Below are 57,671 nucleotides of genomic sequence, written 5' to 3' on the forward strand. Positions count from 1 at the left end.
TGGAACCACCTGATCCCATCCCGAACTCAGAAGTGAAACGATGCATCGCCGATGGTAGTGTGGGGTTTCCCCATGTGAGAGTAGGTCATCGTCAAGATTAAATTCCGAAACCCCAATTGCGAAAGCAGTTGGGGTTTTGTTTTGCGCGCTCGAAAAGTGTTGTAAAGCTTTTTCCTTTTCCTCCACCGTCGATATAAAGCTCCGCTACGACGTCATGAGGAGCTGATTGTCTCGTGACAAAAACACCATTGAGTACCGTTGAAGAAATCGATGCAAAGCGTCTCTGCATTTTTGGTAAGGTGCAGCTCATTTTCAAAGGGACTTATCTTCATTCGCAGGACGCGGCAACGATCTTTTTCAAAGAGATGCTGTAGAAATGCCTGAAGTGATACCGATCAAGGACCACGAGAAAGAGAATCGTCTGGTCAACAAACGCCTGCTTGCCTGTGCATTGCTGGTCATTGGCATTACTTGTGCCCTAGTGGGCCGTATGTATTTTTTGCAGGTGGTGCAGTTCGACTATCACTCTACGATCTCCGAAAACAATCGCGTCCACGTCCTGCCTATCACTCCCACCCGTGGACTGATCTATGACCGCAACGGTGTAGTGCTTGCCGACAACCGCCCCAGCTATAACCTGACGATCACCCGCGAGCGCACCACAGACCTTAAGGGGGAGCTGGACACGATCATCGACTTACTGCACTTGCCTACTGAAGATCGCGCATTGTTCGACAAAGCCCTCAAGCAAGCGCGCCACCCTTTCGTTCCGGTGACCTTGTTTTACGAACTCACCGAGGAACAGATCGCGGTGCTGGCTGTGAATGAGTTCCGCCTACCCGGGGTTGATGTGGAACCACAATTCGTTCGACATTACCCCCTGGGTCCGCATTTTGCTCATTCCATTGGTTACGTAGGCCGGATCAACGAGAAGGAGTCCAAGAACCTAGATTCTGTGGAATATCGCGGTACTCAGTCGATCGGCAAGACTGGAATCGAACGCTTCTACGAGTCCGAGCTGCATGGTCATGTGGGTTACGAAGAGGTTGAGACGAATGCTCAGGGCCGGGTGCTTCGCGTACTCAAGCACACCGACCCGGTCCCTGGAAAAAATATTGTCCTGAGCCTCGACGTCAAACTTCAGGAAGCAGCAGAGCAAGCCTTGGGGGATCGCCGTGGTTCGGTGGTTGCTCTCGATCCGCAAACCGGCGAAGTACTGGCCATGGTCAGCAAGCCAAGTTTCGATCCGAACCTCTTCGTCACCGGTATCAGTTTCAAGGAATATGCCGCACTGCACGACTCTATCGACCGGCCTTTGTTCAACCGTGTCCTTCGGGGTCTGTATGCGCCAGGCTCAACCATCAAGCCCGAGGTGGCCATCGCTGGTCTCGACAGCGGTGTCGTCACTGCCCAAACCCGCGTGTTCGACCCTGGTTACTACCAGCTCCCGGACTTCGACCACAAATACCGCAATTGGAACCACAGTGGCGATGGTTGGGTGGACATGGACGCAGCTATCATGCGTTCTAACGACACTTACTTTTATGACTTGGCCCACAAGCTGGGAATCGATCGCCTGCATGATTACTTGGCCGAGTTTGGCCTGGGTCAGAAAGTGTCCATGGATATGTTCGAAGAGTCAGCCGGGCTGATGCCTTCCCAGGCATGGAAGCGCGCCACACGCCGCCAGCCTTGGTTCCCCGGTGAAACGGTGATCCTCGGCATCGGCCAGGGCTACATGCAGGTCACCCCGTTGCAACTGGCTCAGGCCACCGCTTTGATCGCCAACAAGGGCGTGTGGAACCGACCGCACTTGGCCAAGACCATCAACGGTGTGCCGCCAGTAGACGAAAACCCCATGCCAAACGTTGTCCTTAAGGACCCGCGCGACTGGGAGCAGGTCAACCACGGTATGCAACTGGTCATGCACGACCCACGCGGCATCGCGCGGGCGGCCGCACAAGGTGCGCAGTATCGGATCGCTGGCAAGAGTGGTACCGCGCAGGTCGTGGCGATCAAACAGGGTGAGCGCTACAACCGCGAGAAAACGCTGGAGCGCCATCGTGATAACGCCTTGTTTGTAGGCTTTGCTCCAGCCGAGCATCCAAAAATTGTCATTTCGGTCATGATTGAAAACGGCGAGGCCGGTGGCCGTGTGGCGGGGCCTGTGGTGCGGCAGATCATGGATGCCTGGTTACTAGACCAAGAAGGGCACCTTAAACCGCAATATGCAACACCTGCTAAAGGGCCCGGAGATCCTCACGTTTGAGTCATGGTTTCCATTCGCACCAGCACTCTACGTCCTCGTAGGCCAGCCATGGTTTAGCCTGGGCGGTCCAGATGTGCGAGGTTGGCCTGACGCCTGGGTCATCATCCAGCGTTGCCACTCGCACGATGACATGAGGCTGATGCCCACGTTCAGCCATCAAATGAGAGCCGCACCGCGAGCAGAAATGCTTGTGCTTGCCCGGTGACGATTCGAAGGACGACAGCAGCTCCTGTCCCTGCGTCCAAACAAAGTGTTCCCGCATCACCCCGGCGGTGCTGACAAAGGGGGCCGCATGCACTTTGCGACAGCTGTCGCAGTGGCAGTGGCTGATAGGCATCTCCAGGCGGAGTACTTGATAGCGCACCGCCTTGCAAAAGCAACTTCCGTTGAGTGGGTCAGTCATAAGGTAGGGTCAGTTCATGGACGGGTCATCATCATTGCTTACAACTCCAGGTTGCGCATTGTTTGATGTCACCTACGGTCAATGGAGGAGGTGACTTATGCACGTATTAGATCGCATCGAGCGAAAAATCCTGCTCAACGCTTCACGTAAAAAAGTATGGGACGCGCTGACAGATGCCGAGCAATTCGGCCAATGGTTTGGCATTGCTCTCAAGGGCAAGGCCTTTGTCGAGGGGGAGATCGTTGAGGCGCCGATCACTTACCCTGGTTATGAGCATGTCGTCTGGAAGGCCAGGATCGAACGAATACTGCCGCAGACCCTGTTCTCATTCAGTTGGCATCCGTTCGCGGTCGACGACACTATCGACTATGACAAGGAAAGCCCGACCCTGGTGGAGTTCACTATCGAGGACCATGCGCCCGGTATTCTGCTGCGGGTGGTTGAGTCAGGTTTCAACGAAATTCCCGATGCCCGTCGCCAGAAGGCGTTCAAGATGAATTCCCGAGGCTGGGACGAGCAAATGGGCAACATCGAGAATTTCCTCAAATGATGCCCGCTGTGTATTTACTATCGGAAACTGTCTGACAGGGAGAGTGCCATGTCTGGCCAACGTCATTACCTCGGATTCATGCCGCCCTACATTCTCAATCGCCTGATTGATCATGGCTCCGAATGGCAGCGTTCGCGCGCATTGAAAACCCTGACGCACGTCCGTCAGTTCTTGCCCGTGACCGCTCGCCAATCCCAGGCGCCCGTCACCGAGGCCCATCAGCCCGGTCAACTGCAGCGCAATATTTACGATGCTCAACACTTGACCGTGCTGCCTGGCGCGCTGGTTCGGGTCGAAGGTCAGCGTGCCAGCGGCGATGTCGCCGTAGATGAGGCGTACGATGCCTTGGGCGCCACCCATGACTTTTTCTGGCAGGTCTATGGTCGAGACTCTATCGACAACCGGGGCTTTGCGCTGGCCGGCACCGTGCACTACGGAGAGGGCTATGAAAATGCGTTCTGGAATGGGGCGCAAATGGTGTTTGGCGACGGCGATGGCGAGGTGTTCCAGCGGTTTACGCGCTCGCTCGACGTGGTGGCGCACGAACTCACCCACGGAGTCATCGAAAGCGAAGCGGGCCTGGTCTATCGCAATCAATCCGGGGCACTCAACGAGTCGATTTCCGATGTGTTCGGTGTGCTTACGCGTCAGTACGTCCTCAAGCAAACTGCAGAGCAGGCCGACTGGCTGATCGGCGCCGATCTGCTGACCGACAAGGTCAAAGGTAAAGGCCTGCGCTCGATGTCCCACCCTGGCACGGCCTATGATGATCCTGTGCTCGGCAAAGACCCGCAGCCTGCGCATATGGACGATTTCATCAATACCCAAGACGACAATGGCGGTGTGCACCTCAACTCCGGTATTCCCAATCGCGCGTTCTACCTGGTCGCCATAGCACTTGGCGGTTCGGCCTGGGAGCGGGCTGGCCAAATCTGGTATGACACCCTCTGCGACAAAAACTTGGACAACGACGCTAACTTTCAGGCCTTTGCTACTCTGACCGTACAACATGCCCACCAACGTTTTGGCACTGAAGCGGCTGATGCTGTGCGTAAAGCCTGGGAGGAAGTCGGCGTCGGTCCAGCAGGAGAATCACGCAATGAAAGAACTTCCGGCCTTGGGTAACGACGCCACCGTGCGCCTGTCCCGTCAGGGCGGCCAGGTGACCACCATGACCCGGCCGCGTGAAATCGAATTTGCTCAGTGCAATGTCGATGAGCGTGAGCAAATCTGCAATGTGCTGAACCGTTGCCTGCCGCAAACGTCGACGGATGTAGGCCGGGGCGATCAGCGCTTCTATCAGATTGAAGTTCGCTATCGCTCGGACAATCGCGACGATCAACTGCGTTTTACGGTACCGGAAGACCAGGCCTCGGAAGAGCTGAAGCGTTTATGGGACAAGGGCCAGGTGTAATAACCCTTCTGCATGAGTATTACTTTTCGCCCCGAAGCTCGCGCCGCGTAGAATCACCGGCTCAAAGCGATTTCTGAGGTGCGGTACGGTGGATTTACAGCAGGGTTTTGTCCTGACCCGGCATTGGCGCGATACCCCGGCCGGCACGGAGGTCAGCTTCTGGCTGGCCACCGACCAGGGGCCACGGTACATCCGTCTACCCGTTCAGACCTCCGTGATGTTTATCCCTGAAGCCCATCGCAAGCCGTTGGATTGGCTGCTCAAGGGGGAGCGCGATGTCGAGTTGCGCCCGCTGCAGCTGTGTGACTTCCATCACCGCCCCGTCCTCGGTCTGTATACCCGCCAGCATCGCCAGTTGATGGACCTGGAAAAACGCCTGCGTGCCGCGGGCGTCGATGTGTACGAAGGCGACGTACGGCCTCCTGAGCGCTACATGATGGAGCGTTTCATCACTGCGCCCGTGTGGTTCGGTGGTACGCCGCAGGCCACGGGCGTGCTGTCGGACGCCCAGATGAAACCCGCGCCGGGCTACCGCCCGCCGCTCAGGCTGGTGTCCCTGGATATCGAGACCACCGCCCAGGGCGACCTGTATTCCATTGCCCTGGAAGGCTGCGGCGAGCGCCAGGTGTATATGCTCGGGCCGCCCAATAAGACCGACGCCGTGGACTTCAAGCTCGACTATTGCGACAGCCGCGCTCAGTTGCTCGAACGTCTCAATGCGTGGCTGGCCACTCATGACCCTGACGCCATCATCGGCTGGAACGTGGTGCAGTTCGACCTGCGGGTGCTCCATGAGCACGCCCAGCGCCTCAATGTGCCCTTGCTGCTCGGGCGCGGTGAAGAGGCCATGAGCTGGCGTGAGCATGGCAGTCGCAACCATTACTTCGCGGCGGCGCCGGGACGCTTGATCATTGACGGCATCGAAGCGCTGCGCTCGGCGACCTGGAGTTTCGAATCGTTCAGTCTGGAAAACGTTGCGCAAACCTTGCTGGGCGAAGGCAAGGATATTTCTACGCCGTACCAGCGCATGGACGAAATCAACCGCATGTTCGCCGAGGACAAGCCCGCCCTGGCGCGCTACAACCTCAAGGACTGCGAGCTGGTCACGCGAATTTTCGAGAAAACCGAACTACTCAAGTTCCTGCTGGAGCGTGCCAGTGTCACCGGGCTACCGGCTGACCGCAGCGGCGGCTCCGTCGCCGCATTTACCCACCTCTACATGCCGCTGATGCACCGCGCAGGCTTCGTCGCACCGAACCTGGGCGATAAGCCGCCCCAGGCCAGCCCTGGCGGTTTCGTCATGGACTCACGTCCCGGCCTCTACGAGTCGGTGCTGGTGCTGGATTACAAAAGCCTGTACCCGTCGATCATTCGCAGTTTCCTGATCGACCCCGTGGGCCTGATCGAAGGCCTCAAACACCCTGATGACCGCGAATCGGTGGAAGGCTTTCGCGGTGCGCGGTTTTCCCGCACGCGCCATTGTCTGCCGTCGATTGTCGCGCGCGTGGCCGAAGGGCGCGAAGCGGCCAAGCGCGAACACAACGCACCGCTGTCCCAGGCCCTGAAAATCATCATGAACGCCTTCTACGGCGTGCTCGGCTCCAGCGGCTGTCGGTTCTTCGACACGCGTCTGGCCTCCTCGATCACCCTGCGCGGTCACCAGATCATGCGTCAGACCCGCCAATTGGTTGAGGCCCAGGGCTATGAAGTGATCTACGGCGACACCGACTCCACCTTCGTGTGGCTCGGCCGTGCGCATTCCCAGGAGGATGCCAGCCGCATCGGCCAGGCGCTGGTCACGCATGTCAACGATTGGTGGCGCGAGCACCTGAGCACCGAATTCGGTTTGCAGAGCGCCCTGGAATTGCAATACGAAACCCACTTCACGCGCTTTCTGATGCCTACCATTCGCGGCGCAGAGGAGGGCAGCAAGAAGCGCTACGCCGGCCTGGTCGTGCGCAGCGATGGTCAAGAAGAGATGATCTACAAGGGCCTTGAGACTGTGCGCAGTGACTGGTCGCCCCTGGCGCGACAGTTCCAGCAAGAGCTTTACCGCCTCATCTTTCACCGCCAGCCGCACCAGGCGTACATCCGCGATTACGTGCGTAGAACCTTGGGCGGCGAACTCGACGAGTTGCTGGTCTACCGTAAACGCCTGCGCCGCCGCCTGGACGATTACGAACGCAACGTCCCGCCCCATGTGCGAGCGGCGCGTTTGGCAGACGATTACAACGACCGCCTGGGTAGGCCGCGCCAGTACCAGCGTGGCGGCTGGATCAGCTATGTGATCAGCGTCAACGGGCCCGAACCGCTGGAAGTGCGCCAGGCGCCGATTGACTACGATCACTATGTCACCCGCCAATTGCAGCCGGTGGCCGACGCGATTCTGCCGTTCGTAAATGATGATTTCAGTACGTTGGTCGGCGGGCAGATGGGGCTGTTCTAAAACACTTGCGATGCACGGTCGGGCGTGTGCACGCTTGGGGCTCCGTCATAAAGGAGAGGCCATGATGTATACGCTCTACGGCACCGACGAATCCGGCTCATGCATGATCGAAATCGCCTTGCAGCGTTGTGCAGTACCGTGGCATCGGGTGGACGTCAGCTCCTGGCACGACGGCGAAGGCAGCGAGGTCCTGGCGCGTATCAACCCGCTCAAACAGATCCCGACGCTGGTGATGCCCGATGGTCAGGTACTGACGGAAAGCGCCGCCATCCTGATTCATCTCGGCCTGGCATTCCCCGACGCGCACCTGCTGAGCGGCGACCGCGCGCAGATCATCCGGGGCCTGGTTTATATCGCGGCCAATTGCTACTCGGCGATCGGCATCATCGATTACCCACAGCGTTGGTTGGGTGACGCGCCCGAGGCGGTGCAAACGCAACTGGTCTGTGGCACACGCCGTTATCTGCATCAAGCCTGGGTGGTATTCGCCGAACAGTTTGCCGAGCAGTTGTTTGCCAACAACGGTGAGCCCAATGCCTTGGGCATCATGGCGGCGGCGGTGTCGCGTTGGGACGCCGCGCGGGAGGCGTTGAGCGCCGTAGCGCCAGGCTTTGCGCGCACCTTGGCGCGTGTGGATGCCGACCCCGGCGTGGCGCCCGTGTTCGCCCGGCATTGGCCGCAGTGGACGGCGTCGTGATGATTCTGCAATCAGGCGAAACAATCCCTGCGGCCCCACTCAACCCCTTGCGTCACGGGCGTCCTGACCTACTCTTTCTCAAAGTGCCGTAGGAATCATCCTTGAATTTGACTGTCGCAGACATGAAACTCAAGAACCCTGCATGAAATTCAAAGGAGGTGCGCATGCTCATCCGGTCGCTGACCCTGGCTACCTTGATGGCGTTTACGGGGCCGCTGTTGGCGGCTGAGGATATCAACCCGCTCAAGCAGGATTTGGGCAAGGCCCGGCCGCTGGTGGTGGTGGAGCTTGATTCCGGCAACGATACGTTGGCCAAACTCAAGAAAGAGCTGGACGAGCCGGCCACCAAGCAGTCCTTTGAAGAACGCAGCATGGTGTTCTACACCGTCAAGTTCGGCAGTATCGGAGCTGAAGGTGAGAAGTTCGCCAAAGACCCGAAAGACAACAAGAAGCTTACCCCGCCGGAAACCAACGCATTGATCCGCGCCCTCAAGCTCGGTGCCGGCAGCGGCACCAAAGTGATTCTTGTGGGCAAGGACGGCGAGAAGAAACTTGAGAGGACCGTGCCGCCGGACACCCTCGATCTCAAGGAATTCTTCAGTACCATCGATCAGATGCCCATGGCAGAAAAAGAGGCTGCGGCGGCTCCTGAGCCCCAACCTGCGGCGCCTGCCCCGGCTCCGGCCAAGGGCGCCAAGCCTGCTAAACCCGGTAGCAAACCCGCGGTGCAACCATTGGACGATTGACGTCAGCAGGAGCGAGCGTGCTCGCTCCAACCGCTATGCCCGCTGTTTGCGCAGCGGAAACGGAAAATAGAAGAACCGCAGGAATGCCACGCGCTTGATCACCTCCCCGATCAACAACGGCGCGATCACCGCCACCCCAAACCCGATACACGCCGCGACGAATTCATGCAGCCCCAGGCGCACCAGCAAGTCGACCGTCTTGTGCTGGATCTCGCCATGGAAGATCAGCAGGATCAACGTGGATTGACCGATGTAGGTCATCACCCGCGTGAGCAGCGCCGATACCATGATCACCTTCGCCAAAGCCCAGCACAGGTACACGCCGATCAGCGCCAGCAGGCTGGTCCACAGCCAGTGGTCGTAGCGACGTTGCGCCAGGTCCATGGTGGCGTGGCTGTAGAGGAACACCGCGGCGAACAGCACCACCGACACCAGCAGCGTCAGCCATGAGCCGGCGTGGGTACGCAGCCAGTCGCGCAATAGGTAGCCATACACGAAACAGGCGCTGCTGATCAGTGTGACGTCGAGGCTGAAGGGCAAGCCGGGCAGCACCCACGTGTGCTCGCCGAGCGTCACCGGCAGTTGCCAGAACCACGGCAGCATCCAGGTGCCCAGCAGCAGCGGTACGATCATCGCCGCGCAACTCACCGCCAGCGGTAAACGTTGAATCAGCCGCAGCAGCAACCAACTGAACAGAATCGCCACCCAGAAATGCGGCAAAAACCACAGCGCCTGCCAGGGGATTGTGGCCACCGTGGCATACAGCACGCCGCCGATATCCGGCAGTAACGGTTGGCCGCGCAGTACATCGCGCACGATCACATACACCAGCATGGTGAAGAAAAACGGTTTGAGCAGACCATCGGCCTTGCGCAGCGCCATCTCCACAAATGGCTGTTCCGGTTTGAAAAACACCCCGGACAGAAAGAAAAACAATGGCAACACAAACGACGCCAGGATCGGATACAGCAGATCGGGCGACTTGGCGACGAACCAACTGTGGGCATACACGATCACCAGGATGCCGATGCCTTTGGCGATGTCCATTTGGATCCAGCGATGTTTCACCTCAGTGCTCCCATTCGATCACACCCAATCTCATGCTTTACGCCACGGCTTGAGCCATAGCCCCAGGCCCACCAGCACCACGGCGCCGGCCAGTGTGCTTAGCCCCAACTGCAGCCATGCGCCCTGCACCGGGAACAGCAGCAGCGCCGCCAGGCCCAGTGCCAGCGCGCTTAGCAGCCAGTGGCGCATCCACGGCACCTTGGCGAGTAAACCCTGGCGCTGCATCAGCAGCAGCGCGGTGCAGATCACCCCGGCCAGTGCGGCCAAAGGGATGCCCGCCAGACCAAACACGAAGGGCAGGGCGCCCAGTAACAGCACATTGACCAGGCTGCCCAGCAGCTCGCAGCGCAGCGGCTGGCGTGTGTCGCCAGCGGCGTAGGCGTAGCGCGCGAGCAAGGCGTTCCAGGCGCCGAACACTAGCGGCACGGCAAACCAAGCCAGCAGCAGCGGCAGTGGCGAATCCATCGCGTGCTTGGGCAGCAGCAGCGTGACCAGGCTCGGCGCGGCGGCCACCAGGCCGACGCCGGCGGGCAGGGTCAGCACGCTGGCGGTCTCCAGGCCGCGCTTGAGCAAGGCCAGACGCTCATCGCCTTGACGCTGGCTCATCATGCCCAGCAGCACCTGGTTGAGGCTCATCAGTGCAATCAGCGGCAGGTTCATCAGCTTGCGCGCCAGGTTCACCCAGGTCACAGCGCCTTCCCCCAGCAGCGATGCCACCAGGCGTTCAATCAAGGCCAGGCCCTGGCTGGCGCCGTTGCTCAGCAACAGCGGGCCGATGCGCTGGCCCAGTTCGCGTAAAGGCGCAAGCCTCAGTTGCCAGCGCCATGGGCGCCAGCCCTGACGCCAGATCGATGGCAACAACGCCAGCGGCATCAACAGGCTGCCGACCAGGCACGCCAAGGCCAACGACTGCGGCTGCGTGGCGCTGCCCGCGAGAGCGAGGTAGGCCACCGGCGGCAGGTTGAATAGCAACGACCCCAGCCCCGCCAGCACAAAGCGTTCGTTGGCTTGCAACGGAATACTGAACAAGGCGTGCAGCAGCAACCCCGGCACGCACCACGCAACGATCTGCAAATTATTGCCGGCCAGGGCGGCGGCACCGGCGGCCAGCCCCGGCCCCAGTATTTGCACCAGCCACGGCGCCAACAGCGTCAGCAGCAGACTGGTCAGCAATGCAATCAGCAGCAAGGCCGGAAACAACACCGCCAGCCAATCCGCTCGCTCAGCATCCTTGCGCGCCAGGAACAGCGGCAGGGCGGCGGCACTCAGCACGCCACCGGCCAGGGACATGCGCAGCGCTTCGGGCAGGAACAACGCGATCAGGAACGCATCGCTACGTTCGCCCGCGCCCCACGCCGCTACCAGCAGCCATTCGCGCGCAAACCCCAGGCATAAGCCCAAGAGGGTCGCCACGGTCAGCCATGCGGCGGAGCCGAGCATCAGGAGTGGGCGCCATCAAGCAGCGGCTTGCCGTAAGCCACACGCTTGACCTGCGGCACGCGCGCCGGAAACAGCCGCCGCGCCTCCAGTACATTGATCCCCACCATCAGCCAGAACAGCGCCACCATCACTACCGCAAAACTGAAGTAGTGATCGAACAAGCCGCTGACCAGCGCCGCCAGGATCCCGGCCGTAGTACCCAACCACAGGGCATTGTCCTTGGTCAGGCGAATCGGGCCTTTATCCGGGCGCGCTTCACGCCACCAGCGCACGGTCACCGCGACGAACAGCAGCATGCCCACCAGACCAATCTTGTAGATGTAATTGAGCCACAGGTTGGAGATCCCCAGCAGGTGCGAACCGGGCACCGGTGGGTCGGCCTTGAACCCGATACCCAGGGGATACGCCGCCACCGCCTGCGGGAACATGCGGTACTCGTCGAAGCGCACCTCCGTACTGGCATTGCTCGACGAAAAGATGGTTGCCAGGCGATCCTGCAACGGCGGATAGGCCAGCACCAGCGCTACTGTCAGCGCGGCGCCGATCATCAGCAGGCGCCCGGTGTACGGCACTCGCCGCGTGGCCATCCAGATCAAAACCAACGCCAGGCTGACCATCGCGCCACGGCTGCTGGCCAGCAGCAGCGCCGCCGCGCCGAGGCACGCCACGCCCAGGCCGAGGGCGCGTTTCCAGCCTTGCTCGGTCATGCCGAAGCAGAATGCCAGAGGCAACAGCAAGGCCATGATCCCGCCGATGGCATTCGGGTGGGTCCAGGGCGAACCCATACGCGACGACATGGCTTCCAGCCCGAACTTGAGCATGTCGAAGTTGGCGTAGTTGAACATCGCCAGGATCGGCGCAATGCCGGCACCGGAGCGGGTGCGCACGAACACGGCGATGGACAGTAGCAACATCGCCAGGGTGCCCAGCAGCAGTGCGATCACCAGGGCTTCGCGGTGTTTGCGCTGCACCAGCAGTTTGGCGGCGAGAAATACCCCCGACAGGTTCAGCAACCAGCGCAGCCAATTGGCTACGCCACTGGTGTCGGCCTGGATGGTGACCTGGCCGACGATAAACGGAAACACGCTGAACAGCATCAGCCACAGCAGCATCTGGTCGGTCGGCCGCGACGCCAGGCTCGGCGTGGCGGGCAGGCGCGCCAACAAGCTGTGCCACAGGATCGCGCCCCAGGTCAGGGCCAGGATCGCTTCGCTGACCGTACTGCGGATGCCCAGATTGACGGTGGAGTACGGCATGAACGTCGCCAGCCCCGCAAACAGCAGCAAGCCCCATAACGGGAAGCGCAAAATGGTCACCATGCCCGCCAGGCCAATCACCGCCAGGAATGCCTTGGCCGGTGACAGCAACAAGGCCAGGGCGCCAAACAGCAGGCCGAAAAGGATCGCGACGAGGCTTGCCAGATTCACTCTCACTTCAGTTCCTCAAGCAGGTCGGCCAAGCGCTGGCGATATGCCTGGTGATTGAAGCGCTCGGCCCACAGGCGGCGTTCCTCCGCTGAGTCCTCAGCGGGCCGTTGGCTCAGGCTGAGCATCAACTGCACCAGCGCCGGGCCGTCGGAGGGGGAGAAACGCGGTGCGGTCGGCGGGGTGATTTCATCCAGCGAGGTGCCACTGGCCACCGCCACCGGCGTGCCGACGCTCAGCGCTTCGATCACCGGCAGGCCGAAGCCCTCGGCGTATGAGGGTTGCCATAGGCGTAAGGCGTGGCGGTACAGCGCATGCAGCTCGCCATCCGACACGCCGCTCAAGGCCCTAATGCCAGGCAGGCTACGCTGGGCCTCGGGCAAATGATCGAGGCTGCCCACCAGCACCAGTTCCGGCACTGCGGGTGATTGGCGGCGCGCCTGCTGCCATGCGTCCACCAAAAATGGCACGTTTTTGCGCAGCTCGCGGGTGCCCACCAGCAACCAATAGCGCGCGGGCAACTGGCGCGCCGTGAGGTCGGCGGCCAGCGCGGAAAACCCGTCGACCTGATTGGGCAGCACGCGGATCTTGCCCGTAGCCTTGGGAAACAGCCGCGCGGTTTCGTCGGCGCTGTACTGCGAGGGGGTCCACACCCGATCGGCGCTATGCACCGCATAGGTGATCGACAGGCGATCGCTGGTCTTGTAGATCAGCGCCTTGAGGCGGTTGGCGTGGTAGTTCTGCAGGGTGATCTGGAACAGGTCATGCAGCAGCACCACGGTACGCAAACCCGGTGGTTTGGGCGGCAGCGGCAGGCCCATATTGAACGTGCTGATATACAGGTCGATGTGCTGCTCGCGTAGCGCCCTCGGCAGAAAACCGGCTTCGAAGCGCAGGCGATTGTGTGGCTGGTGCATGGCGGTTTTTGCGCAGCCCCAGGCCGGGCAGTGGGCCTGCAAGCGCGCTTCGTCGCCCAGGGGCGCCACGGTGAACCGTTCGAGTTCGAGGCCCGGCAGGCTGTACAGTGCGCTTTCCAGCGCATACACCTGGCGGCTGATGCCCGATTGCGGCGATGTACCAACGGTGCGGTAATCCAGGCCTATACGCATGCGGGTGCCTCGTGCGGGTGCGGCAACAGCGTGGCATAGACACGCTCCAGCTGGCTGGCGGCAACGCTCCAATCATGGGCGCGGCGCACATAGGCGCGGCCGGCGTCGCCCATCGCGGTGGCGGCCTCCGGTTGCTGCAGCAGGCGCACCACGGCATCCGCCAGGCCGGTCGCGCTTTGCCCGCCGAGGTAGTCCAGACCTTCCACCAAATCCAGCCCCGACACACCTTGCTCGGTGCTCGCCAAGGGCAGGCCGGCGGCCAGGGCTTCGAGTACCTTGAGCTTAGAACCGCCACCGTGGCGCAGCGGCGCGAGGAACACCGAACAGCTCGATTGCAGGTGCAGCAGGTCCGGCACAAAGCCTTGCCATTCGATGCGCGAGTCCGGCCAGCGCGCGCGCCAACTGCCAGGCATGCCGAAGCCGCACACGCTCATGCGCGCCTCGGGGCAACACTCCCAGACCTTGGGCAGAATCTCGTCCAGCGCCCACTCGATGGCATCCACATTCGGCGCATATTCGTAGTTGCCCAGGAACAACACGCGCTGGGTCGAAGGGTCGGGATGGGCGCCAGCAAAGTGGCCGCAGTCCACGCCATTGACCACTACCGCCACCGGTTTGCCGGCGATGCCTTCCAGCACCTGGGCATCGCTGGGGGTAACGGCCACCACTTGGGCGGCCTGGCGCATCACCCGCTGCTCCCAACGCTGATAGCGCCATTGGTCGTAGCGGATGAAGGGCAGCGACCAGCGCGGCAGACGGTCGTAGGTCGCGGCGCCGAGGGCCGATTCCACATTGTGTTCGGTCAGCACAAAAGGCTGGGACAGTCGAGCCAACGTCTGCTCGTAGGGCTCAAAGGTATAGGAATGCTCGATCTGCACCACGTCCCACGGCTCTTTCAGCAATTGCTCGAAGCGCTTTTGCAGCGGCCCCGACAGGCCGTTGACGCTGGCCAGCAACGGGTAGGGCGCGAACAATCCGGCTACCAAGGTCTTGAGGCTGCGCAACGGGCGGCGCGGCAGAATGATCACCTGTTCGAGAAACGTCTCCAGCATTTGGCGGTCGGCGGGCGCCACCGGGTGTTTGTCGTGCAGCAGCAAGGTGATCCGATGCCCGCGCGCGGCCAGGCTGCGCAGCAGGTGGAACTGGCGCGTCTTGCCGCCGCTGGTGGCGGGCCAGGGCGAGTAGGGCAGGATCCATAAAATGCGCATGGCCGTTTCTAGTCCCATAACAGAATTTGCAGGTTCGGTTTGACCGCTACGCTCAGCCCTTGTGTGCCGCTGACCGGAGTTTGCGTGCCGCGCAACGGGTCATACAGGGTGGCGCGGGCCAAACCGGGCAAGTGCGCGTTGCCGCCCTTGGCCGACCAGAAGAACCATAGCTTGCGCCCGTCCGCGCGGGTCCAGCCGATGCTGAACAGGCCGTCGGGGAGGCGGTCGGCGTTGGGCGGGTCGGCGGGAGTGAGCGTGGGCCCGCTGACGTCAAGGAAGTTTTTCAGCGCGGTGTAGACCGGCTTGGGGTTGGCGTCGATGTCCAGCAAGCCGTAGGACTGATCGCGCACGCTGGCGCGTTGGTCGAGGTCGCTGAGGGTAAAAAGGAAAACTTTGTCGTAGTCCAGCGCGCTCATCAGGGCCAGGCGCCGCACCACGTAATCGGCCTGAGTTTGCGCTGAGATAAGGTCCTGTGCGTCCTTGGGCCCTTTGTACGTCGACCAGCCCCACTCGGTACTCCACAAGGTCTGGACACCGCTGTTGCGCAGGGCCTGGTTGAGCTGGGTGGTCTTGGCGACAAAGTCCAGGTTGGCCGGGTCGTTGCCTTCGGGCAACTGGGTGTACGGGTGGTACGAAATGACCGTGTTCAGGCTGGCCACGCCCAGCGCGCCGAGGGCGTCGAGCATGGACTGGCCGTTGGGCATCTCGCCGAAGAACGCCATGCCGGCGGCCACCACCGGTTTGCTCGGGTTGACCGTGCGTAGCGCCGTGGCGGTGATCGTCAGCAGCCTGGCATACCCGGCCGGGTCGGCCACCGGGCGCCAGAAGCCCAGCAGGTTCGGCTCGTTCCACACTTGCCAGGCGTTAACGCTGGGGTAGCGCTGCGACAGCAACAGCATGCGGTTGGCGAATACGTTCGGGTCTTTGGGCGGGTACTGGTCCTGATAGGGCGCGCCGACCGGTGCGGTAGTTGCGAAGGGCGCGGACCCGACCAGATAGAACACCGACTTGAGTTGGTTGTCTTGCAGCTTCTGCACCAGTTGATCCAGGGTCGCCACCCGGTATTGACCCTCGACGGGCTCCAGTTGGTCCCAGTGCAAGTCCAGGCGCACCCACTCCAGACCGAGCGCCTTGAGACGGTCGATCTGCTTTTGATAGCGCTCGGGGCTGAACCATAGGAACTGTGCGTTCACCCCAAGAAAATCCCTCCACACCACCGGCTTGCCGGCCTTGAGCACATGGCTTTCGGCATCCGCCGGACGGCCCCAGAAAAACGCCGTCAGGCTCAAGGCTGCAACGACGGCCAGGCTGGCGAGGTAGGTGCGTTTACGCGCCATGGCGGGCTCCTGCGATGGCTTGACCGAACAGTTCGACGAATTTTTCCGCAGTCAGAGGCCACAAACGCTGGCGTCCGATTTCTCCGGCGCGTTCGGCCCAGTCCCGGGCCAGCAGCGGTTGACGCGCCAGCCTCAGAAGCTGCTCGCTCAGCGCGGCCACATCGCCCTCGGGATAGATCGCCCCGTTGCCGCTGGCCACTTCCTCGGCAAAGGCGCGGGCATCGGAAGTGATCGCGCCGCGCCCGCAAGCGGCGGCCCAGGACAGCGCACCACTGGTGCCACGCTGGCGCCCCAACAGGCCGAGTTTTTTCGATTCGCGGTAAGGCAACACCATTACATGGTGATCTTGGATGGTCTGAGCGATCTGCTCAGCCGGCAGGTTCAGTTGCCAGTCGACGGCATCGGCCAGGCCCAGTGCGGCGATCTGAGCGTTGAGCTGTTCCAGGTAGTTGCCGCCCGCGCCGAAAGCCATCTCCGGCGCGGTGCCGCCGGCCAGCGTCAGGCGCACCCGTTCGCGCAACTGCGGGTCTTGTTTGAATACGTCCGCCAGCGCCTGAACCAGGTCTTCGATGCCCTTGCCGCGGTAGATAAACCCAAAGTACAGCAGGCGCAGGGGCTCCAGCGGCGGCAGCGCAACCGGGTCGATGGCCAGGTTGGCATGGTTGATCACCGCCACTTTGCCGGCGGGCAATTGCATGCGCTGGCTCAGGCACCCCGCGCCCAGACGAGTAAGGGTAACCAGACGCGTCAGGCTTTGGGCCACCTGACGTTCTTCGCGCAGGGTCAAGGGATCGGCCAGCACCACGGCCGCCTGAGGCATCGGGCTGGGCAGGCGCTCCACCAGATTCAACGGAAATGGCAGACGCTCGCGTCGCCAAACCATTCGTTCCGGGTCGTGTACGGTGGCGGTCAGGGGCAATCGCGGGTAGGCCTTGCGCAGTTCACGCAAGGCCAGGAATTCCCCCAGGCGCCCGCCGCCCAGCTCGGCGTGCACCAAGTCCACGGTGTGCCAATCAAAGGCGCTGATGGCCGACCTGATTGCATCGCTGTTGCCCGCCACGCCCGCCAGCGGGGTCAGCACCGTCACGCCACGCGCTTGGAGTGCCGTGCGGAAATGGTTCGCGTAGTCGGCGATGCCATTTTTCTCCGGCGGCAGCGGCGCGAGCAGGGCGATACGCATCAGAACGCTCCCCGGTATTTGGCGATGGTCTTGAGTACTTTGGACGGCACTTCGAACTTGCGCCGGTTGATGATGATGCCGTCGACTTTGCCGAACGCAGTGTTGAGGATCGATAGCGCATGCTCGACCACCGGCACCGTGCTCTTCTGGGCTTCCACCACCAGTGCGATCAGGTCGGCGCGGCGCAGTGCGATGAACGCATCGCGGTTGTCCAGCAGGGCCGAGGCGTCTAGCAGCACCACTTCGCCCGGCGCCGCCGGCTCAGCGCCGCCGACCCGTACGTTGATGCCGTTTTCATCGAGTAGCTGGCGCAATTGTTCGACCACAAAGGTCACACCTTCGCCATGTCGCGCCGAGGTCAGGCCCAGCGTCAGGCCCTGTTCGGCGATGCGGTCCGGGCGCAACAGGCTGTAGAGCCGGTAGATGCTCGCATTGAACGCGTTGGTGCCTTGCGCGGTGCTGGTGTCCAGTTCCGGCAGGGTGGTCCACAACGGCAGGCCGAACTTGCGTTCCACCAATCCACCGTCGTGGATGCGCTGATCCAGCAGGTAGCACAGGTACACCACCAACAGGCCGACGACGATGGCGAACGGAACCGCCAGCACCAGCATCACCAGGGTTTTGGGGAAGATCCGCCCAGGGTTGAGGGTGGCTTCTTCGATCACCGCGATATTGCTGATCTGGCTGTTGTCCAGCTCACGGTCGATGCGCGATTTCTCCAGGTTGTCGACGTACAACGCGTAGTTACGCTCGGTGGCGCTCAGCTCGCGGGCCAGGCGGGTCAGTTCCGGTTCAATCTCCAGGGCTTGCTTGCGTTGGCCTTCAAGGTTGGCCAGTTGCTTCTGTTGCTGGGTCAGTTGGGTGCGCAGGGCGCGATTGTTGCTCGACTCGTCCAGCAGCACCCGCTGCAAGTGGATTTCCAGGGTGTTAGGCGCGCGGTTCTCGGAGCTTTGCACCGTGTTGCTCTCGCTGGCGACCTGGGCCTGCATGGCCTTGATCGACGCGTCCAGGGCTTTGACCGGCGGCGCGTTATCAGTGTAGGTGCGCATCATGTCGGCCTTTTCCAGCAGCTTCTGGTTGAGTAGGCGGCGCAGGTCCTGCTGCTGCGGGTTGAGTGCGATCTGGCGCACCGTGGTGACTTCCTTGGGCTGGCTCTTGAGCTGGTTGCGGGTGCTCTCGATGGCGCTGTCGGACGAGGCGATCAGACGTGTGGTGTTGAACACCTCGCCACGCAGCACATTGATGCGCTCGGACAAATCCTCCAGGCGATCGGTGATGCTCGCCGCGCCGATTTGATTCAGGTGCGTGAGGATCTGCTGCTTGTAGCTCTTGATCTCGGTGGCGCTGTTGGACACCTGCCCCTCGTAGAAGGCATAGAGACTTTTGCGCCCCAGGGCCTGGGTGCGTTCGCTGATATAGGTTTCGACCCAGTGCTTGACCACCTCTTGGGCAATCTGCGGATCGCCCCAGGTGAAGGTGATGTCCATCACCGTGGAGCCGGCGGCATGGCTGACGTCAAAGTTCTTTTCCAGGCTGGCGGCGAGGCGTTCCACCGGGGTGGTTTTTTCCACGATGCCGACGGTTTCCAGCACCACGCGCAGGCCGTCGAACACCGCGCCGATGGCGCTCTTGACGTAGTACTTGATGCGCTTCCAGGCGCCTTCCGGCGGCGGTGCGTTATTGATTACCTCCAGGTAGTGCTCGGCCACCGCGCGCACGATCGGCCGCCCGGTCAGCAGGCGCTCCTCGTCGACGATCGGGTCGCGCTGGGTGCTGGGCATGACCAGCGCCTGGCGGTTGCTGATCTCGATCGGCAGCGTCGAGTCACGCCCCGGCTTGACCAGCAGGCGCGCGGTGGATTCGTACTTGGCCGGCAGCAGGAATGCCCCCAGCAAAATGATCAGCAGCGCGGCAAGGGCCGCCAGTTTGAACTCGTGGCGGAAGATGAAGAACAGGCGCAGAAGATCGCGGAAAGAACGGATCTCGATCATGGGATGTCGCTCCTTTTAATTGCTGCCGCCGCTGGTGCGCGTGTAGTTGTAGCCGACGCCAATGGACTTGGTGAACGGAATCAATTGGTTCAGGTAGGTATCCACCCCCTGGATGCGCTCACCCACATTGGACTTGGGCACAAACACCACATCGCCACGTTGCAGCCGCACCGGTTTGCGCCCGTCGGGACCGGTTTTGAGCAACTGGCTGAAGTCCAGAAAGTACGCGCGGTAGGCACCCTGGGCGTCTTCGCGCAGCAACGCGACCATGCTGGCGTCGCCCGCCGGGTTGATCCCACCGGCACCGACGATGGCTTGCTCCAGGGTATTGGCCGTGGCGATCTGCACCGCCGTCGGGTTGTTTACCGCGCCGCCGACAATCACCGAGTTGGCCGGCGCCTGGTTGATGTTCACCGTCACGCGCGGCTCGCGGTAGGTGGGCGCGAGTTTGCGGGTCAGCTCGGTGGCCAGTTCCGAGGGCTGGCGTCCGGCGACCTGGATCGGGCCCAGAAACGGATAGTTGATCTTGCCGTCGGTTTGCACGGTGTACAGGGTCAGCTCGTAGATGGTGCTGACGTTGAACGCCGACAGGGTGGGCATCTCGCCGGCGTCGCGCACGATGCGCAGCTGGTCGCCGATGCGGATGCGTTCCACCGCCGGCGGCAACTGCGCCAGTTGGTCGAGGGCGCGCTTGCCGTCCTCGACGGTTCTGTCATCCGGTGGCTCGATACGGGCCGGTGTATTGCAGGCGGCCAGGGCCAGCATGGCCACGGCGAGCAGGGTGCGTTTCATCAAGGGGGACTTCCTGTGGGTCATGATGCTCACCTCCAATACCCGGGAAACATGCTGATGCGCCGCTTAAGGGACACCGGCAGGCGCCGCTCAAGGTGGCCAAGCCGGTAACCCAGCCATTTGAATGCACTGCGCACCAGCACCTCGGGCGCGCGGTGCAGCGCGCCGGCCTTGCGCAAGGCGGCCAGCTCCGCCAGCACGTAGCGCTTGCCTTCGCCGCCCGCATCGCCGAAGGCTTGGCGGATCCACGGCTCGCGGCCGTAGAACACGCCGATATCGAAGTAGCGGTGAAACTCGTCCATGAGTGAGTAATCGTGGGAGTGATGCACCTGCGCCGTGGCGGCGTAGCGCACCTTGTAGCCGTCGAGCAGCAGGCGCGCCGCGACGTAGGCGTCTTCGCTGCCGATCACATCGACGGGGAACCCACCCACGGCGTGCAGCGCGCTGCGTCGGTACACGGCGAACGAGTCGGAGCTGAAGCAGGTCTTGATCCCCAGCTCCGGCGCGTCGACCAGGCTTTTGCTGCGGCTGTGGGGCGGGTAGTTGAAGTGCCGCGATTGCGCCCCCAGCAGCCCGGCGTCGGGGTGCGGCAACTGGCGCCCATAGGCGACGCCGTTGAGCGGGTCCTGCTGCAGCTCATCAAGCAGGTTGGCGAAGGTGTCGGGGGCCGCGGGAATGGCGTCCTGGGTCATCACGATCAGTGCGTCGCCGCCCACTTGTTCGCTGGCCCAACGGCGGGTGCCGCCGTGATTGAAGGTGCGCGCGTCGATCACTTCGACCCGTGCGCCGAAGGCGCGAAAGCGCGCCGCGGTGTCATCGTTGGAGGCGCTGTCCACCACCAGCATCTCGTCCGGTTGCAGGGTTTGCATCGCCAGGGCCGGCAGCAATCGCGCCAGGTGACTGGATGCGTTACGGGTCGGGATGATCAGCGCGGTACGCATGTCACTTTTTCACGTCGGCCGGGGTGCGGCCGTAAATGTCATCGAAGCGCACGATGTCGTCCTCGCCCAGGTACTCGCCGCTCTGCACCTCGATCATCACCAGATCGATGATGCCGGGGTTGGTCAGTCGGTGTTTGTGCCCGGCGGGGATGTACGTGGATTCGTTGGCGTTGATCAGAAATTCCCGTTCGCCGTTGGTGATCTGCGCCGCGCCGCTGACCACCACCCAGTGTTCGCTGCGGTGGTGATGCATCTGCAGCGACAGCGACGCTAAGGGTTTGACCACGATGCGCTTGATCTTGAAGCGGCTGCTTTCCTCCAGCACCGTGTAGGTGCCCCATGGCCGTGTGACGGTGCGGTGCAGGCTGTACGCCGGGTGATTCTGACGCTTGAGTTCGGCGACGATGTAACGCACGTCCTGGCTACGGTGGGCGTCGGCGATGAGCAGCGCGTCGGGGGTGTCGACGATGATCAGGTCGCGCACGCCGACCGCGCCGAGTACGCGCTTGGGCGAGTCGATGTAGCAGTTGTGCACGTCATGCAAAATCGCTTCGCCGTTGATCTGATTGCCGTGGGCGTCGTTGGGTGTGAGCTGGCGCAGCGCCTCCCACGAACCGATATCGCTCCAGCCGATGTCGCAGGGTATTACGGCGACTTGGTTGGACCTCTCCATCAGCGCCACATCGATGGAAATATCTGGCGCCTTGCCGAACGCCTCCGCATCCAGTTCACGCTGGCGCGAGGTGCTGTTCTGCAGGCTTTGGCTGTGTTCCAGTGCGGCGCGTGCCGCTTGCAGCACGTCGGGTGCATGGGTGGCCAGTTCATCCACCAGGGTGCTGGCCTTGAAGCAGAACATGCCGGCGTTCCACAGGTGTTTGCCACCGTCGAGGTAGGCCTGGGCGGTGGCCTGATCGGGCTTCTCGACGAAGCGTTTGACCCGGTTACCGTGGGTGAGCGCTTCGCCTTGCTCGATATAGCCAAAGCCGGTTTCCGCGTGGTCGGGCTGGATGCCGAAGGTCACCAGGAAATCGGCGTCGGCCAGTTCGCGGGCCTGAGTCACGGCTTCGGCGAACGCGACTTCATTCAGTATCAGGTGGTCCGCTGGCATCACCAGCAACTGCGCCGCATCGCCGAAATGCTCTTGCACATGCAATGCCGCGACCGCGATGGCCGCCGCCGTGTTGCGCCCGAACGGCTCCAGCAACAGGTCCAGAGGCAAGCGGGCTTTGTTCACGCTGCGGTAGTCATCGAGGGTTCGAAACAGCAGGTCGCGGTTGGTCACCGTCAGCACATTTTCCACGCCGGGCAGTTTGGCGGCGCGCTGGAAAGTTTTCTGCAACAGGCTCTGGCCGTCACGCATGCGCATGAACGGCTTGGGCATATTTTGTCGCGACACCGGCCACAACCGCGTACCCGACCCACCGGAAATGATGCAGGGGATTAATCCGTTGAGGTTATTCATCAATACACTTCCTTGGTGGACAGGACGGCCGGGACCGTCATGAAAACGATGTACAGGTCAAACCACACCGACCACTTGGAGATGTATTCCAAGTCGTACTCGACACGTTTCTGGATTTTGAACAGGGTATCGGTTTCCCCTCGGTAGCCGTTGATTTGCGCCCAGCCGGTAATACCTGGTTTCACCCGATGACGGGAGCTGTATTCGCTCACCGCCACCTCGAAGGGAATGCCCGCCGCCTTGGTCGCCGTGGCATGGGGGCGCGGGCCGACCATGGACATATTGCCCAGCAGCACATTGAACAGCTGTGGCAGCTCGTCGATGCTGGTCTTGCGGATAATGCGCCCCACACGGGTGATGCGCGGGTCTTCGCGGGTGGTCTGACGCTCGGCGGTGAAGTCGCTCTGGTCGGTGTACATCGAGCGGAACTTGAATACGCGGATCTCGTTGTCGTTGTAGCCGAAGCGGTTCTGGCGGAAAAGTACCGGGCCTTTGGAGTCGAGCTTGATTGCAATCGCCGTCACCAGCATCAGCGGCAACAGCGCCACCAGCGCCAGGCTGGCCAACAGTACATCCTCGCAACGCTTGATCACCGGCGACCAACCGCGCAGGGGCAATTGCGAGGTGCTGAACATCAGGATGCCGCCCACGTCGGTGATGCGGCTGTGACCGTAGCGCAACGCGGCCATGTCAGGCACCAGCATCACGTTCACCGACATCTGCCGCAGGCGGTTGACCAGGCTGTGGATGCGTTGCTCGGCGGCCCAGGGCAGGCAGATCATCACCTGGTTGACCTGTTCGGCGCGGATCAGCTTTTCCAGGTCGCGGGTATTGCCCAGCAGCGGCAGGTTGCTCAGTTCCTTGGGAATGCGCTCGGTGCGGTCATCGATAAAACCCACCAGGCCGGAGCGAATATCGCCGTTGCGCTGCAGGTGCTCGGCGACATGCACAGCGGTGTCGGTAAAGCCCAGAATCACCGTACGTTGCAGGTATTTGCCCTTGCGCATCAGGTTGCGGTAAAGGCGCAGCATCAGCAGGCGTTCCAGGCAGAACAGACCGAGGCTGGCGATGTACCACGCCACCAGGTTGCGCGGGGTTAACTGCGGGAACATCTGCAGAATCTGGTACATGAACAACAGAATGCAAAACGCCGCCGACCACGCCTTGATCTTGGTTTTCAGGCGCATGCGGTTACTGAACAATTCTTCGGAGTAGATGCCCAGCGCCTGAAACAAAATGATGGTCAACGCCGCAAAGAACACTAGTAACCCGAGGAAGTGCGTGCGCATTTCAGGGGCCATCGGGTCCAGGAAAAACACCAGCACCAGCGGCGGCAGAATAGCCGACAGACCGTGGATCAATTTGACGAAAACAACAAAGAATTCAACAAAACCGGCACGCGTTAGAAATAGGCTGTCGACGGACGACTTCTTTCGCATAAAACATCCCTCATTGCACTCCAGGCGTGTCGTTTCGGCGTTTAAGCAGGAAGCTGCATTGGCGCTGAGTTGAACAACCGCACGCTGGGTAATACGCAACTATCCAATTCAAAAGGATCAATCCAATTGAATTGAATACGCGGGGCTAAAACTAAGGAGCGTTTCCTTTAAGGATTAGTCAACGAGCTGACGATGCTGCGCAATGGCTTGGTAGAAGGGTTGGGCGCTGTGGCTTTCGGCATTTTATTGATCTTCCTTGTTCGAGACTATCGCCTTTGAATATGCTTTTGAGTGTAGAAATAAATTTGAGATTTTTCCTGCGCAATGCAAAAAACCTTTTTCGAAGGGAGGTAGGAAAGGGGGACAAAAGGTCTGGCGGGACCCATTGGAGGTCCTGCCACAGTGCGGGGGAAGGGATCAGAAGTTACCTTTCAAACTGACCATAAAATTACGCGGTTCTCCCCACCCGACGGCAGGGGCGTCCCGTTAATCGTTCTTAGCGCCGGCGACTCTTCAAAGCGTATCCAGATCAATTTTTTGTGTGGGTCGGGCGTGCTGATTAATCTACGGGCTTCCACCCAGGACGACTCGGGCATGATCGATTTTGCAACCTTGGCGGTTTTTTCCGGCGCAGTGCTGTTGTTGCTCCTGTCACCGGGGCCGAACATGGCGTTTGTTATCAGCCATGGCATCTCCCATGGCTGGCGCGGTGGCCTGGCCGCAAGCCTGGGGATCGGTGTGGCCGACATAGTGTTGACGGTGCTGACCGCCACCGGTGTCACCGCAGTGGTCGCCGGTTGGCCGCCGTCGTTCGACCTGATTCGCTATGCCGGCGTGGGCTACCTGCTGTGGCTGGCGGTCAAAACCGTGCAAAAACGCCCCGATAATGCGGTCGCTGCCGTCGAGCCCGTGGCGCTCAAGCGTGTATTCCTGTACGCCATGCTCAACAGTCTGCTCAATCCCAAGGCGTTGCTGTTTTTTGTCGTGTTCCTGCCGCAGTTCGTACGACCCGAGGCGGGGGCGATTGCCGGGCAACTGTTGCTGCTTGGGGGAATTCTGACGCTGATCGCTGCGATATTTCATGGCGTGCTGGGGATCAGCGGCGGTGCCATCCGCCGTTGTTTCAGTGGCCGGCCAGGCAGCGCCGTGCTGCAAAGATGGGGGCTGGCCACTGTGTTGACGGCGTTGGCAGTGCGCCTGGCGCTGATGTCCCGGCCGGTTTGAAGCCGCCTTTAAACCAGGCGTGCGGCCGCGCGCGCGGTGATCTCGCCACGGGTCTTGCGCGATTCGACGGTGCGCTTGTTGGCTTCATCCAGCACCGCCTGCGGGGCGGTGTCCGGGCGGCCGGCGTTGAAGGGCGGGGCCGGCGCGTATTCAAGCTGCAACTGCACCAATTGCGCGGCCTCCGGGCTGTACAGCTCGGCGGCCAGGGTCAGGGCGAAATCGATCCCGGCGGTGATGCCGCCACCGGTCAATAGGTTAGCGTCGCGCACCACGCGGTCTTGCACTGGGATGGCGCCGAGCGGGGCGAGCATATCGTGGTAGGCCCAATGCGTGGTGGCCTTGCGACCGCGCAGCAGGCCGGCCGCGCCGAGCACTAGCGAACCGGTGCACACCGAGGTCACGTAACGCGCGGTATCGGCCTGGGCTTTGAGGAAGTCCAGGGTGACCGGGTCTTCCATCAGCGCGCCAACGCCTGAACCGCCGGGCACGCAGATCACGTCCAAGGCGGGGCAATCGGCGTAGGTCATGGTCGGGGTGAACACCAGGCCGGTACTGGAGGTGACCGGCGCCAGGTCCTTCCACACCAAGTGCAGCTTGACGTCCGGCAGCGAGCCCAGCACGTCATAGGGGCCGGTAAGGTCCAGTTGCTGGATGCCGGGAAACAAAACAAAACCGATATGCAGGGTCATCAAGAACGCTCCGAGATAGGGGTGGACGACTTCACTGTAGAGGCCTAGGCTTTGGCGAATACGCCATTGAGCCCACAAATCACGCCAATCATGACCCGAACCGTCCACGTCCTCGCGTTCCCCAATGCCCAAGTGCTCGATGTCACCGGGCCGTTGCAAGTGTTCGCCTCCAGCAATGACCTGGCGCGCCAGCGCGGTCTGCCGCTGCCTTATGCCGTGTCAGTGATTGCCGCCCAGACGGAACCGGTGATGACCTCTGCCGGCCTGGCGCTGGTGGCCGAGCCGCTGCCAGCCGTCGATGCGCCGTGCGACACCTTGGTGATCGCCGGCGGTTGGGGGGTGTACAACGCCGCCGATGACCCGTCGCTGGTGGCGTGGGTGCGCGATAAGGCCCGGCATACCCGGCGCATGACGTCGGTGTGCACCGGCGCGTTCCTGCTGGCTGCCAGCGGTCTGCTCGACGGTTGCCGCGTGGCGACCCACTGGACGCGTTGCGAGGAGCTGGCCAAGCGCTTCCCGTCGCTGACGGTGGAGGCCAATCCGATTTTCATCCAGCAGGGTTCGGTGTGGACTTCCGCCGGCGTCACCGCTGGCATCGACCTGTGCCTGGCCTTGGTGGAGGAGGACCTGGGGCGCGCCGTGGCGTTGGAAGTCGCGCGCCATCTGGTGGTATTTCTCAAGCGCCCGGGCGGGCAATCGCAATTCAGCGCGACCCTGGCCCTGCAAGAGGGCGGCAGCCGCTTCGCCGAACTGCATGCGTGGATCGCAGAACACCTCACCCTCGATTTGAACATCGCCACCCTGGCCAGCCAGGCTGGCATGAGCGAGCGCAGCTTTGTGCGCCACTACCGCGCCGAAACCGGCCAGACTCCCGCACGCGCCGTGGAGCTGATTCGTGTCGAAACCGCGCGCCGGCAATTGGCCGACAGCAGCGCCTCAATCAAGCGCATCGCCGTGCAGTGCGGTTTTGGCAGCGAGGAAACCCTGCGCCGCAGCTTCCTGCGCGCCCTCGACGTGACGCCCCAGGCCTATCGCGAACGCTTCAGCGCGCCGGCCTAGGCGAGCAACTCCAGCAGCGCATCCAGGGTCGCCTGCGGTGCCTCCTGAGGGATGTTATGGCCCACGCCGGGCAGCACGCGGCGCTGATAGACGCCGCTGAAGTGCACCGCGTCTTCATCTTCCTCAGAGGGCGGCCCCACGCCGTCGTCGGCGCCGCATAGGGAAATGCAAGGCACCGTGATCGCCGGTTGCTGCGCGAGGGCCTGTTCGATCGATTCCAGTGCAGGATCGCCGGGCGCATACATGAAACGGTGACGATACGAGTGAATCACCACCTCGACAAAATCCGGGTTGTCGAACGAAGGCGCCGTCTGCTCGTACAGGCTCGGTCCCGCGGACCAGGTCGGCGACCACAGTGACCACAACAGTTCACACAATTCACGGCGGTTGGCGGTCAAGCCGTCGACGCCGCGCTGTGTGTGGAAGTAGTACTGGTACCACAAGCGATGCTCGGTTTCGGGCTGGCGTGGAGCGGTGGACTGGGCAATGTCCTGAATGTTGTAGCCATCCCCGCTGACCAGCGCGCGCACCCGTTGCGGCCACAGCGCGGCGACGATGCACGCGGCGCGCCCACCCCAGTCGTAGCCTGCCAGGGTGGCGCGGGGGATCGCCAGCGCATCCATGAAATCCAGCAAGTCCTTGGCCAGCGCTGCCTGTTGCCCGGAGCGCAGCACCTGATCGTGGATAAACCGCGTCGGGCCGTAACCGCGCAGGTATGGGACCAGCACACGGTAGCCGCGCTCGGCCAGCGGCGGCGCGATAGCGTCATAGGCGCGCGGGTCGTAGGGAAAGCCATGCAGCAAAATCACCGGCTCGCCGTCCAGGGGGCCATGAGTTTCATAGGCGATGTCGAGCATGGACGTGCGCGCGTACAGCAGTGGAGCGAGGAGGGCCATGGGAAGGTTCCTATGGGTGGTTCGGGTTCTGCCCACTGTAGTTCAAAGGCCAGCGGCGGGCAGCGTGGCGCTGCTCGCCCTGTGCAGGTTTTACGGTTGCCACACAGTCTTGGCGCCACTGAGCTTACGGTCCAGAAACGTGGCCGCGCTGATCAAGGCCAAGTGGCTCAACGCCTGGGGCGTGTTGCCCAGGTGGCGCGCCTGGTTGTCGAACTCTTCGGCGTACAGGCCTAGTGGGTTGGCGTAGCGCAACAGTTGCTCGAACTCCAGGTGGGCTTTTTCCACCTGGCCGGCGCGTGCCAGGCATTCGACGTACCAGAACGAGCACGCGGCGAACGCACCTTCGGTGCCTTGCAGGCCGTCGATCTGGCTGTCGTCGTTGCGATAGCGGTAGACCATGCCGTCGCGCACCAGGCTTTTCTGAATCGCCTCCAGGGTGCTCAGCCAGCGCGGGTCCGTGGCCGCGACGAAGCGCACCAGCGGCATCAACAGCATCGAACCGTCCAGCGCGGTGCTGCCGATGTACTGCACAAAATGCCCGCGTTCTTCGTTCCAGAAGTTGCTCCAGATATCGGCGTAGATCGCTTGGCGAGTCTGGTCCCAGCGCGCGAACGGTGCCGGCAGCGAGCGCTTGGAGGCCAGACGGATCGCACGATCCAACGCCACCCAGCACATCAGGCGCGAGTGCAGAAAGTGGTGTTGCTCACCGCGCATTTCCCAGATGCCGACATCCTTGTGGTTCCAGATTTCGCAGACCTGATCGGCGACCTCCACGGTATGTTTCCAACCTTCGTGGGAGATGGCTTCGCCGTACTTGTTGACCAGGTAAACCGCGTCCATCAGTTCGCCGTAGATATCCAACTGAATCTGATCGAACGCTTCGTTGCCGATGCGCACCGGCGTGGCGCCGCCGTGGCCGCCGAGGTGGTCCAGCTCGGTCTCCGGCAGTTCCTGGCGACCGTCGATGCCATAGAGGATGTTGATTTTGGTCGGCTGGCCGCAGCAATCGCTGACCCGCCCCCTGAGCCAGCGCATGTAAGCGTTGGCTTCCTCGACAAAGCCCAGGCGCATAAAGGCGTAGACGGTGAACGAGGCGTCGCGGATCCAGGTGTAGCGATAGTCCCAGTTGCGCTCACCGCCCGGGGTTTCCGGCAGGCCGAAAGTGGCGGCGGCGATGATCGCGCCGTGCCGGCGCGAGGTCAGCAGTTTGAGCGCCAGGGCCGAGCGGTTGACCATCTCGCGCCAGCGCCCGCGGTAGGTGGATTGGGCGATCCAGCCGCGCCAGAACTTGAGGGTGTGGGCCAGGGCCAGGTCGGTGCAGCCGCCGTCTACCCGTGGGTCGTCCTGGCCACCGAATACGAACTCGGCCGTTTCTTCCTGATTCAGGGTGAAGGTGGCCACGGCTGCGTTGTCGTCGAGCTGCAACGTCTGGCTGCCGGACAACCGCAGGCCAGGTTGGCCCTGGGCGGTGAAGCATACGGTGCCGTTGTCGAGGCCAGCGTGGGTTGGTGTTCGCGCATAGTCGTGACGCACCGCGCAACGCAGGTGCAGAGTGGCACTGCCGCTGACCACCCGCACGCGGCGGATCAGCAGCGGCAGGTCGTCGATCTCTTCGCTGATGGTCAGCAGGTCGGTGATTTCCACCACGGCACTGTCGCTGAGCCAGCGGGTTTGCAGAACGTTGGTGTCGGGCAGGTAGATCTGTTCGCGCCGCGCGTTGGGCAGGTCTGGGGTGAGTTGGAAGGTGCCGGCCTCGGGCGAGTCCAACAGTGCGCAAAAGATCGACGGGCTGTCGAATTCCGGCCAGCAGAAAAAGTCGATGCTGCCTTTGTCGTTGATCAGGGCGGCGCTGCGCATATCGCCGATGATGCCATGGGCATCGATGGCGCTTTGGGGTTCGTTTTTAAGATCAACCATTGTCGCGAAACTCCGGATACAGGCTCATGCCGCCATCGATAAACAGGGTGCTGCCAACCACATAGTCAGAGGCGTCGCTGGCCAGCCACACCACGGCGTTGGCCACGTCCTGCACGTCACCCACGCGCCCGTAGGGAATCAGTTTGAGCAGCTCTTTCAATGCCGCGCCTTCGGTGGCGGCGCGGTTGATGGCGGTGCGAATCGCCCCCGGTGCGATGCCGTTGATACGAATGCGCTGCTCGCTGACTTCCTGGGCGAGGGTGCGCATCAGCATCTCCACGCCGCCTTTGGATGCCGCGTAGTTCGCATGCCCGGCCCAGGGGATCACTTGGTGCACCGAGCTCATATGGATAATTTTGCCGGCCGCTCGCGACACGCCTTCGCGTACGCCTTGGCGCTTGAAGATGCGCACCGCCGCACGGGCGCAGAGGAATTGCCCGGTGAGGTTCACGCCGATGACCGCGTTCCAGTCGTCGAGGCTCATGTCGACGAAGGCAGCGTCCTTCTGCATGCCGGAATTGGCCACCAGGATGTCCAGGTGCCCGAAGGCGTCGAGGGTCTGGGCGAACAGCCGTTCCACATCGTCTTCCTTGGATACATCCGCGCCGATGGCAATCGCACGGCCACCTTCGGCATTGATCTGCGCCGCCAATGCTTCGGCGGGGGCGGCCTGGGCGTTGTAATTGAGCACCACCGCGGCGCCGGCTTGCGCCAGGGCTTTGGCCGCACCGGCGCCGATTCCGGAACTGGCGCCGGTTACCAGCGCCACTTGTTGCTCCAACGAGATATGCATGCACACCCAGCCTTTGATTCGTGAGTTCAGTTAGCTGACTGATGGCACACAAGGGAAGTTCAGATGCCTGGAAACCGACGCCTACGGATTAAAGCTTATCTTGTATAAAAATTAAAAAGTAAATAACTAGATGGTATTAGCAAGCCAGCTAAAAGCGTTTGACAGGATTTTGCGCCCCGTGTTTTATAGGGACACCTCAATCCGCTCCGCTGGTAGTTCAGAAGTCATCGCGGAGTCACCTATAAGAGAAGCCCATGTTTTCATTGGCCGTTATAGGGGAACTACCAGATAAGGGGCCGGCGCCTGTTCATATTGGCTTGCCTATGTCAGTGATCTTCAATGGCGATGATGTCGTCGTGCAAATTGGAGTTGTCACCCTGTCTGCAGTACGCTCCCTGATTATTAGTTACGTACTCACGCTGAAGTTGTTTGCTTGTTTTGCAGCCTTGAACACCCAGCGGCTATACGCGGGGGCATGCTTAGTTCATCGCTGTTGATAAGTACCCGCTGTCGTCTCTTTCATTAAATAACCCTTATCCGAGGAGGATGTGTCGTGGGCACTCCGGGTTACTTAGAACAACTAAAAAGTCATAACCCTCGTTCAGAATTGTGGTGGGATTCATCCCCCGTGTTGTATGCCCCCCATAAATACGGCTTGCTGGATAAGCACCCAACGGTAGCCGCATATATCGAGCGGTTGATGCCGGATGATTGGTGCCGGCCGCGAAGTTTCAGCAGCGTGACCACTAACCCGCGTCTGGTGACTGCGGTGATTCTAGACAGACGGGAATACGAGGCTTCACGTGTTGATCAGAGCAATCTGTCGCCTGAGGCGTTGCACAAAAAGTTGTACGACGAAGTAATTATCGACGGTGCGTCGGCGCTCAAAACCCTGTGGGAGCAATCGTTACACGCTGAGGGCTGGATGTGCGCTCAGGTGGAGCCAGGCGACGTGCGCTGCGCCCAGCGCATGACCGCCCGCGGCATGGAGCTGCATCATCTGGCACCGAACGTGATGGTCAAGGTGCCGGGGAGCCAGGAGGGTTTGGCGAGCGTCGAGCAATTGGTGGCGCGAGGGGTGTCGATCAACATCACCTTTTGTTTCACCGTCTCGCAGTTCCAGGCGGGTTTGCAGGCCATTGAGCGTGGCCGACTCAGTGCGCGCAGCCATGGCATCGATACGCGCCATTGCAAGTACGTGATTACCTACATGATCGGGCGCTTTGGCTGTCAGCCCGAGTTCGCCCAGCAAGCCGCCGCGCGCAGTATGGCGCTGGCGCCGCAGGAATTGCGCTGGGCCGAACTGCTGATTTACGAGCAGATCCAGGCCCTGGTGGCCGCGTCGCGCGTGCCGGTCCACACCTTGCTGTCGAGCCTCAAAATCGACGTCGATGCGCGTGGCAACCAGCATTGCTGGCACCTGGAACGCACCGGCCTGAGCGCCACCTACTACACACTCACGCCGGAGATGGTGGCATTTCTGGTGGAGCGCGAAAGCCGTGGCCAACCCGTGCTGCCCGCCCACGCGCCGCTGCAGGTACCGCCTGCGACGTTCGCCAAGTTGATGCGGATTCCGTACTTCTACCAAGCCTATTTGCTCGACAGCATCGCGCCGCAGGACTTCGCCCGTCATGCAGCCTTTATCACCGCCTGCCACGAAGCCAACGCCGCGCACCGGCGCCTGACCGATCACTGTGTTCGCCTATGCGCCGCGGCCCAGCACTCCAGACGCTCGATCAACGAAATTCTGGCGACCGAATATGGGAGTGTGGCATGAACCAAATGGTTGCCTTATGGGCTCACCCGCGCTCGCGTTCCACGGTGCTGGAACGCGTATTTATCGAGCGCGGGGACTTCGAAGTCTTCCATGAGCCTTTTGCTCATGGGGCATTTTCCGCCGATTCCAGCATTCCTTCGGACGACTGGGACCACGCTTTTCCCACGACTTATACGGCGATCAAGCAACGGCTGATCGAAGCGGCAAGCCATTCCCCGGTGTTTCATAAAGATATGTGTTACCACTGCCTGGAGGAGTTGAAGGTCGACGTCGACTTTCTCGCCTGCCAAGACAATGTATTTATTATTCGCGAGCCGGTCAGCAGTATTGTTTCCCACCACCGTATATACCCGGATATGCCGTTACAGGCGATTGGGTATAAAGCACAGTACGAGATCTTTTGTGTGCTAAAAAAACTCACCGGTAAAGTACCGTATGTGATTAATGCCGATGATCTGGCCGCCGATCCGCAACACGTTATTCGTAAACTCTGTGATTATTTGAATATTGAGTTTCTGCCTCGCGCTTTGTCTTGGAAGCGCGAATGCCCGCCCCAATGGAAGATGTGGAGAAGTTGGCATGTGACCGCCGAAAATAGTGAGCGGATTATCGCCCCAGATAAACAAGTCCTGGATATAGCGCTATTCGAAAAGTGCGCGAAATTAAAAAACTTATATGACTATCACCGGCCGTTTTACGAGCATATGAACGCGTTTTGTCAATAAGGAGCCTGACATGCAAAAGTTAATAGTGACCGGCGCCGCCAATGGGATTGGTCGAGCGACGGTGGAGAAAGCCATTGAAGCCGGCTATTTCGTGATCGGCACCGACAAGGATGCCGCAGGCTTGAGGGCACTCACCCATCGCTATGGCGACGATGTACTGGACACCCAGGTCGCGGATTTCACCGACGACGCTGTGATCAAGCGCTTTATTCCCAAAATATATGCACGCCATCAGTCTATTTACGCCTTGGTCAACAATGCGGGGATCTATCACGGCAAAAGCATCTACGCCTATTCCGACGACGAAGTGGATGACATCCTCAGCGTCAACCTCAAAGCCTTGGTTTACCTGTCCAAGGACTTCGCCGAGCGGGAAATGCGCCATGAAGCTTCGCGCTGCATCGTCAATATCGCTTCGGTGGCCGGCGAGGTGGGCAGTTGCGATGCGCTGTATGGCGCCACCAAAGCGGCAGTGATCGGCCTTACCAAGGCTAACGCCTGGAATTTTGCACCCTTTGTGCGGGTGAACGCCGTGTCGCCAGCTCTGATCCACGACACCGCCATCTACGACCGCATTCCGACCTACCGGCGCGATGAATACGCGCGTCAGGAGATTCTCAAGCAACCCATCCTGCCCGGCGGCGTAGCGGAAATCATTCTGTTGGTGATCAGCGATGCCATGCGGCATATCACCGGCCGGGTCATCCCCGTCGACAATGGAGCCTACCCACGGTGAGCCCATCCACGCGAAAAAAAAAGCTGTTGCTGGTAGGCGCCGGCAACCTCTGCCTGCAGATCCTCAAACTGCTCGCGCCGAAGAATGCCTTCGAATTTGTGGTGCTGGGGCGCAATGAGGACGCCAACGTGCGTCTGTGCAACCTGGTGGCGCTGTCGTGTGCGCAGTTGGAGCAGTTCGTCGCGATCAGGCCGGTGATCGCGGATTTGACCGACATCGACCGCGTCGCCCAGGTGCTGCGGGACGAGGCACCGGACATACTCGTCAACTGCGCGTCGTTGCAGTCGTGGCGCGTCATCACGGCGTTGCCCAAGCGCTCGTTCGAACAACTCGACCAAGCGCAGTTCGGTCCCTGGTTGCCCATGCACCTGACGCTGATGCACAACCTGATGCGCGCGGTAAAAGCCTCAGGCATCGTCACCCGCACCGTAAATGCGGCTTTTCCCGATGCGGTCAACCCGATTCTGGCCAGGGTCGGCCTGGCGCCGGATATCGGCGTGGGCAACGTGGCCAACCTGATTCCGGCGGTGCGTTTTTCCATTGCGCGGTTGCTGGAGTGTTGCCCTGCCGATGTACGGGTTCGCTTGTATGCCCAGCACTATTTCAGCCATTACGTCCCGCGCGCCGGGTTGCCGCCACGGGCTAATTACCGTCTGTTGTATGAGGTCCGCGATCAGCCGAACGTGGCGCGGTTGCCTGCCGAAGCGATTTTCTCGGCGGTCCGCTCCGAGTTCCGGCGTCGCGGTGGCGTGGACGGGCAGTTCCTCACCGCGTGTTCAGCGGTCACGGTAATCGAGGGGCTGTTTTCCAGTACGCCGGTGCTGGTGCATGCCCCTGGCCCGCTGGGGTTGCCGGGCGGTTACCCGGTGTGGTTACACGAGGGTCGCATCGAGGTGCAGTTCTCCAACGCCTGCCCCCAGGACGACGCGGTGCGCATCAACACGATCTGCCAGAGCCAGGACGGCATCGACGAGATCCATTGCGACGGTTCGGTCACCTTCAACCCGCAGTGCATGGCCGTGATGCAGGCGATGCTGGGCTACTCGAAGAAAAACATGTCCATCGAACAATCCGCCGAGTTCGCCCGCGAGTTGGCGAGCAAGTACGCGGCGTTCAAAGCACTCAACCTGGCAGGTGCGTGATGAACCAGATGCCCAAGCAGCCGAATGGCCCCATCGCCCGTTATTCCACGCAGTACTCGGCGGATTTTGTCGAGCGCTGGGACGAGTTGATCGATTGGGAAAAACGCAAGGCGGGGGAGAGCGGGTTCTTTGAAAACCTGTTGCGCAACCACGGCGTGCAGTCGGTAATCGACGTCTCGACCGGCAGCGGCTTCCACGCGGTACAGCTTAAGCAGGCCGGGTTCGACGTAGTCGCCACCGACGGCAGCCCCACCATGCTGACCAAGGCGCGCGCGAACTTCCGCCGGTACGGCTTGGCGATACCCTCCCATCATCGCGACTGGCGTGCCCTCGACCCGCAGGAACTGGGGCAGTTCGACGCCGTGGTGTGCCTGGGCAGTTCGTTGTGCCATGTGTTCGAAGCCAGCGAACGCCTGGACGTCCTGCAAACCTTCCGGGCGTTGCTCAAGCCGGGCGGCCTGCTGGTGGTGGATCAACGCAATTTCTTCGCCATTCGCGCCGGCCATTTCAAATCCAGCGGCCACTACTATTACTGCGGCACCCACGTGTCAGTGAGCCTGGGCGAGGTCAACGCGCACCTGTGCGAGTTCATCTACCGCTTTGACAACGCCGAGCAATACCGGCTGCAGGTCTACCCGCTGCTGCCCGGCGAGTTGACCCAGGAGGTGCTGGCCTGTGGGTTTTCGGAGCATGCCAGCTACGGCGATTTCCAGGCCGATTACGACATGATGCAGTGTGACTTTGTCATCCACACCGCGCTCGCCGCGTGAGGGGCGCTATGAATACGCTTGTGCAAGGCAACGCCCGGCCCCTCGATAGCGGGGTGCTGGCGATAGTGCTCACGGGGTTCGTGGCCAGCACTTATGGGTTCGGCGTTTACCTGTTCGCCAACCTGGTGGTGGACATGCGTCGCGACCTCGGCTTCGACTACACCACAGTGGGCTTGATCACCGGTGGCGCGCAGATCGGCTTTCTGCTGTTTTCATCGGTCACCAGCGTAATCAGCCGCTATGTCGCAGGCTGGAAGATCAGCCTGGCGTCCACCGTGATGACGTCCTTGGCGCTGCTGGGGCTGAGTGTCAGCGACACGATCTGGCTCTCCGGCGCGCTATTGATTCTGCTCGGCGGCTGTTCGGCGTCGGTGTACATCCCGCTGGCGGAGATCGTCACCAAAGGCTTCAGCGCCGGCCTGCGCTCACGAGTCATGGGCTTGATTTCCAGCGGCACCAGCTACGGCGTATTTATCAACGGGTTATTGGTGTCGTTTCTGACGATGCACGGCGGCTGGCGCGGGATTTGGCTGACTGCCGGGCTGATCTCGCTGACGCTATGCGTGGTGGCCTGGTACCTGTTACGCAACCTGGCGACGAGCGAGGAGGGCGACGCAGCCGGGGAGCCCGGGCAGACGTCTGACCGCCACGCGCCCTGGCTGAGCCGTTCGTTGTACCTGACGTGGGGCATCGCCTTTCTTAATGGCATGGCGTTGCTGCCGTTCCAGACCTACCTGGCGCCCTACCTGCGCGACGAATTGGGGGTGTCGGTGCAAGACACCGGTTTTATCTGGACCACCCTCGGCGCCGTGGGCATGGCCTCGGGCTTTCTGCTGGGGTGGCTGGCCGACAAAGCGGGCGTGCGCACCTCCCTGGCTCTGTGTTTCCTTAGTGCCGGGGTGGCTGCAACGCTGATGTTTACGTTCAACAACCTGCCGTCGTTCTACCTGGCGGCGTTTTTATTTGCGCTGGCGTTTTATCCGATCTTCGGGCTGGTGCCCAGTTACATCGGGCAAATCGTGCCGGTCAGCCGGCTGACCCAGGCGTTCGGCATCGCCAATGTGCTGATCGGCTTGGGTGGGGTGTACGGCAATTTCCTGGGAGGCTGGTCGAGGGACCTCAGCGGCTCGTTTTCCCACGTCTACTGGGTGGTGGCGCTGCTGCTGTTCGGGCAATACGCAATGGTGTTGCTGTTGGGTAAGCGGGAGTAGCGGTGCCTGCGAACTGGAAAAACGCGGTACTCTGCGTGCTTGCAGCGAGGCCGTATTTTCCCAGGAGCAGGCATGTCGCATTTTACTGGCTCTGCGAACTCGATCCGCCTGATTGGTGGCGCCCTGGTATTGGACTTTATCAATACCACCAACGGACGACGCCCTGGCACGACGCTCAAGGTGATGGAGGAACGGCTCACCAGCTTTCCATTCTTCTTTGAATGGGCGCTGCATGCGTCGCTGGTCTCGCCCCATGAGTTTGAACATTACAAGCCCATGGTGTTTGAGTGGCCTATTGCCTATCAGCCGAACCTGGAGGCGGTGATTGCTTTCAGAGAATGCCTATACGCGGTGTTTTACCCGCTGGCGCTGCACCAGCCCATTTCCGATGCGGCGTTGGCGCAGATCAATCTGACCTTCCAGCAAGGTGTGGCCTGGCGCGAGCTTCGGGCGGTCGACGGTCAACCTGCCTGGGTCTGGAAGCCCTGTACGTCGGCCCAGGAACTGACCACGATGCTGCTCGGGCGCCTGGCGATCGACGCCACGCAATGGTTGGTACCCGGGGCGCTGCAGGGTTTGAAGTGCTGCGGCGCCCATGACTGCGATTGGATATTTCTGGATGTTTCCAAGAACAAGCAGCGCAGATGGTGCCAGATGAGCGTGTGCGGCAGCCGGGAAAAATCCAGTCGACTCAAGCACGGCAGGCCGCCTTAGTCGTCGCGCGGTCAATCACGACGGGTAGCAATTGCTCCACTTAATAGGAAGCATTACTATTCACGCCCGCCTATCCAGTGCCTTCGCGATGATCCCTCAGCCGCCCCGCAGAACAGGCTTTTTCGAGCACTATGAAGAGCTGATCGGGACCTGGACGCGTCGCTTGAGAAACCGTCAGCAGGCCGAAGATCTGGCCCACGACACCTTCGTACGGGTGCTGGAATCCAGTTCCGCCGATGTGCAGCAACCGCGCGCCTATCTGCATCAAACTGCGCGCAACATTGCGGTGGACGCCTATCGTCGCGACGACCGCCGCGACGCCGCATCAGTCGATGCCTTCGTTCAATGCTCGCCCCACGCCGGCGATCCGGAGCATGTCATGCACGCGATCCAGTTGGCGGACTCCATCGAGCGGGCGCTGGCCGAATTGCCGCTCAACTGTCGGCGGATCTTCATTTGGCAGAAAATCGAGGGGCTCACCCAACAGGAAATCGCCGAACGCCTGGGTTTGTCTAAAAACATGGTGGAAAAGTATATGATCCGCACGCTGCGGCATCTGCGCGACCGCCTGGACGCGCCGACACCATGACTCGTATCGAAACAGGATCTTCCGCGATGGACAACCGTGCCCGTGAAGAGGCCGCGCAGTGGTTCGCGCGCGTGCAGGACGGCGAACTGAGCCCCGAGCAAGCCCGACGGTTCGAGGCTTGGCGCGCGGAACATCCAACCCATCAATACGAATTCGACGTGCTGCAAGGCCTGTGGCGGGCCGCCGACCTGCTGCCCGAGGCGCGCTGGCAGGCGTTGTGCGAAGCGCCGGCCGAACGGCCTCGCAAGCCTGCGCTGTGGCGTTATGCGGTGGCGGCCAGCGTCGTCGCGGTCGCCGTGGGCCTGGGTTTGTTCAGCGGGCTCGATCATTCCAAGGTCTACCGCGCCGAATTCAGCACGCGTCTTGGGGAGCATCGCCAAGTGGCCTTGCCGGACGGTTCGCTGATCGACCTCAACAGCCGTAGCGTGGTTGCGGTGACATACGAAAACGCCCGGCGCGGCGTTGAACTCAAACAGGGCGAGGCGATGTTCAGCGTCGAACACGACAGCAGCCGCCCCTTTGTGGTGGCCGCCGGGGCGGGGCAGGTCACGGTCACCGGCACCCGCTTCGATGTGCGCCGCGATGACGACCAGACTCGCGTCGCGGTCGAGGCGGGCACGGTGCAGGTCCAGGGGCGTGTGGCGGAGCAGCGGGTCACCTTGACCGCCGGTCGTGGCACCCATGTGGACCGCCAAGGCGAGGTGGCGACGGCCTACGCGGTAAACGCCGAGGAGCTGACGGCCTGGCGTACCGGCAAATTGGTGTTCAACAACGCCACACTGAGCGACGTGGCCCGGGAAGTGTCGCGCTACCGCGAGCAACCGTTGCGGGTCAGCGCGCCCGCCGTCGCCAACCTGCGCCTGACCAGCGTATTCAAGGCCAACGACACCGACGCCTTGCTCAAGGCTCTGCCGCGCATCCTGCCGGTGGCTTTGCGTACGTTGCCGGACGGTAGCCAGGAAATTATTTCGCGCTGACATTCAGGTTTTTTCCCCGTTCGTCGTCTTCTCCTGCAACTGCAACTGGTTTGCATTAACGGCCGCATACTTTTGCGATCACAGGACAAGGTTCGACGTGAAAAAAATCGCCCTCCACAACAATAAAATCCGCCGCTGGGTGCCCTTGGCCCTGGCGCTCGCCGTCAGCGCCTCGGCCAATGCCGACGACGCAATTCACATCCAGGCCCAACCCTTGGGCGCGGCCCTGAGCCAACTCGGCCAGCAGACGTCCCTGCAAGTATTCTTCAGCCCCGAGCTGGTTGCCGGTAAACGCGCGCCTGCGGTGGACGGCAACCTCAGTGCCGAGCAAGCCTTGCGCCAATTGCTGCAAGGCAGCGGTCTGGACTACCAGATCGACGCCGGTTCGGTGACCCTGCGCCCGCAAACCAGCGGCAGCGGTGAAGCCGGCTCGCCGATTGAGTTGGGCGCCACCGATATCCGGGTCGTCGGCGACTGGCTCGGCGACGCCAATGCCGAAGTGGTGCAGAACCATCCTGGCGCTCGCACGGTTGTCCGCCGCGAAGCCATGGTGGAGCAGGGCGCGATGAATGTCGGCGATGTGCTGCGACGGGTGCCCGGCGTGCAGGTGCAGGAGGCCAACGGCACCGGTGGCAGCGATATTTCCCTCAACGTCGGCGTGCGTGGGCTGACGTCCCGTTTGTCGCCACGCTCCACCGTCCTGATCGACGGTGTGCCAGCCGCGTTCGCGCCTTATGGCCAGCCGCAGTTGTCGATGGCGCCGATTTCCGCCGGCAACCTGGACAGCATCGATGTGGTGCGTGGCGCCGGTTCCGTGCGCTACGGTCCGCAGAACGTCGGTGGCGTGATCAACTTTGTAACCCGGGCGATCCCCGACACGTTCTCCGGCGAAGTCGGCACCACCCTGCAAACCTCCGCCCATGGCGGCTGGAAGCATATCGAGAACGCCTTTATCGGCGGCACGGCCGACAACGGTATCGGCGCTGCGCTGTTGTATTCCGGGGTCAACGGCAACGGTTATCGCAACAGCAACAATGGCAATGATATCGATGACGTGATCCTCAAAACCCATTGGGCGCCGACCGATCAAGACGACTTCTCGTTGAACTTCCACTATTACGATGCCAGCGCCGACATGCCCGGCGGCCTGACCCAACAGCAGTTCGACGCCAACCCGTACCAGTCGGTGCGCGATTGGGACAACTTCAGTGGCCGCCGCAAGGATATGTCCTTCAAGTACATCCGTCAGATCGACGACCGCACTCAGGCCGAAGTGCTGACCTATTACGCCGACAGTTTCCGAGGCAGCAACATCGCCAACCGCGACCTGAAAACCATCAGTTCCTACCCGCGTACCTACTACACCTTCGGTATCGAGCCGCGTGTGTCCCATGTGTTCGACCTAGGGCCTAGCACCCAGGAAGTCAGCGTGGGTTATCGCTACCTCAAAGAAGGCATGCACGAGCAAGCCACCAGCCTCAACCTGGTCAACAACGTGCCGACACCTGGCGGGCAGAGCGACGGTCATGTCTACCAGGACCGCACTGGTGGCACCGAGGCCAATGCGTTCTATATCGATAACAAAGTCGATATCGGCAAGTGGACGATTACCCCGGGCATTCGCTTCGAAAATATTCGCACCGAATGGCATGACCGCCCGGTGATCGCCCTGAACGGCACGCGCACCCCGGAAAAACGCCGCGAAGTGCATAACAATGAACCCCTACCGGCCCTAAGCGTGATGTACCACGTCTCTGATGCCTGGAAACTGTTCGCCAACTACGAAACGTCGTTCGGCAGCCTGCAGTACTTCCAACTGGGGCAGGGTGGCACCGGCAATCAGACGGCCAACGGCCTGAACCCGGAAAAAGCCAAGACCTATGAAATCGGCACGCGCTACAACGACAGCGTGTGGGGTGGCGAAGTGACGCTGTTCTACATCGACTTCGCCGATGAGCTGCAATACGTCAGCAACGATGTGGGCTGGACCAATCTCGGCGCCACCAAGCACGCCGGTGTCGAAGCGTCAGCGCATTACGACCTGGCCAATCTGGACCCGCGCCTGGAAGGCCTGACCGCCAATGCCGGGTTCACCTACACGAAGGCCACCTCCGAGGGCGATGTGCCCTTCAAGGGGCGCGATCTGCCGTTGTACTCCCGCGAAGTGGCGACCCTGGGGCTGCGCTACGACATCAATCGCTGGACCCATAACCTGGACGTCTATGCCCAGTCTGGCCAGCGTGCCCCCGGCACCACCAGCACTTACGTGACTCAAGGCACGGCCGATGGCCAGTTCGGCGATATTCCGGGCTACGTTTCGGTCAACCTGCGCAGCGGCTATGACTTCGGCCCATCCTTGTCGAACCTGAAGTTGGGCGCGGGGGTGAAAAACGTGTTTGACCAGCAGCACTACACGCGCTCCAGCGACAACAACGCCGGACTGTACCTGGGCGAACCGCGTACGTTCTTTGTACAGGCCAGCGTCGGGTTCTGATCCTCGAACGCTTGGGAAATATCGCAGCTCAACAAGGGGCTGCGATTTTTTTTGCCCGTTTCCTACAGGTGTAGCGTGCATCTGGTTGTCCGATCAGGAACCGAATCCGACATCCCCGCCACAGATGGGCTAGCTGCCGCGCTTCGACGCGCCGTCGCAGTGGCAGGCTGAATATCACGCCCCCTTGTGTTGGAGAACATTATGTCGGTATCGACACTTGATAAATCCTTGTCTGCTTCGCCTTCCCATGACCGTTTACAGGACAGTCCCAAAACCGACGTCAAGGCTCGTCGCCCGGCGCCTGAGGCCCTGTCCTTTTCGGACCGCAACATGGCCAACGTCAGTTTCTCTTCGCGAGAAAACAAGGCCGGTCCCGTTTTTGGTGATCCGCAGACGCCGACGGAGCGCCATTATCCTGCGTCTCCCGCTATGCACCACAGCGTGACGGCCATGCGTCCAGGCTTTATGGACCCGTTCCGACACTGGATGCACACTTGCTTCGGTTGGCCTCGGCCGCCACACCGTCCGTGCTCGGGTAATCCTCCGCCACGGCCGCAGCCTGGTTGCGGTAACCCGCCGCCACGCCCAGACCCCACCATCGGTAAACCCTACCCCACGTGGCCGGGCCGGCCTGATTCGGAGTACTCGCTCAAGAGCAATGAACAATTGGCAACGCAGCTGCGCCGTAATTTCAAAGCTTTCATGGACCCTAAAAATCCCGGTTTCGTGAGCATCGACAGCATTCAGACGATGGCCAAAAAAGGTTGGTCCCCGTTTTCCAGCGTCAACGATAACATTCGCCTGGCCAAGGAAATGCTGCGCCGTCCAGAACTGCTGAGCGCCCTCGACCGGCACAGCTCCACCGGCGCACTGGACGGTCTAATCGATCGGCAAAACGTGGACCTGGTCATCGGTGGCAAAAATTACTTCAAATATAAATCCGATAAAGAGTTGGTCGGGGAGCTCCTCAAGCACTTCAACGAATTGAAAGACGGGCCATGGTCTAGGGACATCAATATCCAGGATTTGAGAAACCTGGCGCGAGAGCCTTTGACTGGCGATTCTTCTAGAGACCATCTGGTGCAGTTGGCGCAGGAACTGCTCAAGCGTAACGATCTGGTCACAAGGCTGGATGACCTAGCGAGCCGAGAGTCTGACGAGCGAATCAATCTGCTCGCGCTTTTTATGCTGCGCTCTTGACTGAGCGGCACCGCAACCCGGTTGCGGTGCCTGCCACCGTTTTGTAAGGAACTGATTACGTTGATATGCCACATAGGAAGTACCTGCCGGAGTTGATCAAACCGGCTGATTTTCGGGCTCCGAGCCAGGGCAAACACAATGACTTCGACCTCGTTTCAATCACCTCATCACGGTTTTCACGAACCGTTTCGCAGCCTCCACGATGGCGATCCTGTTCGGTCAGCAGGTGCCTTGGCATCGCCGGACTTGCAGATGTCACCTGCCCTGTATGCCGCCCAAGCACGTCGCATGAAAGCCTTTGCCGGCCAGCGAAAGTTTCAGGCGCCGGTTGCCGATGATTTCTCCCGGGGCATGCTCGCGGCCGGGCAGGCTTCGAATGATGGCATCAAGTCACTCAAGCTCCCAGGGCTGTTCGAGGGCCTGGCCGCTTGGTGGCGCCGCAGGCTCGATTGAATCCGCCGGATGGCGATGTACTTCTGGCCCAGTGGTTACAAACGCTCAAATTTTACCGAGCGCGACTCGCCTGTCCTGCTGGAACCAGGGTTTTCCGAGCACCACTCACTCTTGGCCTGTTGAGTCAGGTGCGCAGCGATCGACCCGATAAGGTTTGGTCCGCGGAATCTAACTATGCTGGAGAAAAAAAATGGCTGACTGGCTGAATAATTTGAGGCAAGTAGCGCCTGGGCCGAATCTGAGCACAGGCAGTGGTCATGCGCATTGCGCAGTCGCTGAGCGCGCGCAGGGCACGTCACTTCCCCCTCAAGAGAGTCAGTTGCTTGATAGTCGATTTCGGAGCAATGGACAGGAGCATTTTGACGCTCGAGACTCATATTCAGGCGGTTCGCAGGTAGGCAACCCGTATGCCCGCTCGGACGACCAAGTGTTGGCGACCCAACTGAACAACGTTTTTCCCATGCTCGGTGATTTCAAGAAGAATGGTCGCCTGACTCTGGGCTCCTTGGAGGCGATTGCGAAAGAGGATCCCAAGGAAAGCAAGGCGCTTGAGCGCACGATCATGCTTGCGCGGGAGATACTCAGCCGCCCGCGGCTGGCCGACGCGATTGTTGCCAAGGGGGGCGAGATAACCTCGGCCAGTCTCGAAAAGGTCGCCAGTTATGCCACAGGCAACACCCATCCCAACACCCAGAGTGCCGACCCGTTTCATTCGAAGACCGACGCACAGGTGGTTCAGGCGTTCAGAGGGATGTTCGATGACTTGCGGGACCCATCGCAAGACTCCAATTTCTTTTTTGAAAAGCACCGCTACGTCAAGAAAGACAAGCTTATCGAGATGAGCAAGGACCCCGACGAAACAGACAAACACGGGCAGGTAGTACGCGACGCGGCCACCGGCTTTCCCAAGAAAAAATACAGCGAGCTGCAGGTCTACATGGCCAAAAACCTGGTGGAGCGGCCAGGTTTGCTGGCATCGCTGGACAGCACCAAGGCCAATGGCACCAACCTGTTCGGTAGCCACAACAATGGCTCGTTGAAGAACTACAGCATTGACCGTTGGTTGAAAAACGACAAGGAAGAAAAGGGACGATAAGGCCCCTGGCTACCTATGAGCTTCTCGATCCAACGCGCAAGCTCATGTCGTTCACACCCGCAGTATTTTTCCGCTGATTGCCACTGCCACCAGCAATATTCCAATCACCAGAAAGGCCGTGGCCAGGCTGCTGCCATGGGCGATGAAGCCGATGGCAGCAGGCCCGGTCAGAATGCCGGCATACCCCAACGTGGTTATGGCCGGCACGGCAATGTGTTCGGGCATGACCTTCTGTTGCCCAACGGCGGTGTAGAGCACCGGCACAATATTCGAGCATCCCGCCCCCACCAATGCGTAGCCGAGCAATGCGACCTCCCAGGCAGAAGACAAGGTGGCGAGGAAGATACCGCTGGCGGCCAGCACACCACCCACAATAATCACCTTCTTCGCGCCCAAGCGCCGCACGATGGCATCGCCGGTCAGGCGCCCGGCCGTCATGGTCAGGGCGAAGGCTGCATAGCCCAGGCCGGCGTAGGCCTCGTCCAGGCCGCGTTCGGCGCTCAGGAACACCGCGCTCCAATCCAACACCGCGCCTTCGGCCAGAAACACGATAAAGCACAGACAGCCGATAAACAGCACTACGCCATGGGGCACCGCAAACGCCGGTCCTGAACTTTCGCTGCCATAAGGCAATAAATGCGGCCCAGCCTTGAGCAGCGCCGCGAGCGTGATCACGATCACCACCAGCGTCGCCTGCAGCGGTGTCAGCCCCATTCCCAGCAAACCAGCAACGCCTGCCGCGCCGACAATCCCGCCCAGGCTGAACAAACCGTGAAACCCGGACATCATGGTTTTGCCGCTGGCCCGTTCGACGATCACCGCCTGCAGGTTCACTGTAGAATCCACGGTGCCCAGCCCGGCGCCAAACAGAAACAACCCGACGATCAATAACGGGATCGAGCTGACCGTGGCCAGCAGCGGCAAGGCCAGGCAGATCATGATCGTGCCGGCCGTGAGTACACGTCGACAGCCAAACCGCGATGCCAGCGCACCCGCCGCCGGCATCGCGATGATCGAACCCACCCCCAGGCACAACAGCAGCAGGCCCAGGGTGCCCTCACTCAGTTCCGCGCGGGCCTTGGCGTACGGCACCAGCGGCGCCCAGGCGGCAATGCCGAAACCGGCGATAAAAAAGGCGATGCGGGTCGACATTTGCTCCAGTCGCCCGGGAACCACGGGCGCTGAGGTGGGGATGGCTGTCATGAAAAGTCCTTGGTTTTGCGTTCAACGAACGATGTCCGGCGCGACATCCTTGCATATCAGGCCCTCGCGAGCGAGCTGGGTTCCCCGATCAGCATTGAGCGTGAATTTTCTTTTTACAAACCTGGAACGCAATCGGTGATGAACGCCACACAGGTGTTGTCGCTTCTGTAGGAGGCGTTCTGGAAGGTGTGTAATCCCCGCACAAGGTGATGAACCCCGGGCTTTGCGCGGTGGCTTACCACCCTCCAGGCCGCTTCGCACAAATGCGCCGTTCTGTAATACGCTGCTGTTCCCCTAAGTCGGAAACCGGACAACAGCATGACTCAGTTCTACGATGCCCGAGGCAATGTGTATGGCGTGGTCAGCCCGGCAGCGCTCCGGCGTCAGGGCGTTCAGCTACCCGACGACCCCGTCCAGGCCGCGCGTACGCGCAAAACCTGGGCCGCCTTGGCCATCGCGTCCGAATGCGGTTGGGGTTCACTGCCGCGTCCAACGGATGCCAAAGACCATCGGTGCGATGGCTTGCTGGTCGGCCCGTTTCAGAACGAGCCGCCATTTGACCTGTTGATCGTTAACACCGACGGTTCCCTGGCTGAGCGCAGTGGCAATGGTTTGACGATTTTTGCCCAGGCACTCACGGATCAGGGCTTGATGACCGACACATGTGAGTTGCGCGTGCACCATGACCAGCCTGACGGGTACTCGCCTGTGGCCACGCACATCGCCCCCGCCGTGCATGACCACACCGCAGGGTTCTGGTTGACCCTGGGCGTGCCCGAGTTCGGGCCATCGGCGGTTGGCGCGCAAGGGGTAGAGCCGGTGCTGCTCGGTGACGCTGAACTGAGCCAGGTGGACGCGCTTGCGGCCATCAATCCGAATTGGACCCACAGTCAGTTCGTGCGCGTGGGCAACCCCCATTGCGTGACCTTGGTCGATCGCATTGCCGACCTGCCGGACAACGGGACAATGCAGCAACCTTCCTTGTTCGGTCCCCTACAGGCCATTGCCTTCGCCCCGCCGATCGGTGGCGGGCAGCCGTGCATGGCTGGAGTTAATTTGCAGTGGGCCGCCAGGCTCCCCGGCAATCGTATGGCGGCGCGAGTCTTTGAGCGAGGTGAAGGCCCCACGGCGTCCTCTGGAACCAGCGCCAGTGCGGTGGCCTGTGCGGCATGGCGAGCGGGCTGGGTAGAGGCTGGCGACGTCGCAGTGGTCATGCCGGGTGGTACTGCGCCAGTGCGCTTGCAAACTCAAGACCATGGGTTGCTGAGCGTCAGTCTGTTCGGGGCTGCACGGCGCCAGGTCTGAGGGTTTCATTGCGCTGACGTCTATAAGTGGGCGTCAGTTTCTTCTTAATTAATTAACTTGTTTTCGCAAGTTGGTGTAGGCCCTTTCGTGCACTTCGGAAGTAGTACTTTGTCGCGATTTATTATTTTGTAAAAGACACTTCCATTACCTCCGTACGAAACTTCTTTTTTGTTTTCCAACAGTCGATTTTTGCCTGAAATCGCTAAGCTTCAGGGCTCTGGCTCAAACTCTTTCGCCAGGTTCTCGACGTTCAGTGGCGGGGTTTCAGTCCACTGATCAATTCAGTTGGGTCATAACCAAAGCGGGTAACAACGGATGGTTAACGCGTTTGTTTCTTCAAGTTTTAAATTGATTCTCCCAGGCGTAAATACCGACTTTCAGGTGCTGGCGTTCAACGGTCAGGAGGTACTGGATCAACCGTTTTTCATTCAAGTGCAAGTGACCAGCGAAAACCCGTCGCTGGAGCTTGAGGCATTGCTGCACCAGCCCGCCTACCTGGATTTCGGCGACGCTGATCAAGGCCTGCACGGTCAGGTATACGCCGTCGGTCGCGATGACCCTGGCCGCCGATTGACCCGCTATCACCTCACCTTGGCGCCGCGTCTGGCCTGTCTGGCCCATCGCTGCGATCAACGGATTTTCCAGCAACGCAGCGTGCCCCAGATCATCGCCGCGGTGCTTGAGCATCACGGCATCCTGGCCGATGCCTACCGGTTCGAATTGGGCCCGGTGATCTATCCGCCGCGTACGTTCTGTGTGCAGTACGCGGAGACCGACCTGCATTTCATCCAGCGGCTGTGCGAGGAGGAGGGGATTCATTACCACTTCCGCCACAGCGAGCATGCCCATGTGCTGGTATTCGGTGATGACCAGACGGTATTTCGACGTCTACCCATGCAACATTATTCGGCCAGCGGCGGGCCCGAGGCGCCGACGCGGGTTATCCAGCGGTTCGATGTGCGCCTGTCCATCCGCAGTCGGCAAACAGTGCGGCGCGACTATGACTTTGAACATCCTTCTCTGCGCCTGCAGGACAGCGCAAGTATCGAGCCCGCGCACCGGCTTGAGGACTACCGTTATCCAGGAGGATTTACCGGCCATGTCCGCGGTGCGCAACTGGCGCGTCGCGGTCTGGAGCGCCATCACAGCGACCGGCATCGTGTCTTGGGCAGGAGTGATCAGCCGGTCCTGCGCAGTGGGCACTTTCTAGAGTTGCAGGATCATCCGGACCCGTCCTGCAACGATCTGTGGCTGATCACCTCGGTCCGTCATGAAGGCTATCAACCTCAAGTGCTGGAAGAAGCCGTCGTTGAGTCCGAGGGGTTTCAGGGTTACCGCAATCGTTTCACCGCGATCCCCTGGCGTTCGACGTATCGACCTCCGCTCAAGCATCCCAAGCCCACCATCAACGGCAGCCAGACCGCTACCGTGACCGGGCCGGCGGGGGAGGACGTGCATTGCGACGACTATGGCCGGGTCAAAGTGTGTTTTCACTGGGACCGTCTGGATAAGCGCGATGACAAAAGCAGTGGTTGGGTGCGGGTGGCATCGGGTTGGGCTGGGGATGGATTCGGCGCCACGATGATCCCGCGGGTGGGCATGGAGGTGGTGGTGACCTTTCTGGAGGGCGACCCGGACCAGCCCTTGATCACCGGCTGTGTGCCCAATGCGCTGCACATGCCTACCTACCCCTTGCCGCAGCACAAAACCCGCAGCGTCCTGCGTAGCCGTAGTTCCCCGGGCGGCGGCGGCTTCAATGAAGTATTCGTGGAGGACCGGCGTGGCGATGAGCTCATTTATCTGCGTGCTCAACGGGATCTGGAGCAACGGGTTGGTCATGACAGCCGCCTGGAGGTGGCGGGCGAGCGGCACGAAACCATTCGGGGCTTGAGTTCGACTCGCCTGGAACACGAAGCGCATCAGCACATCGCCGGCGACCGAAAGGTTGTGTTGCAGGCCAATGACCACCTGCGTGTGCACGGCAGCCGCCAAGTCCATCTTGACCAAAACCTGGTCATTGAAGCCGGTCAAGAAATTCATCTCAAGGCAGGGGCCAGCCTGATCATCGATGCGGGGGCTCAGTTGAGCTTCAAGGCGGGGGGTGAACATCTGGTGATTCAGGCCGGCGGCATTTTCAGCAGTCGACCCGTTGTGGTGGGTGGCATCCCTGCCATCACGCGATCGGCCGCGCCGTTGGCGCCGGGTGAGGATGTCGCAGCACCGCTCGCTCGGGTTGACGGTCCGAAGATGTCCCCTACCCAGGGGATGATCATGAGCCTGGCCAAGCAGTTGGGCGCGGATTTTTGCCCGGTGTGCAAAGGCTGTGGCGAGGGCGTGTGCGATATCAACGGGAGGGCGGCGTGATGGATAACCTGGCTCACCATTGGATGGTTCGCCAACAGCAGGCGGGGCTGCGATTGTGCCTGGTGCTGGATGGCACAAATGAGGCGTGCCAGTCGTTGTTGGCGGTGCGCAGCGTGTCGCAGTATTGCCGCTTCTACGCCCAGACCTCATTGGCGGATTTGGCCGCAGAAGGGCCTGTAGTCCTGCTGCTCGATCATGTCGGCGAGCCCGCGCTGCTCAGCCTTCTACGAACCCCGCAGATGAACTGGGGTTGGCTCGGCAGTGTGGCAAGCGCGGAGCTGTCGAACCTCGCACAGCACTGGCGAGACAGGCTACTGGTAGGGCCGCAGGGGGATCAGGCGCTGTACCGCTTTTATGACAACCGCACCCTTGCGCGGGCCCTCGACCATTTGGCGCCGGAGCAGTGGCCGCCATACCTCGGTCCACTGATCAGCGTGTGCTATTGGCATGAGCAGCGCTGGCATAGCGCCGACAACGCGGCGCCCGGCGAGTACCCAGTACCCGAGCCTGCGCCGTGGCTCAGTACGCCCAACCCGCAAGCCGACGCCATTCTGCACGCTAACATCCTGCGTTACCTGCTCGCCGAACACAGCGAGGACCTGGCGGCACTGTTCGAATTTCAAGACCCGAAAGTCTGGCTTGCCCAGGTGTTGGAACAGGCGCGTGCCTGGCAATGGAACCGGCCGGAACAGCTGGAATTCCTCGTGGTACGGCGCTTGGAAGAAGCCACTCGCGCCAGCAAGGTGCACTGGCCGCCCATGGCCGGAGAATTACCTGAAGACCACTTTCAACGGGTGGTGAAGCAATGGCGCTCAATGGAAAAAGCCGATGAGTAAACGAAGATGGTGCGCACTGTTGGCGCTGAGTATGAGCGGGCTAGTGGGCTGCACGATGAAACCGCTGGACAGCTTTACGCTGGAAGTGGATTTGCCGGCGGACTTTGAACTTAAAACCGCAGCCAACTACGGGCCCGCGACGGGCGAAACCTGCACTCTACCCAGGCGTCGAGGTAAACGGCCCGAGCGGAAGGTTTTTTTTACGGACTACAAGCCGGTGGCCAACCGGGTGAGCTATGAGCTGCCGTTGGGTGAAAAGGTGGAAGGGTGTCCGTTGGTGTTGCGTAGTGTGGAGTTGGGTTTTTCAGCGAAATGGGGACTTCGGAGAACGGATGTGGGGGGAGACATTGGCGATATTTCAATCCTCGATCGTTTAGAGACTGATACACGATGGATGCCTGATTCGGGAGTTCAGGAATTAAGAGGGGAGTGTGAGTGGAGGTTTCGGACTGTCGGCCCTTTTCACGGAATTAGGAAAATCCTGAAATGCCATTCACTGAGCGCCACCGGCCAAGTGCAGAAAACGCGGGCGGGAGGATTTGCGCAACGAGATGACCTGTCGGGGAAAACGCTCAGAATGGTGCTGAATTTATCGGAAGTTGAAAGACCTGCTGTTGACAACAATTGGATCGCTGTCCCAGGCGGCTGGAAGCGCTGCCGTGGGGAGGGTTTCGAAGACACTTATGCGTTTTGCAACGGTGATAACTCTCATTTCAAACCCATAACAATGCCAGATGGCCGGGTCTGTGATGTCTATCCATCATGTAACTAAGGAGCCAATCTATGGATCTGGATGCACGGAAGCACCCATTTTTCAGTAACAGCAAACCTGCTTGCCCATTACGGGGGGATTGGTTGAGTTTTTGCCTGGTCGATGAGTTTGGAGTAGGGAACAGCTATGGCGGCTTACCCTATACGGTCTACGACAGTGCAGGGCAAAAGCATGAGGGCAGACTTGACGCAGATGGATTCGCAAAGTTACGAGATATATATTGCGGTCCCGTCACTCTCATTTTTGACGATCTGTACACGGGGGCAGAGCGGCTGTATCAATGGTTGATGAGGCGCCCCACTTATCGGTTGCCTATTACCGAACTTCAGTTTCGTGCCGAGCGCACGCGATTTGCTGCCGCTGACGGTCGTCGTATTGAACACAATCCTGCTCGGCAGCGGGCAGACAAGTTTTATCAAGTCGAAGTGCGCGATTTAGTAAGGCACGTTGCTCATTTGCCCCCAACCGCTCCTCGTGTTCATCAACCGCAACGCCATGCCCTGAAAATGCTGGCTGACCTGGGATTCGGCGTACCTGAGCCAATGTTGGCGGGAGTCGTTCTGTTTCCCAACAACCACACGGTGCTGGAAGTGCGCCCGCTACGCGCTTTGCGCCCGGCTCTTTCGAGTGAGGACAACTTTTGTGCCTTGAACCTGTATCAGCTGTCATTGATGGCGGCCTTGAGTTATTGCGATTTTGGTCAGGAACCTCCAAAAAAGCCTGTGGATCAAGTCCGTTTTCCGCTGAATCCAAGTGTAGGCAATCTATTTGCCGAACAGCTTTCCAACTACGAGGAAGCCTGGAAAATTGATCCAGAACAGGTACAGCGTTTTTTTCCCCTTTATGAAGAGGTCCCCTATTCGCAACGATTTGAGATTCTTCCTTTCGACCCGTATTTGTATCCACAGAATCGTCCGGAACTTGAGAATAAGCAGGAGCATCCCGCAAATTTGCACTTTTTCGATGACGAAAAATTCGGCACCGATACTCAAGCGTTCATTACCCATCACGATGAGGTAATCCTGATTTCTGTGCGTGGTACGTTCAGTAATGCCGACGTCCTGCGAGATGCAGATGCTCACCAAGTATCTTTCGTCGAAGGTATTGGGAAGGCCCACCAAGGTTTTTATGAGGCTTATCGGGCGATGCGGGATTTCGTCTTGCGTTATCTCGATCAGTTCCACAACGGCCAGCGCATCGTCATTTGCGGTCACAGCCTTGGTGGTGCTATCGCATTATTATTGGCAGAAGGCTTGCGCAGAGTCCCGGACGCTCGCTACAACATCCTCCTCTACACCTACGGCGCTCCCCGCGCCGCCGATTCCGAATTCGTCGCCGGTGCATCCGCTCTGGTCCATCACCGTATCGTCAACCATAACGATCCGGTCCCCAGCGTTCCGGCGCCGTGGATGAACACTACCGCCAAACTGTGGGTTCCCGGTGCGGTCACCTTGTTCAGCGCGCCCACGCCGGGCGGGCTGTTGTTCGCGGCCGGTCTGGTGCGCGTCGGTGGCAATCCTTATCAACACCATGGCGAACAACAGCATTTCATGCCGATCACACTGCCCGACGGCACCCCGTCCTCGGTGTTATGGAAGCCCGGTTGTGAGTCCATTCAGGAGGCCGGGGTCAACCGTGCATTGAAACTGCATGGCGACACGCCCCTGCGTGAGAATTTCTTGAGGCAACTGTTCCAGGCGAGTCAGCACTTCATGACCGCCAGCTATATCCCGGCCGCCTGGGCCACATTACGGCGTTGGCAGCAGGCCTTGGACAGTCAGGGTTCGCTGGTGACCCAGCGCGAGTACGAGCTGGTGGATCGGGCGCTGGAAACCATGCGTCAGCAATTGCGCGACAAGCGGAGTGAGCTGGACCGCAGGCCTGTGCCAAATGGGCGCAGCCATGTCCCCGAACACTATCATCAGGCCCTCAATGCCGAGATCGACCGCTTGCACACTAGCCGTCGACGCCTGGAGAGCCTGCGCTGGCGTCGCCTGGAGGCACGCGATGTGTACGGCAGCCATGCGCAGTCCGTGCACCTGCAAGGCTGCCTAAACCGTTGGTTCAGCCATCGTGAAAACCGCGAGTTGCCGCCAGTGGCCAGCATCCCTGCGGCGGCGCCCAGCGAGCGGGGCAGGGCACATCCACTGGATATCGACTCGATTGTCTGAAGCGCCGGCTTACATGAACGCGACCTGGGCCGGCTGGCGTTTCATCAGTACTTTGCCGTTGCGGATCGAGTAGAGCGGCAGGCCCTGGCTGCGGATTACCTCGTAGTCGCTGTCTGCCGAGAGGATCAACAAGTTGGCGGGGCGCCCAGGTTCCAGGCCGTAGCGCTCGCCCAGGGCCATCGCCTTGGCGCTGTTGTCGGTGACCAGGTCCAGAGCACTTTGCAGGTTGCGATAGCCGAGCATGTGGCAGATATGCAGACCGGCTTCCAGCACGCGTAGGATGTTGCCGTTGCCCAGGGGGTACCAGGGATCGACGATGGAGTCCTGGCCAAAGCACACGTTCATGCCGGCCTCCAGTAACTCGTTCACTCGGGTCACACCCCGGCGCTTCGGAAAGCTATCGAAGCGCCCTTGTAGATGGATGCTCTCGGTGGGGCAGGAAACGAAGCTGATGCCGGAATGCCCCAGCAGGCGAAAGAGTTTGGCGCAGTAGGCGTTGTCGTAGGAGCCCATGGCGGTGGTGTGGCTGGCGGTGACGCGTGCGCCCATGTCGCGGCTGCGGGCTTCTTCGGCAAGCACTTCAAGAAAACGTGAGTGCGGGTCATCGGTTTCGTCGCAGTGCACGTCCACCAGGCAGCCGGTGCGTTCGGCCAGGTCCATCAGGAACTTCACCGAACTCACGCCCTGGTCGCGGGTGTATTCGAAGTGCGGAATGCCGCCGACCACATCGGCACCCAGACGGATGGCTTCCTCCATCAATTCGCGGCCGTTGGCGTAGGACTCGATGCCCTCCTGGGGAAACGCCACGATCTGCAGATCGATCAGGTGTGCGCTTTCCTCGCGCACCTGCAACATGGCCTTGAGCGCCGTGAGCTGCGGGTCGGTGACGTCGACGTGGGTGCGTACATGCTGGATGCCGTGGGCGGCCAGGGCTTGGATGGTTTGTTTGGCGCGGGTGCGGGTGTCTTCCTGGGTGATCGTGGCTTTGCGTTCGCCCCAGCATTCGATGCCTTCGAACAAGGTGCCGCTCATGTTCCAGCGTGGCTCGCCGGCGGTGAGAGTGGCATCGAGGTGGATGTGCGGTTCGACAAAGGGCGGGATCACCAGGTTGCCGGCAGCGTCCAGATCATCGGTCCCCAGGGATGGCACGTTGGTTTGTGCGGTGATGCTGGCGATCCGGCCGTTTTCCAGGTGCAGATCATGCAGGCCTTCACGGTGGCGCAGGCGAGCGTTGATGATGTGCATGGGCAAGTTCCTCTTGGCTAAAAACAATCAGGCAGATAGCCGCCAGATCATCAGGGCGATACCGATGTCCAGGCGGTCATAGGCGTTGTCCAGCGTCAACCCGCACAGGGCTTCGATGCGCTGGATTCGGTGTGTCAGGGTGTTGCGATGTACGGCCAGGCGCTGGGCGGCGGCCATCAGATTACCATTCTCGTGAAACCAAGCTTCCAAGGTCGGCATCAAGCTGGGGCCGTGCTGCAAGTCGTGACGCAGCAAAGGGCCCAGGCGCTCCTTGAGGAATTGGTCGAGCAGCGCGCGATCACGCACCCCGCTGAGCAACTTGAGCACTCCCAGTTCGTCGTACACGCACAGCCCGGCGCGCTCGCGGAAGCGTCGCGCGGCGGCCAGGGCCTGACGCGCTTCATCCTGGGCCTGGGCCAGGCGGGCCGCCGGGTGCGCGGCGGCGCTCAGGCCGATAAACAATTTGAGCGGGGCCAGGCGCAGGTTCAATGGGCTCAACCACTGCGCCAGTTGATTGCGGTTGACCAAGGCGGCCACAGCGTCCGGCGCCGGCAGCAGCAGGGTCCATTGCCCGGCGCGGCCCAGGATCGGTACGGTCGGTGACCACTGGCGCAAACGCCGACCGATCGCGTCGTGTTGCCGCGTTAGGTGCGCCTCCACCTGCGCCGCATCGCCCTGGGCAAACAGCGCTTCACTGCCCTCCAACTGCAACTGCACGACCTGCCAGTGCCCCGTCAGCGGCATGCCCAATTGCGCGGCGCGGTGCAGCAGGATGTCCAGGGACTGATAGTCGCCGGCCAGCAAGCGCTCCAGCACATCGTGCCGCGAGCGTCCCAATTGCTCGGACTGGATCAGCGCCGAGCCGATGGCTTGGGTCACCAGCACCATCTTCAGCGAATAGGGCTGCTCGATCAGCGGCATACCGGCAGCCGCGGCGGCGTCCAGCACGCGCAGGGGGATGGCCTGGATATACGTCGGCCCGGTGAGCACCACCAGCCCGGCGACCTGGCGTTGACAGGCCTCCTCCAGCAGTTGCAGCAGGTTGGCCTCATCGCGGGGATGGTTGATACCGGTGACAAACACCAGCTCACCGCCCAGCACCCATTCGGCGATCCCGCTGTTTTCCGCCACATAGGGCCAGCGCACGGGGTTATCCAGGCCCGTCTGGCCGGCACGCAGGGTCAGGGATTCCAAACCCGGCAGCGCCAGCACATCGGCGACGGTCAAGCTCATGCCTGGACGTCAGCCAATGGCGCACGTACCCGCAGGAGGGCGCTCAATATGATGTAGGTCAGCGATGCCGCGACAATCCCTACCAGCGGCGCTACCCACGGCGAGTTGAAGGCCAGCACAGTGCCCACCGCGTAGGCGAGGAGCCCCGGCCAGTTGAACGCGGGCAAGCGTGTTTGCGCCAGGCGTGGGTATTGACCACGGTAGCGGTAGAAGAAGTCCGCCATGATCACCCCTCCGATCGGCGGGATCACCGTGCCTAGCAGGATCAGGTACGGCACCAGCATGTCGTACATGCCCAGCAGCGCCAGCAATGTGCCGATCACCGCGCCGGCGAGGGTCACGGTCTTGCGGCGTTTGGTGCGCAGCAAATTGCAGCCGGCCACCGCGAAGTTATAGATGGTGTTGTCCTGGGTGCTCCAGATATTGAGCAGCAGCATCGCCATCGCAGCCATGGCAAAACCCTGCAATAGCAACACTTCCACCACATCCGGCTGTTGATAGACGATGGCGCCATAAGCCCCGATCAGCACCATCAGCCCATTGCCGACAAAGAAACCAATCAGGCTGGCCAGCACCGCCACCTTGGCCGAGCGGGAAAACCGCGTCCAATTGGTAGCCTGGGTCGCGCCGCTGACAAAGGTGCCGAACACCAGAGTAATGGCCGTGGACAGATCAAGTTGACCGGTTGGCACCACCGCCAGCAACCCTTGCAGTCCGCCGACTTTCACCGTAGCCACCCACATCGACAACACCAGCAGGATGCCCATGGCCGGCACTGCGATGTACGACAGAATCTCCAGCCCGCGATAGCCCACGTAGGCGGTGGCGCAGAACACCAGGCCGAACAGCACCATCAACACCAGCACGCTGCCCTGGCTCAGTTCGAAATACTTGCCGAGCACCACGGCGGCGGTGGCGGTGCCCCAGGCGTACCAGCCGATCTGGGTAAAACCGAGGATCAGGTCGCTGAGCTTGCTACCCACCTCGCCAAAGCAGAAACGCCCCATCAACACCGAGTTCAAACCGCTCTTGAAGGCGATATAGCCCAGGCCTGCGGCGTAAATACCCAATAGCAGGTTACCGAGGGCCACGACACCGAGCATCTCGGTGAAACTGAACGCCACCCCCAATTTGCCGCCGGCAAACATGGTTGCGGTAAAAAAAGTGAAGCCCAGCAGCACCATGGCGGTGGACGCCAGGCCTTTACGTGCATGCATCGGGACTTCGCTCAAGGGGTAGTCATTGCCGGATTCTTGCTGCGTCATGTGCCTTGCTCCCTGAATGAGTGACGCAGGCCCATTGCACCACGCGTGCCAAGCCGACAGCAGTGGTGGACGCACGGCGCCGGTTGTGCAGCATGCACAATTTTGCGCGCCAAACAGGAGGGCTAAGCTCAAAGCACTGTTCGCCATGCCCAGTAGGGCACGAAAGCGGTGCAGGGGTGATACAAAATGGATCAGTCGAACAAGGTCTGTGTGGTCTCGCCGCGATGAAACGCAAACGCCGCCTGCAGATCGCTTTCGATGGTGCGCCCACGGGACAACGGCGGAAGATCGTCCAGGCTGAAAAAGCCCACCTCAGTGGTTTCGATACCGGCCACCGGCGCTGACTGATCGATGGGCTCACACAGGAAATACAACTTGTAGAAGTCCCGCACATCCGGCCGATACAAGCCTTTGGCTTTGTGCGTCACGCTGTACAGCGCCCGCGCCGTTACTGTCAGCCCGGCCTCTTCATAAATCTCCTTGATGATGTTTTCCGACGCCGACAGGCCAATATCGGCATAACCCCCCGGTAGCGCCCAGCAACCGTCGGTGGCTTCGCGCACCAGTAAAATCCGCTCCCCCTCGATGACGGCACCGCGCACGTCAATCATCGGCGTCGAATAGCGCTGGGCGAAATCCGGCACCAGACCGGTGATGCGCTCAAGGGGCACATCGCCCAGCTGCGCAAGCATGCTGTGGGCGATCCGGGCGATTTCTTCCAGGCGTTCGCGCTCGAAATCATCGGTGCAAAAATGCAACCCCGTGGACGCCAACGCTTGCAGGCGCTTGGCCTGGGCCAGCCACGTGTTCTCCATTGCATTCTCCTTGATTGCAGGCAAAAGGGCTGGCTGAAAGGGTGCAACGCCAGGCACAAAAAAACCACCGCAAGGATGGTTTTT

At 61.0% G+C, this 57,671-nt stretch carries 49 protein-coding genes and 1 rRNA gene; 28 read left to right on the forward strand and 22 right to left on the reverse strand.

The features are described 5' to 3' along the window. Together rrf and mrdA are read left to right on the forward strand one after the other, a co-directional pair. A 5S ribosomal RNA gene (gene rrf / locus ABX75_RS28125) occupies positions 1–97 on the forward strand; the annotation flags it as partial. Between the two features lie 279 nt (positions 98–376). Further along, positions 377–2,269, forward strand: coding sequence for a penicillin-binding protein 2 (gene mrdA / locus ABX75_RS23685; protein WP_034096798.1), 1,893 nt, complete (start codon positions 377–379; stop codon positions 2,267–2,269). Position 2,270: 1 nt separating this feature from the next. Here mrdA and ABX75_RS23690 read toward each other — a convergent pair whose 3' ends face one another. Beyond that, positions 2,271–2,672: a GFA family protein gene (locus ABX75_RS23690; RefSeq protein ID WP_047882768.1), complete on the reverse strand. Its 402-nt coding sequence runs from the start codon at positions 2,670–2,672 to the stop codon at positions 2,271–2,273. 97 nt (positions 2,673–2,769) lie between these two features. Between ABX75_RS23690 and ABX75_RS23695 the strand changes: the two genes are divergently transcribed. The 6 genes from ABX75_RS23695 to ABX75_RS23720 all read left to right on the forward strand — a co-directional run bounded on the left by ABX75_RS23695 (position 2,770) and on the right by ABX75_RS23720 (position 8,525). Further along, positions 2,770–3,222: an SRPBCC family protein gene (locus ABX75_RS23695; protein WP_034096800.1), complete on the forward strand. Its 453-nt coding sequence runs from the start codon at positions 2,770–2,772 to the stop codon at positions 3,220–3,222. Positions 3,223–3,270: 48 nt separating this feature from the next. Beyond that, entirely contained in the window at positions 3,271–4,347 is a 1,077-nt protein-coding gene (locus tag ABX75_RS23700) for a M4 family metallopeptidase (RefSeq protein ID WP_047882769.1), read from the forward strand. Continuing rightward, a complete protein-coding gene (locus ABX75_RS23705; RefSeq protein WP_034096802.1) occupies positions 4,322–4,636 on the forward strand; it encodes a protealysin inhibitor emfourin in 315 nt (104 codons plus the stop codon). Before ABX75_RS23700 ends, ABX75_RS23705 begins: the two co-directional genes overlap by 26 nt. An 88-nt stretch (positions 4,637–4,724) precedes the next feature. Next, a complete protein-coding gene (locus ABX75_RS23710; protein ID WP_047882770.1) occupies positions 4,725–7,082 on the forward strand; it encodes a DNA polymerase II in 2,358 nt (785 codons plus the stop codon). 64 nt (positions 7,083–7,146) lie between these two features. Continuing rightward, complete coding sequence (locus tag ABX75_RS23715; RefSeq protein WP_047882796.1) at positions 7,147–7,779, forward strand: glutathione S-transferase family protein; 633 nt, start codon at positions 7,147–7,149, stop codon at positions 7,777–7,779. A gap of 164 nt (positions 7,780–7,943) precedes the next feature. Continuing rightward, on the forward strand, positions 7,944–8,525 hold the full coding sequence (locus tag ABX75_RS23720; protein ID WP_034112813.1) for a DUF4174 domain-containing protein: 582 nt from the start codon (positions 7,944–7,946) through the stop codon (positions 8,523–8,525). A 33-nt stretch (positions 8,526–8,558) separates the two neighbouring features. Here ABX75_RS23720 and ABX75_RS23725 read toward each other — a convergent pair whose 3' ends face one another. The 12 genes from ABX75_RS23725 to ABX75_RS23780 are packed head-to-tail and all read right to left on the reverse strand — an operon-like array spanning position 8,559 to position 23,916. Beyond that, a complete protein-coding gene (locus ABX75_RS23725) occupies positions 8,559–9,572 on the reverse strand; it encodes an acyltransferase family protein (protein WP_177329709.1) in 1,014 nt (337 codons plus the stop codon). Positions 9,573–9,623: 51 nt separating this feature from the next. Next, positions 9,624–11,033 (reverse strand): lipid II flippase MurJ, encoded by a 1,410-nt coding sequence (locus ABX75_RS23730; protein WP_047882772.1) that lies wholly within the window; start codon positions 11,031–11,033, stop codon positions 9,624–9,626. Next, a complete protein-coding gene (locus tag ABX75_RS23735; RefSeq protein WP_034096807.1) occupies positions 11,033–12,460 on the reverse strand; it encodes an O-antigen ligase in 1,428 nt (475 codons plus the stop codon). Before ABX75_RS23735 ends, ABX75_RS23730 begins: the two co-directional genes overlap by 1 nt. 2 nt (positions 12,461–12,462) lie before the next feature. After that, complete coding sequence (locus ABX75_RS23740) at positions 12,463–13,566, reverse strand: glycosyltransferase family 1 protein (protein WP_034112819.1); 1,104 nt, start codon at positions 13,564–13,566, stop codon at positions 12,463–12,465. Next, positions 13,557–14,774: a glycosyltransferase family 4 protein gene (locus ABX75_RS23745; RefSeq protein ID WP_034112823.1), complete on the reverse strand. Its 1,218-nt coding sequence runs from the start codon at positions 14,772–14,774 to the stop codon at positions 13,557–13,559. Before ABX75_RS23745 ends, ABX75_RS23740 begins: the two co-directional genes overlap by 10 nt. Positions 14,775–14,782: 8 nt before the next feature. Further along, positions 14,783–16,111 carry a cellulase family glycosylhydrolase gene (locus ABX75_RS23750; RefSeq protein WP_047882773.1) on the reverse strand — a complete coding sequence of 443 codons (1,329 nt, stop codon included), beginning with the start codon at positions 16,109–16,111 and terminating at the stop codon, positions 14,783–14,785. After that, positions 16,101–17,291: a glycosyltransferase gene (locus ABX75_RS23755; protein WP_047882774.1), complete on the reverse strand. Its 1,191-nt coding sequence runs from the start codon at positions 17,289–17,291 to the stop codon at positions 16,101–16,103. The genes ABX75_RS23750 and ABX75_RS23755 overlap by 11 nt, the downstream gene beginning before the upstream one ends. Continuing rightward, entirely contained in the window at positions 17,291–19,282 is a 1,992-nt protein-coding gene (locus ABX75_RS23760; RefSeq protein ID WP_034096812.1) for an exopolysaccharide transport family protein, read from the reverse strand. The genes ABX75_RS23755 and ABX75_RS23760 overlap by 1 nt, the downstream gene beginning before the upstream one ends. Positions 19,283–19,297: 15 nt before the next feature. Then, positions 19,298–20,074, reverse strand: a complete 777-nt coding sequence (locus tag ABX75_RS23765; protein WP_034112829.1) for a polysaccharide biosynthesis/export family protein — start codon at positions 20,072–20,074, stop codon at positions 19,298–19,300. A gap of 29 nt (positions 20,075–20,103) precedes the next feature. Then, on the reverse strand, positions 20,104–21,015 hold the full coding sequence (locus ABX75_RS23770; protein WP_034096814.1) for a glycosyltransferase family 2 protein: 912 nt from the start codon (positions 21,013–21,015) through the stop codon (positions 20,104–20,106). 1 nt (position 21,016) lies between these two features. After that, positions 21,017–22,477 (reverse strand): mannose-1-phosphate guanylyltransferase/mannose-6-phosphate isomerase, encoded by a 1,461-nt coding sequence (locus ABX75_RS23775; RefSeq protein ID WP_047882775.1) that lies wholly within the window; start codon positions 22,475–22,477, stop codon positions 21,017–21,019. Beyond that, on the reverse strand, positions 22,477–23,916 hold the full coding sequence (locus ABX75_RS23780) for an undecaprenyl-phosphate glucose phosphotransferase (RefSeq protein ID WP_047882776.1): 1,440 nt from the start codon (positions 23,914–23,916) through the stop codon (positions 22,477–22,479). Before ABX75_RS23780 ends, ABX75_RS23775 begins: the two co-directional genes overlap by 1 nt. A 594-nt stretch (positions 23,917–24,510) precedes the next feature. Here ABX75_RS23780 and ABX75_RS23785 point away from each other — a divergent pair. Further along, positions 24,511–25,140: a LysE family translocator gene (locus ABX75_RS23785; protein ID WP_047882777.1), complete on the forward strand. Its 630-nt coding sequence runs from the start codon at positions 24,511–24,513 to the stop codon at positions 25,138–25,140. Positions 25,141–25,148: 8 nt separating this feature from the next. On the opposite strand, the gene inhA is transcribed toward ABX75_RS23785, so the two are convergent. After that, entirely contained in the window at positions 25,149–25,829 is a 681-nt protein-coding gene (inhA, locus tag ABX75_RS23790) for an isonitrile hydratase (RefSeq protein WP_034096818.1), read from the reverse strand. Between the two features lie 90 nt (positions 25,830–25,919). Here inhA and ABX75_RS23795 point away from each other — a divergent pair, with 90 nt between their 5' ends. Continuing rightward, on the forward strand, positions 25,920–26,888 hold the full coding sequence (locus ABX75_RS23795; protein WP_034112839.1) for a GlxA family transcriptional regulator: 969 nt from the start codon (positions 25,920–25,922) through the stop codon (positions 26,886–26,888). On the opposite strand, the gene ABX75_RS23800 is transcribed toward ABX75_RS23795, so the two are convergent. From ABX75_RS23800 to ABX75_RS23810, 3 genes are all read right to left on the reverse strand, one after another. Beyond that, a complete protein-coding gene (locus ABX75_RS23800; RefSeq protein ID WP_047882778.1) occupies positions 26,885–27,784 on the reverse strand; it encodes an alpha/beta fold hydrolase in 900 nt (299 codons plus the stop codon). The genes ABX75_RS23795 and ABX75_RS23800 overlap by 4 nt on opposite strands. 90 nt (positions 27,785–27,874) lie before the next feature. Beyond that, positions 27,875–29,701 (reverse strand): glycoside hydrolase family 15 protein, encoded by a 1,827-nt coding sequence (locus ABX75_RS23805; protein WP_034112843.1) that lies wholly within the window; start codon positions 29,699–29,701, stop codon positions 27,875–27,877. Next, positions 29,694–30,494, reverse strand: coding sequence for a glucose 1-dehydrogenase (locus ABX75_RS23810; protein ID WP_034096822.1), 801 nt, complete (start codon positions 30,492–30,494; stop codon positions 29,694–29,696). Before ABX75_RS23810 ends, ABX75_RS23805 begins: the two co-directional genes overlap by 8 nt. Before the next feature lie 628 nt (positions 30,495–31,122). Here ABX75_RS23810 and ABX75_RS23815 point away from each other — a divergent pair. The 13 genes from ABX75_RS23815 to ABX75_RS23875 all read left to right on the forward strand — a co-directional run bounded on the left by ABX75_RS23815 (position 31,123) and on the right by ABX75_RS23875 (position 44,378). Then, positions 31,123–32,271 carry a transaldolase family protein gene (locus ABX75_RS23815; RefSeq protein WP_309295758.1) on the forward strand — a complete coding sequence of 383 codons (1,149 nt, stop codon included), beginning with the start codon at positions 31,123–31,125 and terminating at the stop codon, positions 32,269–32,271. Continuing rightward, the gene (locus tag ABX75_RS23820; protein WP_047882779.1) at positions 32,268–32,996 is read left to right on the forward strand and encodes a sulfotransferase family protein; all 729 of its coding nucleotides are present in this window, start codon (positions 32,268–32,270) and stop codon (positions 32,994–32,996) included. The genes ABX75_RS23815 and ABX75_RS23820 overlap by 4 nt, the downstream gene beginning before the upstream one ends. A gap of 10 nt (positions 32,997–33,006) precedes the next feature. After that, positions 33,007–33,732 (forward strand): SDR family NAD(P)-dependent oxidoreductase, encoded by a 726-nt coding sequence (locus ABX75_RS23825; protein ID WP_047882780.1) that lies wholly within the window; start codon positions 33,007–33,009, stop codon positions 33,730–33,732. Beyond that, entirely contained in the window at positions 33,729–34,874 is a 1,146-nt protein-coding gene (locus tag ABX75_RS23830) for a hypothetical protein (protein WP_034096826.1), read from the forward strand. The genes ABX75_RS23825 and ABX75_RS23830 overlap by 4 nt, the downstream gene beginning before the upstream one ends. Continuing rightward, complete coding sequence (locus tag ABX75_RS23835; protein WP_034096827.1) at positions 34,874–35,644, forward strand: bifunctional 2-polyprenyl-6-hydroxyphenol methylase/3-demethylubiquinol 3-O-methyltransferase UbiG; 771 nt, start codon at positions 34,874–34,876, stop codon at positions 35,642–35,644. Before ABX75_RS23830 ends, ABX75_RS23835 begins: the two co-directional genes overlap by 1 nt. Before the next feature lie 8 nt (positions 35,645–35,652). Beyond that, positions 35,653–36,855 carry a nitrate/nitrite transporter gene (locus tag ABX75_RS23840; protein WP_047882781.1) on the forward strand — a complete coding sequence of 401 codons (1,203 nt, stop codon included), beginning with the start codon at positions 35,653–35,655 and terminating at the stop codon, positions 36,853–36,855. A gap of 72 nt (positions 36,856–36,927) precedes the next feature. Continuing rightward, a complete protein-coding gene (locus ABX75_RS23845; protein WP_034096829.1) occupies positions 36,928–37,569 on the forward strand; it encodes a CGNR zinc finger domain-containing protein in 642 nt (213 codons plus the stop codon). A gap of 88 nt (positions 37,570–37,657) precedes the next feature. Then, on the forward strand, positions 37,658–38,158 hold the full coding sequence (locus ABX75_RS23850) for a sigma-70 family RNA polymerase sigma factor (protein ID WP_034096830.1): 501 nt from the start codon (positions 37,658–37,660) through the stop codon (positions 38,156–38,158). Positions 38,159–38,184: 26 nt separating this feature from the next. Continuing rightward, a complete protein-coding gene (locus ABX75_RS23855; RefSeq protein ID WP_034096831.1) occupies positions 38,185–39,135 on the forward strand; it encodes a FecR family protein in 951 nt (316 codons plus the stop codon). A 97-nt stretch (positions 39,136–39,232) separates the two neighbouring features. Next, on the forward strand, positions 39,233–41,629 hold the full coding sequence (locus tag ABX75_RS23860; protein WP_047882782.1) for a TonB-dependent receptor: 2,397 nt from the start codon (positions 39,233–39,235) through the stop codon (positions 41,627–41,629). A gap of 201 nt (positions 41,630–41,830) precedes the next feature. Further along, positions 41,831–42,829, forward strand: a complete 999-nt coding sequence (locus ABX75_RS29515) for a type III secretion effector protein (RefSeq protein WP_034096833.1) — start codon at positions 41,831–41,833, stop codon at positions 42,827–42,829. A 252-nt stretch (positions 42,830–43,081) separates the two neighbouring features. Next, a complete protein-coding gene (locus ABX75_RS23870) occupies positions 43,082–43,282 on the forward strand; it encodes a type III secretion effector protein (RefSeq protein ID WP_232925227.1) in 201 nt (66 codons plus the stop codon). A 190-nt stretch (positions 43,283–43,472) separates the two neighbouring features. After that, complete coding sequence (locus ABX75_RS23875; RefSeq protein WP_236238711.1) at positions 43,473–44,378, forward strand: hypothetical protein; 906 nt, start codon at positions 43,473–43,475, stop codon at positions 44,376–44,378. Positions 44,379–44,429: 51 nt separating this feature from the next. Here ABX75_RS23875 and ABX75_RS23880 read toward each other — a convergent pair whose 3' ends face one another. Further along, entirely contained in the window at positions 44,430–45,581 is a 1,152-nt protein-coding gene (locus ABX75_RS23880) for an MFS transporter (RefSeq protein ID WP_034112856.1), read from the reverse strand. 318 nt (positions 45,582–45,899) lie between these two features. Here ABX75_RS23880 and ABX75_RS23885 point away from each other — a divergent pair, with 318 nt between their 5' ends. The 5 genes from ABX75_RS23885 to ABX75_RS23905 all read left to right on the forward strand — a co-directional run bounded on the left by ABX75_RS23885 (position 45,900) and on the right by ABX75_RS23905 (position 53,029). Then, positions 45,900–46,886 (forward strand): DeoR family transcriptional regulator, encoded by a 987-nt coding sequence (locus ABX75_RS23885; protein WP_047882783.1) that lies wholly within the window; start codon positions 45,900–45,902, stop codon positions 46,884–46,886. A 315-nt stretch (positions 46,887–47,201) separates the two neighbouring features. After that, on the forward strand, positions 47,202–49,250 hold the full coding sequence (locus ABX75_RS23890) for a type VI secretion system tip protein VgrG (RefSeq protein ID WP_047882784.1): 2,049 nt from the start codon (positions 47,202–47,204) through the stop codon (positions 49,248–49,250). After that, entirely contained in the window at positions 49,250–50,086 is an 837-nt protein-coding gene (locus ABX75_RS23895) for a DUF4123 domain-containing protein (protein WP_034096837.1), read from the forward strand. The genes ABX75_RS23890 and ABX75_RS23895 overlap by 1 nt, the downstream gene beginning before the upstream one ends. Further along, positions 50,079–50,858 (forward strand): hypothetical protein, encoded by a 780-nt coding sequence (locus ABX75_RS23900; protein ID WP_034096838.1) that lies wholly within the window; start codon positions 50,079–50,081, stop codon positions 50,856–50,858. Before ABX75_RS23895 ends, ABX75_RS23900 begins: the two co-directional genes overlap by 8 nt. Before the next feature lie 11 nt (positions 50,859–50,869). Continuing rightward, positions 50,870–53,029, forward strand: coding sequence for a lipase family protein (locus ABX75_RS23905; RefSeq protein WP_047882785.1), 2,160 nt, complete (start codon positions 50,870–50,872; stop codon positions 53,027–53,029). Between the two features lie 9 nt (positions 53,030–53,038). On the opposite strand, the gene codA is transcribed toward ABX75_RS23905, so the two are convergent. From codA to ABX75_RS23925, 4 genes are all read right to left on the reverse strand, one after another. Continuing rightward, positions 53,039–54,274 carry a cytosine deaminase gene (codA, locus tag ABX75_RS23910; protein WP_034096840.1) on the reverse strand — a complete coding sequence of 412 codons (1,236 nt, stop codon included), beginning with the start codon at positions 54,272–54,274 and terminating at the stop codon, positions 53,039–53,041. A gap of 27 nt (positions 54,275–54,301) precedes the next feature. Beyond that, positions 54,302–55,507, reverse strand: a complete 1,206-nt coding sequence (locus ABX75_RS23915) for a PucR family transcriptional regulator (protein ID WP_047882786.1) — start codon at positions 55,505–55,507, stop codon at positions 54,302–54,304. Then, positions 55,504–56,772 carry a cytosine permease gene (gene codB / locus ABX75_RS23920; protein WP_034096842.1) on the reverse strand — a complete coding sequence of 423 codons (1,269 nt, stop codon included), beginning with the start codon at positions 56,770–56,772 and terminating at the stop codon, positions 55,504–55,506. Before codB ends, ABX75_RS23915 begins: the two co-directional genes overlap by 4 nt. A 191-nt stretch (positions 56,773–56,963) precedes the next feature. Next, entirely contained in the window at positions 56,964–57,587 is a 624-nt protein-coding gene (locus ABX75_RS23925; protein ID WP_040267770.1) for an NUDIX hydrolase, read from the reverse strand. Positions 57,588–57,671 lie beyond the last annotated feature (84 nt).

The organism is Pseudomonas sp. ARP3, from assembly GCF_001029595.1.
Classification (GTDB): Bacteria; Pseudomonadota; Gammaproteobacteria; order Pseudomonadales; family Pseudomonadaceae; genus Aquipseudomonas; species Aquipseudomonas rhodesiae.

What these genes read in the sequence shown, in the direction of transcription:
- mrdA (WP_034096798.1), top strand. Translation starts at nt 377, where the DNA reads ATGCCTGAAGTGATACCGATCAAGGACCACGAGAAAGAGAATCGTCTG.
- ABX75_RS23690 (WP_047882768.1), bottom strand. Translation starts at nt 2,672, where the DNA reads ATGACTGACCCACTCAACGGAAGTTGCTTTTGCAAGGCGGTGCGCTAT.
- ABX75_RS23695 (WP_034096800.1), top strand. Translation starts at nt 2,770, where the DNA reads ATGCACGTATTAGATCGCATCGAGCGAAAAATCCTGCTCAACGCTTCA.
- ABX75_RS23700 (WP_047882769.1), top strand. Translation starts at nt 3,271, where the DNA reads ATGTCTGGCCAACGTCATTACCTCGGATTCATGCCGCCCTACATTCTC.
- ABX75_RS23705 (WP_034096802.1), top strand. Translation starts at nt 4,322, where the DNA reads ATGAAAGAACTTCCGGCCTTGGGTAACGACGCCACCGTGCGCCTGTCC.
- ABX75_RS23715 (WP_047882796.1), top strand. Translation starts at nt 7,147, where the DNA reads ATGTATACGCTCTACGGCACCGACGAATCCGGCTCATGCATGATCGAA.
- ABX75_RS23720 (WP_034112813.1), top strand. Translation starts at nt 7,944, where the DNA reads ATGCTCATCCGGTCGCTGACCCTGGCTACCTTGATGGCGTTTACGGGG.
- ABX75_RS23725 (WP_177329709.1), bottom strand. Translation starts at nt 9,572, where the DNA reads ATGGACATCGCCAAAGGCATCGGCATCCTGGTGATCGTGTATGCCCAC.
- ABX75_RS23730 (WP_047882772.1), bottom strand. Translation starts at nt 11,033, where the DNA reads ATGCTCGGCTCCGCCGCATGGCTGACCGTGGCGACCCTCTTGGGCTTA.
- ABX75_RS23740 (WP_034112819.1), bottom strand. Translation starts at nt 13,566, where the DNA reads ATGCGTATAGGCCTGGATTACCGCACCGTTGGTACATCGCCGCAATCG.
- ABX75_RS23745 (WP_034112823.1), bottom strand. Translation starts at nt 14,774, where the DNA reads ATGCGCATTTTATGGATCCTGCCCTACTCGCCCTGGCCCGCCACCAGC.
- ABX75_RS23750 (WP_047882773.1), bottom strand. Translation starts at nt 16,111, where the DNA reads ATGGCGCGTAAACGCACCTACCTCGCCAGCCTGGCCGTCGTTGCAGCC.
- ABX75_RS23755 (WP_047882774.1), bottom strand. Translation starts at nt 17,291, where the DNA reads ATGCGTATCGCCCTGCTCGCGCCGCTGCCGCCGGAGAAAAATGGCATC.
- ABX75_RS23760 (WP_034096812.1), bottom strand. Translation starts at nt 19,282, where the DNA reads ATGATCGAGATCCGTTCTTTCCGCGATCTTCTGCGCCTGTTCTTCATC.
- ABX75_RS23765 (WP_034112829.1), bottom strand. Translation starts at nt 20,074, where the DNA reads ATGAAACGCACCCTGCTCGCCGTGGCCATGCTGGCCCTGGCCGCCTGC.
- ABX75_RS23770 (WP_034096814.1), bottom strand. Translation starts at nt 21,015, where the DNA reads ATGCGTACCGCGCTGATCATCCCGACCCGTAACGCATCCAGTCACCTG.
- ABX75_RS23775 (WP_047882775.1), bottom strand. Translation starts at nt 22,477, where the DNA reads ATGAATAACCTCAACGGATTAATCCCCTGCATCATTTCCGGTGGGTCG.
- ABX75_RS23780 (WP_047882776.1), bottom strand. Translation starts at nt 23,916, where the DNA reads ATGCGAAAGAAGTCGTCCGTCGACAGCCTATTTCTAACGCGTGCCGGT.
- ABX75_RS23785 (WP_047882777.1), top strand. Translation starts at nt 24,511, where the DNA reads ATGATCGATTTTGCAACCTTGGCGGTTTTTTCCGGCGCAGTGCTGTTG.
- inhA (WP_034096818.1), bottom strand. Translation starts at nt 25,829, where the DNA reads ATGACCCTGCATATCGGTTTTGTTTTGTTTCCCGGCATCCAGCAACTG.
- ABX75_RS23795 (WP_034112839.1), top strand. Translation starts at nt 25,920, where the DNA reads ATGACCCGAACCGTCCACGTCCTCGCGTTCCCCAATGCCCAAGTGCTC.
- ABX75_RS23800 (WP_047882778.1), bottom strand. Translation starts at nt 27,784, where the DNA reads ATGGCCCTCCTCGCTCCACTGCTGTACGCGCGCACGTCCATGCTCGAC.
- ABX75_RS23805 (WP_034112843.1), bottom strand. Translation starts at nt 29,701, where the DNA reads ATGGTTGATCTTAAAAACGAACCCCAAAGCGCCATCGATGCCCATGGC.
- ABX75_RS23810 (WP_034096822.1), bottom strand. Translation starts at nt 30,494, where the DNA reads ATGCATATCTCGTTGGAGCAACAAGTGGCGCTGGTAACCGGCGCCAGT.
- ABX75_RS23820 (WP_047882779.1), top strand. Translation starts at nt 32,268, where the DNA reads ATGAACCAAATGGTTGCCTTATGGGCTCACCCGCGCTCGCGTTCCACG.
- ABX75_RS23825 (WP_047882780.1), top strand. Translation starts at nt 33,007, where the DNA reads ATGCAAAAGTTAATAGTGACCGGCGCCGCCAATGGGATTGGTCGAGCG.
- ABX75_RS23835 (WP_034096827.1), top strand. Translation starts at nt 34,874, where the DNA reads ATGAACCAGATGCCCAAGCAGCCGAATGGCCCCATCGCCCGTTATTCC.
- ABX75_RS23840 (WP_047882781.1), top strand. Translation starts at nt 35,653, where the DNA reads ATGAATACGCTTGTGCAAGGCAACGCCCGGCCCCTCGATAGCGGGGTG.
- ABX75_RS23845 (WP_034096829.1), top strand. Translation starts at nt 36,928, where the DNA reads ATGTCGCATTTTACTGGCTCTGCGAACTCGATCCGCCTGATTGGTGGC.
- ABX75_RS23850 (WP_034096830.1), top strand. Translation starts at nt 37,658, where the DNA reads ATGATCCCTCAGCCGCCCCGCAGAACAGGCTTTTTCGAGCACTATGAA.
- ABX75_RS23855 (WP_034096831.1), top strand. Translation starts at nt 38,185, where the DNA reads ATGGACAACCGTGCCCGTGAAGAGGCCGCGCAGTGGTTCGCGCGCGTG.
- ABX75_RS29515 (WP_034096833.1), top strand. Translation starts at nt 41,831, where the DNA reads ATGTCGGTATCGACACTTGATAAATCCTTGTCTGCTTCGCCTTCCCAT.
- ABX75_RS23870 (WP_232925227.1), top strand. Translation starts at nt 43,082, where the DNA reads ATGTCACCTGCCCTGTATGCCGCCCAAGCACGTCGCATGAAAGCCTTT.
- ABX75_RS23875 (WP_236238711.1), top strand. Translation starts at nt 43,473, where the DNA reads ATGGCTGACTGGCTGAATAATTTGAGGCAAGTAGCGCCTGGGCCGAAT.
- ABX75_RS23880 (WP_034112856.1), bottom strand. Translation starts at nt 45,581, where the DNA reads ATGACAGCCATCCCCACCTCAGCGCCCGTGGTTCCCGGGCGACTGGAG.
- ABX75_RS23885 (WP_047882783.1), top strand. Translation starts at nt 45,900, where the DNA reads ATGACTCAGTTCTACGATGCCCGAGGCAATGTGTATGGCGTGGTCAGC.
- ABX75_RS23890 (WP_047882784.1), top strand. Translation starts at nt 47,202, where the DNA reads ATGGTTAACGCGTTTGTTTCTTCAAGTTTTAAATTGATTCTCCCAGGC.
- ABX75_RS23895 (WP_034096837.1), top strand. Translation starts at nt 49,250, where the DNA reads ATGGATAACCTGGCTCACCATTGGATGGTTCGCCAACAGCAGGCGGGG.
- ABX75_RS23900 (WP_034096838.1), top strand. Translation starts at nt 50,079, where the DNA reads ATGAGTAAACGAAGATGGTGCGCACTGTTGGCGCTGAGTATGAGCGGG.
- ABX75_RS23905 (WP_047882785.1), top strand. Translation starts at nt 50,870, where the DNA reads ATGGATCTGGATGCACGGAAGCACCCATTTTTCAGTAACAGCAAACCT.
- codA (WP_034096840.1), bottom strand. Translation starts at nt 54,274, where the DNA reads ATGCACATCATCAACGCTCGCCTGCGCCACCGTGAAGGCCTGCATGAT.
- ABX75_RS23915 (WP_047882786.1), bottom strand. Translation starts at nt 55,507, where the DNA reads ATGAGCTTGACCGTCGCCGATGTGCTGGCGCTGCCGGGTTTGGAATCC.
- codB (WP_034096842.1), bottom strand. Translation starts at nt 56,772, where the DNA reads ATGACGCAGCAAGAATCCGGCAATGACTACCCCTTGAGCGAAGTCCCG.
- ABX75_RS23925 (WP_040267770.1), bottom strand. Translation starts at nt 57,587, where the DNA reads ATGGAGAACACGTGGCTGGCCCAGGCCAAGCGCCTGCAAGCGTTGGCG.